Source organism: Streptococcus phocae (genome assembly GCF_001302265.1).
GTDB lineage: Bacteria > Bacillota > Bacilli > Lactobacillales > Streptococcaceae > Streptococcus > Streptococcus phocae.
In genome coordinates this window covers 1-57,671 of record NZ_LHQM01000007.1, presented here as the reverse complement: position 1 = coordinate 57,671, position 57,671 = coordinate 1, and the positions used below count along the sequence as shown (strand labels likewise).

The following is a 57,671-nucleotide window of genomic DNA, read 5'->3' as shown; positions in this document are numbered from 1 at the left end:
TTGTCTTTACTAAAATTTCATTTTTATTTACCCCTGTCTTATCATTTTTTGCCGTTATCATGTTACCAATGGTCATGTCGACCATTTTGTACTACTTGATTAAGCCCTTGGTTGATCGCATTGAAAAATTAGGCCCAAACCGCACCACATCTATTTTTATGGTCTTTGGACTGGTGATTTTATTGTTTGTTTGGGCAATCTCTGGTTTTATCCCAATGGTTAAGGACCAATTGACCAGTTTTATTCAGGATTTGCCAAAATACGTTGGCAAGGTTAACTTAGAGGCTAACAAAGTCTTAGAAAACGACTGGCTAGTGAGCTATAAGCCGCAGTTGCAAGATATTTTGACGACAATCAGCCAAAAAGCATTAGATTATGCGCAAGATTTCTCAAAAAATGCCATTGATTGGGCGGGTAATTTCGCTGGAGCTGTTGCACGTATCACCGTAGCTGTTATTATCTCTCCTTTTATTCTCTTTTATTTTCTAAGAGATAGTGGCAAGATGAAAAATGGATTAGTCAACGTCCTGCCGATTAAGATTCGTCGTCCAGTAGCTCGCGTTTTGGGAGAAATCAATAAGCAATTATCAGGTTATGTGCAAGGTCAAGTCACTGTTGCGATTGTTGTTGGTTTTATGTTTTCGATTATGTTTAGCCTTGTGGGCTTAAAATATTCCATTACCTTTGGTATTATCGCTGGATTTTTAAACATGATTCCCTACTTAGGAAGTTTTCTAGCCATGATTCCAGTCGTTATTATGGGCATGGTACAGGGCCCACTGATGCTCGTTAAAGTCTTAATTATTTTTACGATTGAACAAACCATCGAAGGGCGCTTTGTGGCTCCTTTGGTATTAGGGAATAAGCTGAGCATCCACCCAATTAGCATCATGTTTTTACTTTTGACAGCGGGATCAATGTTTGGTGTCTGGGGTGTTTTCCTTGTGATTCCAGTCTATGCATCAGCTAAGGTAATTGTCAAAGAGGTCTTTGAATGGTATAAAGGCGTGAGTGGCTTGTACGAAGAAGAGCTAGTAACATTGAAAGAGGTTAGCGAAGATGTTAAATAGTGAAAAAATGATTGCTTCGATTGATCAACAAGATCTAAAGCATGCTGAAAAGTATTTAAAAAAAGCTTTAAAAGAAGACGATGCCGAGTCACTCTTGGCACTAGCAGAGTATTTAGAGAGCATTGGATTTTTTCCTCAGGCTAAAACGATTTATTTGCAATTATGTCAGGATTACCCAGAAGTTAATATCAACTTAGCCCAAATTTCCGCAGAAGACAACGAGATAGAAGAAGCATTTTTATATCTTGACCGCATCACCTCAGATAGTCCAGATTATTTGTCTGCTTTGTTGGTTATGGCGGATTTGTATGATATGGAAGGTTTGACTGATGTGGCTCGCGAAAAGATGCTCAAAGCGACCCAAATCAGTCAAGAACCCCTGGTTATTTTCGGATTGGCAGAAATTGAAATGGCTCTTGATCATTTCAAAGAAGCTATTGAGCAGTATGCTAAGTTGGATAACCGTCACATACTAAATTTGACAGGGATTTCAACTTATCAGAGAATTGGTCGGGCCTATGCTAATTTAGGTAAATTTGAGGCGGCCATTGAGTTTTTAGAAAAAGCTATTGCTATTGAATATGAAGATGAGGCTGTTTTTGAATTAGCAACCATCTTATATGATCAGGCTGATTATCAGAAGGCTAATCTCTATTTTAAACAACTCGAAACCATGAATGCAGATTTTCCTGGCTATGAATACATCTATGGTTTGTCATTGCACCAAGACCACCAAACTCAAGAAGCGTTGCGCCTTGTCCAACAAGGTTTACGAAAAAACGAATTTGACAGTCAATTATTGTTATTGGCTTCCCAGCTAGCCTTTGAACTTCATGACGCAGAGAGCTCAGAAGCTTACCTCAAAAAGGCTAAGCAAGTTGCACTTGATGACGAAGAAGTCACCATGCGCTTGTCAACACTTTACTTAGACCAAGACCGATACGAAGAGGTAGTGGCACTGGAACATGATGATATTGACCATGTGATTACAAAATGGAACATTGCCAAAGCCTATCAAGCTCTGGACCAAGCAGAAAAAGCGCTGCAGATTTTCGATAATATCTCCAAAGAACTCATTGATAATCCTGAATTCTTACAAGATTATGCTTACTTATCTAGGGAGTTCGGCCAACAAGATAAGGCAACAAGGCTAGCAGAAGCTTACTTAAAAGCAGTGCCAGATGATCTTGCCATGCAAGATTTTTTAGCCAGTCTTAGAGAGGCTTATTAAGCTATTTCTTGCTAAAAAAACACAGCACCCCAAGGGTTAGGCTAACCATCTAACAACTGGGGTGTTGTTTTGATTAGCCAAAGGGCAAAGGGAGTCAACAATTACAGATAAAGACGACTTTTTGATTCAAAATACAGTTTAAGTCTGCTTTAATAATCTTCAAATCTATGCTATAATGGATGATATCGTCATCAAGGAGAACTAATAAATGAAACTATTACGTGAAAAAGAATTTGTCAATCAATACCATTACGATGCTAGAAATCTGGAATGGGAAAAAGAAAATGGCACGCCTGAAACAAATTTTGAAGTGACTTTTCAACTGGTTAGCAAAGATACTGAACAAAAGGAAACCACTATTGTGTCAGTCTTACAGTTTGTCATCGTTAAAGAGGAATTTGTGATTAGCGGTGTGATCTCACAAATGGTGCGTGTTTTGGACCGCTTGATTGATAAACCTAGCGAATTTGCTCAAGAAGAAGTGGAATCATTGGCTGCCCCTTTGTTGGAAATAGTTAAGCGTTTGACGTATGAAGTGACTGAAATTGCTTTAGATAGACCAGGCATTAACTTGGAGTTCAAAAACTGATGAAATTAGCAGTGATAACTGATAGTTCAGCAGCCCTACCAGAAAGCCTTCTGGGTTATAAAGATTTGTTTCGTTTACCCATCCCGATTATTATGAATAACCGAACCTACATTGAAGGAAACGATTTAACTCTTGAAGACTTTTACCGTAAGATGGATGATTCCCCAGAATTGCCCAAAACAAGTCAGCCGAGTCTATCAGAACTAGACACGCTACTGAGTGACCTTTCTTCAAAAGGTTATACGCATGTCATCGGCTTATTTCTAGCGAGCGGCATTTCAGGATTTTGGCAAAACATTCAATTCTTAATTGAAGAACATGCTGAATTAACTATTGCTTTTCCAGATAGTAAAATCACGTCAGCACCTCTAGGGAGCATGGTTAAAAATGCCTGCGAGTGGTCTCAACAGGGCTTATCTTTTCAGGAAATCATCGACTGCTTGCAACAGCAAATTAATGGGACAACCGCTTTTATCATGGTTGATGACCTCAATCATCTGGTAAAAGGTGGGCGCTTGTCTAATGGTTCAGCCTTGCTAGGTAATTTGTTAAGCATCAAGCCAATTCTTCACTTTAATGAAGCTGGTCAAATTGTGGTTTATGAAAAAGTAAGAACCGAAAAAAAAGCCATGAAACGCTTGGTTGATATTCTAAAAGATATTACTAAAGACGGTGACTACGAGATTTCCATTATTCATTCGAAAGCAAAAGAAAAAGCAGACGCCTTGAAACAAATGCTTTTGGATACTGGATATCAAATGCCGGTAGAAGAAGTACATTTTGGCTCAGTCATTGCCACTCATTTGGGTAAAGGTGCTGTTGCTTTTGGACTGACACCAGTGATTCATCAGACTAAGAACTGATAACGGTCAAGAATCAGAAAGCCTCTGCTCTTCAAGCAAGTGCTTCTTTGATTCTCAACGTTTCTATCAGAATTAGCTATGCCACTAGAAAAGAAATGGTCCAGTCAGACCAATTAATTTACGGGTTAGAAAACTACTATGAAATTAATAACCATGCCTTCTGAATTTCAGAAGGCTTTACCAATACTAAAAAAGATTAAAGAAGCTGGTTTTGAGGCCTATTTTGTTGGAGGAAGCGTCAGGGACGTACTGCTAGACAGACCCATCCATGATGTTGATATCGCCACTAGCTCCTATCCAGAAGAAACCAAAGCTATTTTTGCAAGAACAGTTGATGTGGGCATTGAGCATGGAACAGTACTTGTTTTAGAAAATGGCGGAGAATATGAAATCACAACCTTTAGGACGGAGGACGTTTATGTCGATTATAGACGCCCCAGCCAGGTTTCTTTTGTGCGTTCACTTGAGGAAGATTTAAAGCGCCGCGATTTCACGGTAAATGCTTTGGCATTGGATGACAATGGTCATATTATCGATAAATTCAACGGGCTAAAGGATTTGTCACAGCAATTATTAAGGGCTGTTGGAAAGCCTCAAGAACGTTTCGAAGAGGATGCCCTTAGGATTATGCGAGGTTTTCGTTTTGCAGCTACCCTAGATTTTGACATCGCAGATGATACCTTTGAGGCCATGAAAAGCCACGCCCCTCTGTTAGAAAAAATTTCAGTTGAGCGTTCTTTTATCGAATTTGACAAACTCTTGATGGCTCCTAATTGGCGTAAAGGTGTCTTAGCAATGATAGCCTGCGGAGCTTTTGAATACCTGCCGGGATTACAAGGCAAAGTAGAATCATTACGGGCCTATACCGAGTCTTTACGAGAGGGCTATGTCTTTGAAGATAGCCACCAAGCATGGGCTTATTTGATGATACACTTGGGCATTTCTGCACCTAAACCCTTTCTAAAAGCTTGGAAGACCTCTAATGACTTTCAAAAACAAGTGTCTCACTTGATTCGTTTATATGAGATTCGTCAGGAAAGGTTGCTGCAACAAATGGATATTTATCAGTTTGGGAAAACATCAGCCTTATTGGTAGAATCCCTAAGATACGGTCAAAACAAATCGTGTCATTTTGAGGCTATTGACCAGCTAGATAAGAGCTTAGCCATTCATGATAAGCGTGACATTGTGATTAATGGCTCTCATCTTATTAAAACTTTTGGCTTGGCACCAGGTCCTCAGTTAGGAACCATGCTCAGTAAAATAGAGTTTGCTATTGTCGAGGGTCGCTTAGAAAACAAGATCCATCAGATTGAATCATTTGTCAGAGAGGAATTATCCCATGAGTAATTTTTTAGTTGAAGGCCTGACCAAATCGGTTGGCGACAAAACCGTTTTTCAAGACATTTCCTTCATTATTCATGAATATGATCGGATTGGTATCATTGGTATTAATGGTACAGGTAAAACTACCCTGCTGGATGTCTTGTCTGGTCGCCTTGGTTTTGATGGAGACGTGTCTCCATTTTCAAAAGCAAATGACTATAGCATGTCTTATTTGGCTCAAAATCCTGAATTTGATGATGACAAATCTGTCTTGGACACTGTTTTATCATCAGATTTAAAAGAGATTCAACTGATTCGACAATACGAATTGTTGATGGCAAATTATTCTGACACCTCTCAAAAGCAGCTGGAGTCGGTTATGGCTGAGATGGATCGGTTAGACGCTTGGTCGATTGAGAGTGAGGTTAAGACCGTTCTGTCAAAATTGGGGATTGTTCAGCTGGACCAAAAAGTTGGAAATTTATCAGGTGGGATGAGACGTCGCGTGCAACTTGCACAGGTTCTTTTGGGATCTGCAGACCTCTTGTTATTAGATGAGCCCACCAACCATCTAGACATTGATACCATTGCTTGGTTGACCCACTATTTAAAGTTGTCTAAAAAGACCGTCTTATTTATTACTCATGACCGATACTTTTTAGACAATGTTGCCACTCGAATTTTTGAATTAGATCGAGCGACCCTTACAGAGTATCAAGGAAATTACCAAGATTATGTGCGGTTAAAAGCTGAGCAAGATGAGCGTGAGTCAGCCAACCTACACAAGAAAAAACAGCTCTATAAACAGGAGTTGGCTTGGATGCGTACCCAGCCTCAGGCGCGTGCCACGAAGCAACAAGCAAGGATTAATCGGTTTGAAAATTTAAAGAACCAAGTGCAACAAGATAATACAGGTGACCAACTTGACATTAATTTTGAAACTAGCCGCATTGGAAAAAAAGTCATTCATTTTGAAGACGTGTCTTTTGCCTATGGTGACCAGCCTATTATTCAAGATTTTAGTTTAATCATTCAAAATAAGGACCGAATTGGTATTGTTGGTGAAAATGGTGTCGGTAAGTCAACCCTTTTACAGCTTATCAACGGGGATTTGCAAGCAACATCTGGCAAGTTAGATATAGGCGACACTATCCGTATCGGTTATTTCTCTCAGCAAATCAAGGGTATGGATGAGAATAAACGCATGATTAGTTACTTGCAAGAAGTTGCTGATGAGGTGAAAACCAGTGTTGGATTGACCAGTATCAGTGATCTTTTGGAACAATTTCTATTTCCTCGGTCTAGCCATGGCACCTTAATTGCCAAATTATCAGGCGGTGAAAAAAAACGCCTTTACTTATTAAAACTTTTAATTGAAAAACCAAATGTTTTGTTGCTGGACGAGCCTACTAATGATTTAGATATTGCGACTTTAACAGTTTTAGAAAATTTTTTAAATCAGTTTGCAGGTCCAGTGATTACAGTCAGTCACGACCGTTACTTTTTAGATAAGGTTGCCACAAAAATTTTAGCCTTTGAAAATGGAGGCATCACAGAATTTTATGGAAATTACAGTGACTACTTAGATGATAAGGCTCTAGAAAAAGAAGTTGAAATTGCTCGCCATACCAAAGAGCCAGCTCAAGTGGTTACAGAAGAAACCACTAAAAAAAGGATGTCCTATTTGGAGAAAAAAGAGTGGGCTAGTATCGAAGATGATATAGCGATTCTTGAAGAGCAAGTGGAAAACATCCAAGAGCAAATGTTGGCAGTTGGCAGTGATTACGGTCAATTAGCCCAACTGCAAAGGGAATTAGACCAGTTAAATCTGGAGGTGCTCAAAAAATATGAGCGTTTTGATTATCTCAGTGAGTTAGAAGCCTAACGTTTTTAGGAGCATTGCTCAGAAAGGAATGGGTAAATGATAAAACCAATTGTGACAGATGTCTTATGTTTGCAACAAAAAGCTACTCAAGCTGATAAAGAAGAGACTTGGATTGGTCAAGATTTGATGGATACGCTAGCTTATCACCGAGAAAACTGTCTGGGAATGGCAGCTAATATGATTGGCTATCAAAAGCGTGTGATTATTGTCAGCCTCGGTTTTGTCGATCTTGTCATGTTTAATCCTGTGCTTGTGGAAAAAAGCTCTCCTTTTCAAACGCAAGAGTCGTGTTTATCTCTCACAGGAAGCCGCCCCACTCAGCGCTACCAAGAAATTAAGGTAGACTATCGCGACATGAATTGGCAGAAAAAATCACTTAAGTTAACGGGATTAGCTGCTCAAGTCTGTCAACATGAGCTAGACCATTTGGAAGGTATTATTATTTAGCAACTATTAAAAAGACTAATCGGATTTCCGATTAGTCTTTTTAAATCTTATGAGATTAGTTATTTTTTTTACGTAAGAAGCCAGCACCACTCAGAGTCACTAATCCCATCACTGTCATGATGAGAGATGAACGATTTTGACTACCTGTAGCTGGTAATGCTTTTGCTTTTTGAGTAGAAGAAGCAGGCAATGCTGTCATAGTGGCTTGATTTGGTGTCACGTGATTAGACACTAAGTCGACAGCGACAATTTTACCATCGCGTTTTCTAAACACGCGATGAATCAGGTGATGCTTGCCGTTCTCATCTGTTTTTGTAGAGCTTTCAAGGCTTGATGTAACATATGTTTTAACACCAGTAATGCCTGTTTTAACAGGTTTACCAGCAGCCTCTAAGTCTTTAATGTATTGGATGAATACTTCAGTGTCTGGAGTGATGGCACCCAAGAGTTTAGCGTCTTTGAAGACAGAAAAGCCATCTCCACCACCATATAAGAAATCATTGATAACTAGGCTGTAGCGAGCTGTTACATCAAGTTCTTCACCGTTATCCTTGTAGACTTTTACCACTTTGAAAGGTACTGAAGGATCTGATGAGCCACTGTCAGTGTAAGTATAGTGTAAACCAGAGATTTGGAGGAAGTATTTTTGACCATCGTTGTACTGTTGATTCAACACGTCATAAATTTGTTGACCAGTTAGCTCAACGATTTGAAGAATGTTACCAAATGGTTGAACCGCCTGTGCAGCTCCCCAAGTAATGGTTTGATCATCTTTTACTAACAAGTCGGCACGAATACCTCCGTTATTTGTCATGGCAAAATCCACATGTGGGAACTCTTTTTTCGCCATGGTTAATTGAGCAGTGGTCACCAGATTGCCGACAGGAGATTCTTTGTCCTCATTTTCACTTCTTGAGATGTTGCCAGTAGTTGAGGCAGTCCCAATTTTTTTATCAGTGACTGTTTTAACAATCTCATTAGCCTCTTTGACGATTTCCTCGATGTCTTTGCTACCTGTTTTGACATTAGGAGCTACCGCAATGACTTTGGCATTAGGTGTTGCGATAAAATCTTGTGTATCAGTATCTAGTCGTCCACGAACATCTGCATACGCTTTACCTTGTGATAGGGCCTGAACGACACGAGTGTTTCCGATAACACCATTAGTGTATTGGTGGTTATGCCCAGCAAATACGATATCGACACTGTTATCTGGGAAGACTTTGTTTACTTTGTCCATAACCATTGCCATTTCCTCACCAACAACCTCTCCTTTGCTGGTTGCAGGAATGTGTGCCAAGACAACAATCGCTTTGACTTTTTGTTCTTGCAATTCTTTAGCATACTTGACAATTGTGTCAGCAACGTCTAAAAAGTCATATTTTTCATAGTGTTTTTTAAGCACTAAGTTTGGAATTTCATTGGTTACTACTCCAATAAACCCAACATTTACAGACGTGTCATTGACTGGAATGTTTTTGATAGCATAAGGTTTCCAGTCATAAGGAATTTTTTTAGTTTCTTTATCAAGAACATTGGCAATGACAATGGTTTGATTAGATGCTTGATGTGGGTATTGCTTTGTAATCTCATTAACGGTTGAATCAGCAGCAGGTGCCTGACCGGTAACAATACGATGGTACTCTTCCAACCCTTCGTCAAATTCGTGATTCCCTAAGGTACCATACTCAAAGCCCATTTTATTTAAAACTTTGATGGTCGGCTCGTCCTGGAGAAGGCTAGAGTTGGCAGGACTGGCACCAACCATGTCACCTGCTTGCACACGAATGCTAGTCCCATCTGGACTGTCTGTTTTAAAGTCTTTTTCAGCATCGTCCATGTAAGCATCTAGCTGAGCGGCAGAGCCAGCGTTAGATACTTTTCCATCAGGCATGTAGGCTGAACCAGTCGTGTCTAGTGCCCCGTGAAAGTCATTAACTCCCAAAAATTGGACATCTACCTGATCGGCAGCAATGCCCCCACCTAGCATAGAAACACCAGCAAAGAGCCCCAGTAGGCTACTTTTTAGAAAAAAATACTTTTTCATAACTTCTCCTAGTCAATAAGTAATGTTTATAAGTAAAGTTTACTATTATTTGTGCGCTATTTCAATGAAAATTAAGTAATTTCTTCAAAAAATAACCAAAAATAAACGCTTTATAAATGTAAGCGATTAAAAAACAAATATTAGATGAGATCAGTTAAGAAAAAATAGAGTGTTTAACCAAGATTCATCTTTACAAAGTTTCAATCTTGTGATATAATTTCCGTAAAATTAATGAAAGGAGTACTAAAAACATGAACAACACTGCCAAAAAAAGACTTGTTTTTGATCCTATTCTCCTTTCTAACCCAGTCAGTTAGTTTTTTTAGCAAACTAATGAAATGCCTACGGTAGAAAGAGTTTTACTGTGGGCTTTTTTGTGTCTAAAATGGCTAATAGAAGATTTTTATCATAGACCATCATCAAAAAGGAGGACACAATGCTATCTTTGATGTTCGATTATATTAAGCAACATAAGAAAATTTATTTTTTGGTTGCTATTACCCTAGTTGTGTACGATGCTTCACTTATTGTCCCAACAAAAGTTATCCAGTCTTTAATTGATCAAATAGCTAAACACCAATTGACCAATCGTTCCTTGCTTGTTTGCCTTGCTATTTTACTAGGAGCGACTTTAATTTCTTATGGAACAGCTTATTTTTGGCATTTGAAATTATTTCAAGAGTCGGTTCGCTTTAAGTTTGATTTGCAACAAAGAGCTTTTCGAAAATTATTATTCATGCGAACGCCATTCTATGAAAAGTTTCGTTCGGGCGATATGATAACCCGTTTTTCAACAGATGTCGAAGTCTTAATGGAGTTTATTGGCTATGGGCTGATGATTATTTTATATGCTGGAGGGATGATTGCCTTTATTATTCCGACCATGTTTATCATTTCATGGAAAATGTCTTTGATTGGAATGATACCTATTTTTATTATGATGATGCTGATATACGCTATCACCAAAAAACAGGAACGCCAAGTTGAAGAAGCGCGTGAGGCGATTGCAAATCTTAGCGACGAAGTCCTAGAAACCGTTGAGGGGATACGAGTGATGAGGGCTTATAGTCGAAAAGATGATTTAGACTCTAAGTTTAGTCGTAAAACCCAGGAATTGGCAGATCGGTGGAACAAGGTTGCTAGATACCGTGCCCTGTACTTCCCCGTGTATCACACCATGATTGTTCTTAGCACAGTGATCATTCTTTTGTCAGGACTTTATTACATGACAAAAGGTCAAGTGACCCTTGGTCAAGTCATTGCTTTGCAACTGTACTTGGTGTCATTAGTTGAGCCATTTAGCATGTTATCTGACTTTATTTTAGTCTATCAAACCGGTAGGACCTCCTTTAATAAACTGAATGAAATCATTGAAACAGGCGATAACATGGAGGCAGATGGGCAACTATCCTTGCAATCATTCGATGAGATTGTTTTTGAAGACTATTCATTTAATTACGCTAATAGTGATAAACCTAGCTTAAGCCATATTAATGTGACCATAAATAAGGGACAAACCCTGGGAATTGTTGGGAGAACAGGCTCTGGAAAGACTACTTTTGTCAGACAATTACTGAGACAGTACCCCGTTGGTGAAGGTCATCTAAAAATTAATGGGCGTGATATCATAGAATATCAGCGAGAATCGCTAGAAAATCATATTGGCTATGTACCTCAAGAGCATATCTTATTTTCTAAAACCATTAAGAAAAATATTGCAATCGGAAAAAAAGATGCTCAGTTAGACGAGATTTTAACTGCTATCGATACCGCAGCATTTACCGGTGATATCAATAGCATGACAAAAGGCATAGAAACTAATATCGGTGAGCGCGGTTTATCAGTATCAGGTGGTCAAAAGCAACGAATTTCCATTGCTAGGGCCTTTATTTCGCAACCTGATTTATTAATATTAGATGATTCCTTATCAGCGGTTGATGCCAAAACAGAAACTGAAATTATCCAAAACATTCAAAAAGAAAGGCAAGGCAAAACAACATTTATTGTCAGCCATCGCTTGTCAGCTGTTCAGCATGCGGATTGGGTGATTGTTCTAGATCAGGGGCGGATTATTGAAGAAGGACGACCTGATCAACTGCTGGCTCAAAAAGGTTGGTATTATGAACAGCACCAACGGCAGCAAGCCCAGGAGGAGTAAGATGTCTTTATTTATCAAATTAGTCAATGAAATACGAACGGCTAAGCGTCCATTTATCATAGGCATAGTCCTTTTACTAATGTCAACGGCAGTCGGACAATTTGCACCATTACTATTAAAAAAAATGATTGACGACTACCTAACACCCGCTTCGAAATGGGGGGTGGTATCGCTTGAAGGACTTCAGTTGCTGTTACTATCTTATTTAACAATGATTTTAGTGACAGCAGTGTTGAGGTACGTATCTTATAGAAGCTTGGTCTATGCTTCGAATAAAATCGTGAGTAATTTGCGTAACCGTGCCTTTGATATTATGCAACGATTACCCATTTCCTATTTTGACAATCAGCCAGCTGGTAAGATTGCCACTAAAATTGTTAACGATACTGAAACCTTGAGAAATCAATTTTACGACACGTTGTTATCCCAAGTAATTATTTCTTTAGCTCAAATCACATTCATTTATGTGGCGATGATGTATTTGGATCTCAAATCCGGCTTGTTATTATTAATTGTGATTCCCTTGTTTTACGGCATGCAGGTTCTGTATAAAAAATTGACAGACAAGCCTATGAAAGCATTCTACAAGGCAAGAAGTATCGTCAATACGCAAGTCAATGAAATGATGAATGGGGTTTCGATTATTCAGCTCTATCATCAGGAAGATACCATTTTAAAAGAATTTGAAGAACAGATTAACGAGATGAAAACAGCAGATGATAGCATCATTTTTGCTGACTCTGTAGCTTCTTGGAGTCTGACAGAGCTTGTTAAATACACTGTCATTTGTGGCGTGTTGGCTCTAGTGGGTTATCAATTTCTACAGGGGCTTCCAGGGATTACCGTCGGAAAATTATTTATCTATCTTAACTATTTGACACGCTTATTTGATTTGCTAGGAATGCTTGTGAGGCAGTTGCCAAATGTTCAGCGCTCATTTGCTACAGGAAGACGCTTGATGGCATTGCTAGATGAAACGGTGGAAGAAGATGCTCAAAATAGCATTGTCATAAGCTCTGGAACAGTTGATTTCAATGATGTTTGCTTTTCTTATGAAGCAGATAAGCCTGTCTTGTCCCAGATTAATATCCATGCTGACAAGGGGGAGACGATTGCTCTGGTAGGACATACCGGATCTGGTAAATCATCGATCATGAACTTGCTTTACCGCTTTTACGAACCACAATCAGGGGTTATTATGGTCGATGGTCAGCCGATTAATCAGTACTCCAGAGAAAGCTTGCGCGCACAGATGGGAATTGTTTTGCAAGATCCCTATCTCTTTACGGGGACGATTGCGTCAAATGTCACCATGGGTAATACCGCTTATACAGATCAAGATGTCTTAGAGGCTTTAACAAAAGTGAGAGCAGCTCAGATGATTTCTCGATTGCAAAAAGGCATTCACGAACCTGTTTATGAAAAAGGTGCTTCTTTTTCAAGCGGGGAGCGCCAGCTCGTTGCTTTTGCAAGAACCTTGATTGCCAATCCCAAAATCTTGATTTTAGATGAAGCAACTTCCCATATCGACACAGAAACGGAAGAAGTCATTCAAAAAGCCATGGAGTTATTAAAAGAAGGTCGGACGACATTTATCATTGCGCACCGCCTGTCAACCATCCAAACGGCGAATCAGATTTTAGTTCTTGAACAAGGCAAAATTGTCGAAAGAGGCACCCATCAGGAATTAGTGGCACAAGGAGGCCGATATGCCAAAATGACCGAGATGCAAGAAACCATCTCATAAGAGTCTTTTAGCACGCTAACTTAAACGAATGAAAAATGACCGGTTTTTGTGCCGGTCATTTTTCATTTATTCTCATGGCTTTAGTGAGATGATGTTAAGTAAAAATAGTTGCTTATCGCAATTTTAGGGCATTTAGTGTAAAATAGTAAGGTAAAAGACTTAACAATACCGTATGAAAAGATTAGGACATGACTGAGAAAATAGGATTTGGCAAAGCACACAGTAAAATTATTTTAATAGGAGAGCACTCCGTTGTTTATGGCTATCCAGCTATCGCTCTTCCTCTGACAGATATTGAGGTAGGCTGCAAGATTTTTCCTGCAAAAAGCCCTTTAAACTTTGATTTTTATGACACGCTATCAACTGCGATTTATGCAGCTTTAGAGTATTTGAATCGTTTAGAGGAGCCAATCCGTTATAGCATTACGTCACAAGTGCCACAAAAAAGAGGTATGGGATCTTCTGCCGCCGTCTCTATCGCTGCTATTCGAGCTGTTTTTTCTTATTTCCAGATACCAATATCGGCATCTTTGTTGGAAATTTTAGTCAACAAGGCAGAAATTATTGCCCATACTAATCCTAGCGGCCTAGATGCCAAGACCTGTCTAAGCAATGATGCTATCAAGTTTATTAGAAATATTGGATTTGAGACCATCGAGATTGACCTAAAGGCCTATCTGGTTATTGCTGATACAGGGATTCAAGGACACACTCGAGAGGCTGTAGGAAAAGTTGCTCAGCAAGAAGAAGCCAATCTGCCTCATTTGGCGCGGCTAGGTTATCTCGCAGAACAAGTCGAACAAGCCATTACCTCTCAGGATAAAGTAGCTATTGGACGATACATGACCCAAGCCCACCACTCTCTAAAGGCCATAGGAGTCAGCATTGCAAAAGCAGACCACTTGGTAGATTCAGCCCTTAAAGCTGGTGCTTTGGGAGCAAAAATGACAGGTGGAGGTCTAGGTGGCTGCATGATTGCTTTAGCTAATAACCTAACAGACGCCAAGACGATCAGTAAGAAATTAAAAGAAGAAGGGGCCGTAAACACGTGGATCCAAATGTTATAACAGTGACCTCATATGCAAATATTGCTATCATTAAATATTGGGGAAAAGAAGATCAGGAAAAAATGATTCCATCCACTTCAAGCATCTCCTTGACTTTGGATAATATGTACACCCAAACCAGCGTTTCTTTTTTACCCGATTCGGAAAATAGTGACCAGTTTTACATTAATGGTCAGCTACAAAATGAGCAAGAACATCAAAAAATTTCAGCGATTATCAATCAATTTAGATTATCCAATGCGCCCTTTGTTAAAGTTGATACCATCAATAACATGCCAACAGCGGCAGGGCTATCCTCGAGTTCTAGTGGCTTGTCAGCTTTGGTCAAAGCCTGTAATCAACTGTTCAAAACAGGTCTAGATCAAGATGCCTTAGCCCAAAAAGCCAAGTTTGCGTCAGGTTCGGCGTCACGTTCATTTTTTGGACCAGTAGCAGCGTGGGACAAGGATACAGGCAAAATTTATCAGGTTAAAACAGATTTAAAAATGGGCATGATTATGTTGGTGTTAAACGATGCCAAAAAACCGATTTCAAGTCGAGAAGGCATGCGACTATGTCGTGAAACGTCACAAACATTTGACCAATGGGTCACCCAGTCACAAAAAGATTACCAGGCCATGCTTGGCCACTTAAAAGCTAATGATTTTGAAAAAGTGGGTTTGCTCACAGAAGCCAATGCTTTAGCAATGCATGCCACAACGAAGACAGCTAATCCAGCCTTTTCCTACTTAACACCAGAATCCCACCAAGCCATGGAACGGGTTAGAGCCTTACGGCAACAAGGCTATGCCTGCTATTTCACGATGGATGCAGGGCCTAATGTCAAAGTCCTTTGTTTAGAGGAAGACTTGGACCAGCTCGCTTCAATACTGCAGCAAGATTATCGAGTGATTGTTTCCAAAACAAAGGAATTACCAAATGGTTAAGTATCAGGTTCAAACTGGCGGTAAGCTTTATTTATCTGGCGAGTATGCGATTTTAACACCGGGACAGACGGCTCTCATTATGCCAATTCCACTAAAAATGACAGCTATTATTGAGTCAGCACCCAAAATCTGTCTCCAGTCGGATTTATTTGATTATGCCGTGGACATGACACCAGACAAGGGCTATGAGTTAATTCAAACTGCTATTGAGGTGTTTGCAAGCTATGTGAACCAGACCGTTTTGGACTTGCCACCTTTTTCCTTATCTATTCTGGGAACGTTAGGAAATCACGGCAAAAAATACGGCATTGGTTCTAGCGGAAGTGTTACGGTCCTAACCTTAAAAGCCTTGGCAGCTTATTATCAGGTTGCATTAACACCAGATAAGTTATTTAAGTTGGCTTCAGTTGTCCTGTTGAGTTTAGGAGATAATGGCTCCATGGGAGATATTGCATGCATTTCTTATGAGACCTTGATTGCGTATACCGCTTTTGATCGTAGCAACATCAAAAAATGGATGCAAGAACTGCCTCTGTCCGAATTGCTAGCCCGTGATTGGGGCTACCGTGTTCGATTGATAAAACCAGGCTTATCTTGTGATTTCTTGGTTGGATGGACACAGGTTCCTTCACTCTCAAAGGACATGATTCGTCAGGTTAACCAAAAAATTGACACAGCGTTTTTAACCAAAATGCAAGAGTTTACCCTAGCAGCCATATCAGCTTTGGAAACTGGAAATAAACAGGCGTTGGTAGATGCTTTGTCGGCCTCGGGTCGGCTATTGTCCGACTTATCCCCGGTTATTTATCATCCTAAATTACGCCAATTGGTTGAAGCCTGTCAAGGAATGGACGCCGTTGCCAGATCCTCAGGAGCGGGTGGTGGTGATTGTGGCATTGCTCTTGTTTTTGACCCCAAAGCCACTGAATTATTGGTTTCTAATTGGCAAGAGGCTGACATAGTCTTACTTTATACAGAAAAATGGAGGTAGGAATGGAAAATCGGAAAAATGATCATATCAAATACGCTCTGAGTTACCAATCGCCTTATAATGCATTTGATGAGATGGAACTCATTCACCATTCATTACCCACTTATGATTTGGCGGAAATTGATTTGTCGACTCATTTTGCGGGACGAGACTATGACTTTCCTTTTTATATTAATGCCATGACTGGAGGAAGTGCCAAAGGCCAAGCCATCAATGAAAAACTAGCACAACTGGCTGCAGCTACGGGTATTGTTATGGTAACGGGATCTTACAGTGCAGCCTTGAAAAACAAAGATGACCATTCTTATCAACTCAGGAACGTCGCAGATAATGTGATGCTAGCCACTAATATTGGCTTAGATAAGCCAGTGGCGTTAGGCTTACGAACGGTTCAAGAAATGAACCCCTTGTTCCTACAAGTTCATGTTAACCTTATGCAAGAACTGCTGATGCCAGAAGGTGAGCGGGTTTTTCGCACTTGGAAACAACACTTAGACGATTATTGTCGTCACATACCAGTTCCGCTTATCCTTAAAGAGGTTGGTTTTGGAATGGACCTGAAAACCATTGAAATAGCAGAGCAAATTGGTATTAAAACCTTTGATATTTCTGGGCGAGGTGGAACTTCATTTGCTTATATCGAAAATCAAAGGGGAGGCAATCGTTCCTACCTAGATGACTGGGGACAAACAACGGTGCAAGCCTTACTCAATGCCCAGTCTTTTGTTGATAAGGTTGAGTTATTAGCCTCAGGAGGCGTGAGACACCCTTTGGACATGATTAAGTGTTTTGTGCTAGGTGCGCGTGCAGTGGGCTTGTCTCGAACAATCTTAGAACTTGTCGAAAAGCATTCGCTCGATCAAGCCATTGCGATTGTCAATGGTTGGAAAGATGATTTAAGATTGATCATGTGTGCGCTAGATTGTAAAACGATTGCAGAGCTCCGGACAGTTAACTATCTCTTGTATGGTAAGCTTTACCAAGCAAATCATCAGCATAAAAACTAGAAAAAACCTTAGTTCGCGTGAACTAAGGTTTTTAATCTGATTTCTTTGTTGAGCGGAGTTTTTCAAGGTGATGCCTTGCTTTTTCCAGATTCATAGGCTTATCAGCTAGTAGGTTTTTCACTAAGCCAGATACTTCATCTTGGGAGGCTCCTGCTAAAAGCGCTAGGGATTTAGCGTGTAGTTTCATATGCCCTGCCTGTATACCTGATGAGGTGAGGGCTTTTATAGCAGCAAAATTTTGTGCCAAACCAACAGCAAGGATTAGTTGCGATAGTTCCTTGGCATTAGGATTCCCAAGAAGATCATGAGCCACTTGGACTGTAGGATTCAGTCCAATGGAACCTCCTTTGCTAGCGATTGGCATGGGCAGTGTCATTTCCCCAATCAGAACTTCGTTTTCTGAGTCAAACACCCATTTGCTCAATCCTTTATAGGTGCCATCTTTAGCAGCGTAGGCGTGTGCGCCAGCCTCTATTGCGCGCCAGTCATTTCCTGTAGCCATTGCGACGGCATCAATCCCATTAAAAATGCCTTTGTTATGGGTTGCTGCTCGGTAAGGATCGATTTGTGCCAGCTGACTTGCCATGGCCATTTTTTGTGCCAGCTGCAAGGCTTCTGCTTTATTTCGGCTTAAAAATCTCAAATCTACTGAGCAACGAGCCTGTACCAGTGATTCTGTTGCATAGTTGGACAAAATCGCCATTAGACTATTTCCACCACTCAAGGCTTCTAATTCTGGGACCAAAGCTTCCATCATCGTATTGACCATGTTTGCCCCCATAGCTTCTTGAGTATCAACAGTTACATAGACCATTAGAAACTCTTCTTTTTGTTCAAGGCGAAGGGTTCTTGCGCCTCCACCTCGCTTGACAATAGAAGGGTAAGAAGCATTTGCCACAGCAAGGAGATGGTCTGTAGCTAGTTGAATGGCAGTCGTAGCATGTTCAAAATCGTTGATATGATACAGTGCCACCTGGCCAATCATTTGACGGTTAATCACTTGCGTTTGAAAACCACCTGAGCGCTTAATCACCTTGGCAGCAAAAGAAGCTGCCGCAACAACGGAAGGTTCTTCCGTAACAAATGGCACGTGGTAAGATTTATGGTTCACTAAAAAGTCAGGTGCGACACTAAAAGGCAGAGCAAATCGCCCTAAAACATTTTCGGTCATGTGATCCGCAGTTTCAAGAGGCAATAGCTCATCTCCTGCCAGACACTGATATTGTTTAGGTTGGAGGAGTTGATTTTGCTGAATCATCTCAAGGCGTTGTGCGATATTTTTTTTGTAGAATCCAGTCCAGTTTAAGTTATTCATGGTCATAAGCGTGATATATTCTCTGATTTTCTTTGATTTCAACAAGAGCAAATTTTCCTGTCAGGTAATCTGCGAAAGACGCATTTCCGTTTTGATCAAGCTGTGCTTCTTCGTAAAAAAGGGCTTCGTATTCTTGTACAGACACCGCTTGGCGCTGATCGAGGGCCTTTTGGCGATTTGGTAGTAGCATGCGCTCATAGTCATCAACCAGTTGGCCAGAAAAAATTTCACTAACAGCCCCAGAGCCATAGCTAAATAAGCCAATTCGATCGCCCGCTTTTAGAGACTGACTATTTTCTAAAAGTGATAACAGCCCTAAATAAAGCGAACCTGTGTAAATATTACCAACTTGTTTGCTGTAAACAATCGAAGCATGGAAAGCTTCTAATAATTTTTCTTTGTGTTCGGCAGGCAAAGACGCGTCCATAATAGCATGCAGCCCTTTTAAAGCTAGTTTTGGAAACGGAATATGGAAACAAAAGGCATCAAAATCTAGCAGCGAACGGTTTTGTTGGCTTTGATAACGGTTCCAAGTAGTCTTTAGCAGCTCCAAATATTGCTTTGTTGAGTAAATGCCATTAACAAATGGCGTTGTGGAGTAATTTGGTCTCCAAAAATCCATGATGTCACGTGTTTGAGACACGCTATCATGGTTGAGCTGTAGAATTCTAGGATTTTCAGTGATTAGCATAGCAATACTGCCTGCACCCTGAGTGGCTTCACCGGCTGATTGGATACCATACTTAGCAATGTCACTCGCAATGACCAAGACACGTGACTTAGGATGCATGGCAACGTGGAGCTTAGCATAGTCCAAGGCGGCAGTTGCGCTGTAACAAGCTTCTTTCATTTCGATGGATCGGGCGAAGGGTTGTATGCCCATTAGTTGATGCACATAAACACTAGCTGCTTTTGATTGATCGACACTTGTTTCTGTTGCCAAAATGACCATATCAATATGTTCTTTATCATCGTCAGTCAAAATCTGGTCAGCAGCAGAAGCTGCCAAAGTAATGATATCTTCCGTGATTGGTGTGATGCTAAGGGATTCAAGTAGCAGTCCTTGACTAAATTTGGCAGGGTCGACATTTCGTGATGTGGCTAAATCCTCCATTTTTAAGACATATTGACTGGTTGCAAAACCAATTTTATCAATTCCGATTATCATAGTTGTCCTTCTTTTATCCAATTTTATTCATTTTATCATATTTTGAAAAAAGTAGGTAATTTAATCAACTTGCCTGATTAGTTAAAAGCAAACTATTATTTCTGGTGTTTTTTCACAAAATTAGTTAAAATATAAAGAACTATCGTCAAAGAAAGAGGCTTGAAATGACAAAAGCAGATCAGATTTTTCAATCTAATATCAAAAAAATTATGGAAGAAGGTGTCTTTAGTGAGCAAGCCCGTCCGAGATATAAAAATGGGGAAATAGCTAATTCAAAATACATCACAGGAGCTTTTGCGGAGTATGACCTATCAAAGGGAGAATTTCCAATCACAACTCTGCGTCCTATTCCGATAAAATCTGCTATCAAAGAATTGTTGTGGATTTATCAGGATCAAACCAGTAGCCTTGATGTTTTAGAAGATAAATACAATGTCCATTATTGGGCTGAGTGGGAAGTCGGACACACCAGGACAATAGGTCAACGTTATGGAGCTATCGTCAAAAAACATGATATCATCAATAAAATTTTAAGACAGCTAGAGGAAAACCCTTGGAACAGGCGAAACATTATCTCGTTATGGGATTACGAAGCCTTCGAAGAAAGCGACGGACTCCTGCCATGTGCCTTTCAAACCATGTTTGACGTGAGACGCCTTGGAGACGACCTTTATCTTGATGCCACATTAACACAGAGATCTAATGACATGTTAGTTGCTCATCACATTAATGCCATGCAGTACGTTGCTTTACAAATGATGATTGCCAAGCATTTTGGGTGGAAGGTTGGCAAATTTTTCTATTTTGTCAACAATCTTCATATTTATGATAATCAATTTCCCCAGGCTCAAGAACTGCTAAAACGTCAGTCTGTCGATTGCCATCCAAAACTGGTATTGAATGTTCCAGATGGCACGAATTTCTTTGACATTAAGCCAGAAGACTTTGTCCTAGAAGATTATCATCCAGTGAAACCTCAGTTATCCTTTGACTTGGCTATTTAAAAAGTCCGAAGATTTTTTTGTGAGCATATTTACTAGAATTTTGATAAAATAAAGAAAGTTCATATTGAGGAAATTAAGTAATGACAAAGGAAATTGTAGCCATTTGGGCTGAAGACGAGTCAGGAGTGATTGGCGTGGATGGACGTCTCCCTTGGCATTTGCCAAAAGAGCTGCAGCACTTCAAACAAACAACACTTAATCAAGCCATTTTAATGGGACGTGTAACCTTTGATGGCATGAAGCGTCGTCTGTTACCAAATAGACAGACGCTTGTTTTAACACGAGACAAACATTACCATGTTGACGGAGCTCTTACCATGGCTAGTGTGGAGCAGGTTTTGGAGTGGTATCACACCCAAGAAAAAACGCTTTATATTATTGGTGGCAACAAGGTACTTGAGGCTTTTGACGGTTATTTCAATAAAATCATCAAAACCGTTGTTCACCACCGATTTGATGGGGACACTTACCGACCAAGGTTGGATTTGCATCGTTTTGTAACAGCAGAAGAAGTTTTCTATCCAAAAGATGAAAAAAATCCTTATGACTTTACCGTTACAGTGCTAAAACATCATTAATAAGAGGAGAATATACCCCATGCAGCGTAGTATCTTTGGAGTATTTACGGCTTTTTTGTGTGCTATTTGTATTTTATGTGCTATCCCAGCTTTCAAAAAAAATCGCCCTGGTTTGGGATTGCTTTTTTTATTAAATGCGTTCACTAATCTCGTTAACACCATACATGCCTTTTATGGCACCTTATTTTAAAAGACTGACAAGAGAAGGATAAAAAAGAATTATGACAGGAAATCGTACGAATGACATCAAAGTTCACTGCTCGTTTTGTGGCAAGAATCAAGATGAAGTGAAGAAAATCATTGCAGGCAACAATGTCTTTATCTGTAATGAATGTGTCGCACTATCACAAGAAATTATAAAAGAAGAACTAGCCGAGGAAGTTCTTGCAGATTTAGCAGAAGTGCCAAAACCAAAAGAACTTCTAGATATTTTGAACCAATACGTTGTCGGGCAAGATAGAGCCAAGCGCTCACTATCAGTAGCAGTTTATAATCACTACAAGCGGGTTTCTTTTACTGAGAGCCGTGACGACGAAGATGTTGATTTGCAGAAATCAAATATTTTAATGATTGGCCCGACTGGTTCAGGAAAAACGTTCTTGGCACAAACCTTGGCAAAGAGCTTGAACGTTCCTTTTGCGATTGCTGACGCAACGTCTCTTACGGAGGCAGGTTATGTTGGTGAAGACGTAGAAAACATCTTGCTAAAACTTATCCAAGCAGCTGATTACAATGTTGAGAGAGCTGAGCGTGGGATTATTTACGTTGATGAGATTGATAAGATTGCTAAAAAAGGGGAGAATGTCTCGATTACTCGCGATGTTTCTGGAGAAGGGGTGCAACAAGCGCTTCTTAAAATCATCGAAGGAACTGTAGCTAGTGTTCCCCCACAAGGCGGTCGTAAGCATCCAAACCAAGAAATGATTCAAATCGACACCAAGAACATTCTATTTATTGTTGGTGGTGCCTTTGATGGCATTGAGGACATTGTTAAACAACGATTAGGTGAAAAAATTATTGGTTTTGGACAAAGTAGCCGAAAAATTGATGAAAATGCCTCTTATATGCAAGAAATCAGTGCAGAAGATATCCAAAAATTTGGACTTATTCCAGAATTTATTGGTCGGTTACCTGTTGTCGCTGCACTTGAGCCTCTAACAACAACGGATCTCATTCAGATTTTGACAGAACCGAGAAATGCCCTGGTAAAACAGTACCAAGCTTTATTATCTTATGATGGCGTAGAGCTTGAATTTGAAAAAGGTGCGCTTGAAGCAATCGCAACCAAAGCCATTGAGCGCAAAACAGGTGCTCGAGGGTTGCGTTCAATTATTGAAGAAACCATGCTGGATATCATGTTTGAAATTCCAAGCCAAGAAGATATCAGCAAAGTGCTCATAACAAAAGATGCTGTAGCCGGTCAAGCAAAACCTGTTTTAGAAACAGCATAAGGAGACATGATGACACAAGAACAGCAATTAAACACTCATAATGCTTCTATTTTGCTTAGTGCAGCTAACAAAACACACTATCCCCAAGATGATTTGCCAGAAATTGCCTTGGCAGGAAGGTCCAATGTTGGAAAGTCTAGCTTTATCAACACACTTTTAGGGCGTAAAAATTTGGCTAGGACATCCAGTAAACCTGGGAAAACCCAGTTGCTCAACTTTTTTAATATTGATGACAAAATCCGATTTGTTGATGTTCCTGGATATGGCTACGCCAAGGTATCAAAATCTGAGCGCGCCAAATGGGGAATTATGATTGAGGAATATCTGACCACACGAGAAAACTTAAGAGCAGTTGTTAGCCTCGTTGATTTTCGTCACGAACCTAGCAAAGAAGACATCCAAATGTATGAATTTCTTAAATATTATGAAATTCCAGTAATTGTCGTTGCAACAAAGGCCGACAAGGTTCCTCGAGGCAAATGGAACAAGCACGAATCAATGGTCAAGAAAAAGTTGAACTTTGACAAGAGTGATGCCTTCATCATGTTTTCATCAACAGAGCGTCTAGGTTTGGATGAATCTTGGGACACTATTTTAGGCTATTTATAATCTTATTTTAGCGACTTTCTATTCAAGTCGCTTTTTTGTTGCAATAATTGAAATATTTTTAGAAGCCCTTTAAGACAGGAAATATAAACTGATATTTTTTAGGAAAAAAGGTTGACAAGCTAATAAAAATGGGTTATACTTAGTAAGGTTTTTGAAAAAGACTGACCTAAGACAGCAGGGGAGCATGCTCATAATATTCCTGCCGAGGCACAAAACGCATATTAAAAATGACGTCTTTGTACTTTCGTGTCTAGGTTTAGGTACGATTTTTTTGTGCCTAGCCCAAAAATAATTACGGAGGTAAAACTAATGAGTGAAGCAAATATTGCTAAAAAAGCTGAACTAGTCGATATTGTTGCTGAGAAAATGAAAGCTGCTGCAAGTATCGTTGTGGTTGATTCACGCGGACTTTCAGTTGATCAAGACACTGTTCTTCGTCGTTCACTTCGTGAAAGTGGCGTTGAGTTTAAAGTGATCAAAAATTCTATCTTATCTCGTGCTGCTGTTAAAGCAGGACTTGAAGGCATGGAAGATGTTTTCGTTGGACCATCTGCAATCGCATTTTCAAATGAAGATGTTATCGCACCAGCTAAAATTATTAATGATTTCGCTAAAACTGCTGATGCACTTGAAATCAAAGGTGGAGCAATCGAAGGCGCTGTATCTTCTAAAGAAGATATCATGGCTCTTGCAACATTGCCAAACCGCGAAGGTATGCTATCAATGCTACTTTCAGTTCTTCAAGCACCAGTTCGCAACGTTGCATATGCTGTCAAAGCTGTTGCAGAAAGCAAAGAAGACGCTGCCTAACATGTCTACAAGTAGCCTAGTGCTGCTAACTACATTATAATTTAACTATTTGGAGGAAAATACAATGGCATTAAACATTGAGAACATTATTGCTGAAATTAAAGAAGCTTCAATCCTTGAGCTTAACGATCTTGTAAAAGCTATCGAAGAAGAATTTGGCGTAACAGCTGCTGCTCCTGTAGCTGCTGCTGCTGCTGGTGGCGCTGAAGAAGCTGCTAAAGATTCATTTGACGTTGAGTTGACATCTGCTGGCGACAAAAAAGTTGGCGTTATCAAAGCAGTTCGTGAAATCACAGGTCTTGGACTTAAAGAAGCTAAAGGTCTTGTTGACGGCGCACCTGCTAACGTTAAAGAAGGCGTTACTGCGGCTGAAGCTGAAGAACTTAAAGCTAAACTTGAAGAAGCTGGAGCAACAATCACTCTTAAATAAGAAGTGTATAGCAATTTGATTGCGCAAACTTAGTAAATTAAGAGTTAAAAATTGCTTAGAGCAATTAAAAATAGGTAGAATAGTTTCATTCTACCCCAAAACCCCATCAAGTTATTTCTTGGTGGGGTTTTTTATTTGAACATTAAATTTACAACTTAGATGACTGTTTTAAAAACGTTACGCCATAAAGATGATTAATCAGCTAGTCTTGATCTTTTAATGTCCTCATCTCAAATGTTACAAGTGCGCAAATTTTGAAGGAAGTCAATGTTCCAATTTGTCAACTCAAGCCAGGCAAGATGACCTTATCTGGTAGTTAGCAAATAAGAAAAAATGATGGAAGAAATCAAATTTCTGTAAGCTCTAGTTGTCCTAAAAATTTTTAGGAGAGGACGAAATTCACTTGTATTAGCTAACAAACGGTGGTAAAATAGTTGGTGCAATTGAAACCGCTATCAATATCGCAATTGTTGTTTAGTCATTAGTTTCTGCCAGAGGAATATATTTATTATCGGGACATGCTAGTATCAAAATTGAATCAAAAATGTCTTTGTCTGAAATCGCTTATTATGATGCTGAAAATAACATAACTCGCGACAAATTTTTAGCAGACGGACATCAGTGATTAGTCATGCTGCAGTCCTAAGAAATAAAGGTCATATTAATATTACTTAGGGGGCTATCATGAAAAAAACCAAAAAAATTATTTTTGCACTTGCTTTAATTCTTGCCTTGCTTTTAGGGTCGTTTATTGTTTTAAAATCATGCGGTAGCAAAAACGTCGATAAGAGTGGCTTTGATCAAAAAACATCAAAAACAACTCAATCTTCAGCAACAGATAAGAAAAATACCAAGAGTTCTTCTAAAAAATCTGACAAGAATGGTTCAAAAACACAACAAAAAGTTATTAAGAGCCCTTTCCAAAACAGTAAAAATGATACTTCAACAACGAAGAAATCTGGAGTTTCAGAAAAACATGTGACTGAGTCAAGTGGCCCTACCGTAGCGCAGGATAGTCCGATTGAGAGCAAGCTTTCTCAATCAGAGAGTGAAGCTACAACTCAGCTTCAAGGAGGATTTGGAGGATGGGAAGCAACCTCAGGAACCTTAGAGCTAGATAAAGATACCCCGGTATATGCCGAGCCAAATAAGGAAAGCAGTGTTGTATATATGCACTCTAAAGGCGCAATTGAATGGCGTAGGTACTTTAACGAAAATGGCGAATGGTGGTATATGTTCCTTGAGAAAGGCGGGGATGAGGCAACTCAATTTTATATTGCATACTCAGACGTGAATCATTAATAATATTGAGAGATTCTTGAGAGAATCTCTCTTTGGCAAGGATAAATCAAGAAAAGTCTTGGGAAAGGTTGTGTCAACTACATAGAGAGCGGATACAAAGTTTGTGCTAATATAGGATGTTAAGCTGTAAAGCAATTTGATAAGCTGTTTACGTATGATATTAAATGATCAAATATGTAATTGATTCTATAATATTAGTAATACAATGCTAAATTACTATGACTTTTAACAAGTTAGCTAACCTTTCCTAGCTAACTTCTTTGTTTTAGAGGGACATGAGATGAAACTACTATCCTATCTTGGGAAATTCCGATATTTTGCCTTTATTGTATTTGTATTTGGGGCATTTTCCAGTATTTTGCAGTCCTTAGTTATTCAAAAATTTATTGTAATTGATACGGTATCGAATTTTGAGTCATTGGGAAAACTATTTATCGTGGGACTTTTGACATATTTGTTGTTTTATGGTTTGGAATTTTGTGCGAATGTTGTTCATGAGGTGTCTTGTAAACGTATCATGTTAGTATTGCGGAACAAGTTGACTAAGACGTTACTCCTATCTAGCGAGTCAATGGAACAACATGCAATAACGAATTTTCTCAGTCAAGATTTAGAATTTTTCTATGATAATTATGTGACTCAGGTTATGCGTTTGCCAAAAAATGGAATGATTTTCTTGGTTGTGTCGGTGTATTTAATAACCTTAAATTCTGTTCTAGCGTGTTTATTTATTCTAGGCTCTCTATTACGTCCATTGCCACAACTGCTTTTAAGTAAAGTTGCAGATTCTTTTGGTCAAAAGCAGAGTGAGGAACGAGAACGTTCTATGTCTCTCATCATGGACTATGTTAATGGAAGAAGTACAATATTGAATCATCAGGCTTTTGCGATGACTTATAGAAAACTTGAACATCAGGTACTAACCTATGAAACCACTCGCAGAAACTATTATTACTTGTCTAATTTTCTATTTTTCTGCAATGGGGTGACACAATTTTTAGGACGTGTTCTACCAGTTGGAATTTATTTTTTATTACCAGATTTTTTTGTACATATTTCAGCATCATCGATTGTGGCTATGTTTATTGCATCAAATAGTTTGTCAAATCCCCTTCAAAATATAATGTATGCTACTTTCAGTATGCAGGCTACTAATTCTGTCAAAACAAAAATCTATGATGTGATGGATAAGGTTGTTGATGACTCAGAAGTTTCATACATTCCAAATTTCAAAGCTCTGACTTTACAAGGAGTCACAAAATTTTATGGAGACAAACCTATTTTTAAAGATTTTTCCTATACTTTTGAAAAAGGGAAAAAATATTTGATTAAGGGAGCTAGTGGACGAGGTAAAACAACTCTTTTAAATATAATTAAGGGCGAAGCCATTGATTCAGGAAAAATTTATCTTGAGACTTGTGATGCTCAATTCTTTGAGACTTACCAAGCCAATATTGGCATGGTAAGTCAGTTACCATTTCTCTTTAATGGAACCCTAGAAGAAAATATCTGTTTGAATCAGACTTTTTCTCGTGAAGAGATGATAAAGGTTTTAAATCAAGTCCATTTACTTGAGGAATTACCAGAAGGTCTCAACTTTAAGATTGAAAATAACGGAAGTAACATTTCAGGTGGTCAACGTGTAAAAATAGAATTAGCGAGATTATTACTTCGTCAAAAAGATATTTTACTTCTTGATGAAGTAACTGCAGCATTAGATAAAGACAATGCTCGTCGTGTTCGAGAACTGTTTTTTTCACTTCCGATAACAATTATCGAAGTGGCTCACCATTTAGACGGAGCAATCATTTATAATGAGATTATAGAATTGTAGGTGATGAGATGTTTAAGTATTTTAATAAATTTTTAGTATCCGTAACTCTTATCTCCTGCATCTTAAATAGTTTCGTTTTTCTTATTGAACCATTTATTACCAATAAAATTTTTGACTTAACATCTTTAAATAGCAGTAAGGATGTTTGGAATTTTTTGATTTATGGATTAACTTTGTATGTGATTTTATATACGGTGATGTTTATAGCTAATCTCTTAATTAATCAGATTATGACAATTGGATGTGGTAATATTCGTCTTCGTCTTTATAAACATTTAATGCTTACTTATCCAGACATTGATAATGAAAGGAAAATTTCACTATTAACACAGGATGTTGAGTATTATCTCTTGAATCATATCAATCCTAGTATTCTACTTATTGCTCAGTTGAGCAACTTTCTCTTGCTTAGCAATTATCTTTTGTTTAAAAATATTCCGATTGGTCTAATGTTTATTGCTTGTGCTTTTATTTACTTATTGGTTCAATATGTTATTAGTAAAATGGCAGAGCAAAAAGGGAGTAAGCAGGTAAAAGAGAGACAGACTTTATTAGCATTAGTCAGCGATTTGGTTGCAGGAAGTTCAACTTTATCGCAAAATCAAGCTCTTTTGTCGACTATCAAAAAAGTTCAAAAACAATCCAAATATTACGAAGAATCTCGACAAAGCTTTGAGATAACACGAGCATTTTTTGCTTTTTTAGCTAATCTGATGCTCTTTGTATCTCAACTCTTACCAGTCTTTTTAGGTTTGACTTTGATTACAGCAGGGACTGATCTAAGAACAACTGATCTGATTGTTATGTTTATTGCAGCAACATGTCTGAAGCAACCGCTGATTAGTATTGTGGATGCTATCTTCAGACTTAAGGGAGCAAAATCTGTTTCGGAAGAATTTGATCAGATATTAAATCAGCCTACACCTAATGATAATGTGGATTTGCTTTTTACTGAAGGTTTTAAAGCTTTAGAATGTCATCGATTAAGACAATCCTTTGCTGGTAGGACTCTCTTCTCAGACCTATCTTATACCTTTGAGAAAGAAAAGAAATACTTGATAAAAGGACCAAGTGGCTCTGGGAAATCGACCCTTTTTAGGCTAATTTTACAAGAATTGCTTCCTAATGGAGGCTCTATCAAGATGGTATTTGATAATGGCCAAGTAATGAATGTTTATCGCAATCGTATTGGTTTAATTGCTCAGTCACCGTATCTATTTAATGATAGTATTCGTTTTAATTTGACTTTGGGAGAAGATTTTCCAGATGAGTTATTATTGGAAAAGCTAGAACAGGTTGGTTTAATGGCTGAGATAGATGATATTTTAAACTATCAGATAGTTAATAATGGAGAAAATATTTCTGGAGGTCAAAAAATTCGTCTTGAGATTGCACGAAGTCTCATTAGACAGAGAGATATTCTTCTTGCAGATGAAGTTACAGCTTCGCTTGATGTTAAAAATGCTAAAAACATCCGAAGCCTATTGTTTAATTTACCAATTACTGTTATTGAAATCGCTCATCATATTGATGATGAATTTATCTATGATGGTGAAAATGATTTATCAAATTATGTTTGATTAAGGAAGTGAAACCGGACTGTTTAAAACAAAATGAATTGACTTAGTCAATGCTCAGTGAAAATTTGGAATTAAATAACAGTTCCGAAAATATTTAGTATGACTGTTTAGTAGATATGGACTGGAGGGTGTGTGAAAAGACAAAATTCAATATTATTCGTTTAAATAAAAAGAGAAATCATAGTTAAGTTTTTTTCTCAGTGTTTATGGAATTTACTTTTTTCACAGAGCGATACCTATACAACAAAGACTTAGCAGCAAATGGGATTTGGAGTTTTACAGGCTTTTATATAGTCTTTAATTGCTTTATTTTATGTGTCATCATAAGTAAGATTGTCAAAAACAGAATAGTGTAAATAATAGGGTTACCAAAGCGGTAGTCCTTTTCTTGTGATAACTTCTCCAAGCCATTCCTGTTAAGATGTTGCTATCTATGGAAAAAGGAGATAGTAAACATGATCAATAAAGTAAAAGCTAGGGCATTGATTGGGTTAGGAGGGCTAGCGATAGCAACTTTCATTATTCTGATTGGTTATACGATTGGAGCACAATCGGTTACTCGGCAGACGAATCATCAGATAAAGACGGGAACTCATAAACTGCTAACCAAAGAAAAACAAGCAAAAGAATCGAGGATTTTGTCTGATAAGTTGGTCAAAGAATTCTTAACTCAGTATTTTACAAAGTCTAAACTAGGTGAGAACAATGTTAGAAAATAGTCATTTGGAGAAGTTTCGTTGTATATTGGTATAAGCTCCATAGTCACAAGCTTCTCAAAAATAAATAACTGTCTTGACACATGTAAACTACCAAGGTATAATATTAATATCAAAATGAAAGCAGGATACCGATGAATAGACTATTCAAAACTAACATTGCCTACATCCCTCCATTAGAAGCCAAGACTCTGTCTCTGTCAGCTTTATTATTAGCGATGGATGTGGTCCTTTACAAACTGGCTTTTGGTCCTCCTTATTTTCAAGTAAGTTTTGGTTTTTTATCCATGGCTTTAATGGGCTATCTTTATGGTCCTATATGGGCTGGGTTTTTAGAAATTTTATCAAGCGCTATCAATTCAACACTTTTTGGAACTGGTAATTTTCATCCTATCTTTCTTATAACAGCATTTCTCGGAGGTGCTATTAATGGACTATTTCTCTATCATAGCCAAGTTCGCTTACGAAATGTTTTTTTTGCTCAGTTTTTAATCCTTCTAGTAGTTAGTTTAATTATGAATTCTTGGTTCATTTCTATCGTTTATAAAGCTGATTTTTTTGCAGTATTTTGGGGGAGATCCTTGCGTAATGCATTTTTACTTCCAATACATACTTATTTAGGACATGCTTTCTTAAAAACGTTAGAAAATCGGCGTATTTTCCATAATTTATAATCAAGCAATCACAGAAAGAACTTAGAGTTGATTGTTACTAACTATAGCCATAACATTCATGGAAATTAAAAAAAAACATTCTTGAAGATACTGGTTTTGTTATTAGCGATTTTGAGTTTCATCAATAGTAACCGAAGGTGACTGTCTTTTTAAAATCAACTACGAATGTTATTGCAATGAGATAAATGATCTGATAGCTTTTTAAGAAAGCAATATTTGAATTGTAGTAGAAATTTTACAATCAAGTAGAAGGGACCAATCTGGTCTTTTTTATTATGTAAGGGGATACATTTGTGATACAATGAAGATAATAAAAAAAGGAGGTCATTCGATGAAATTATTTTATGCACCTGGTACTTGTGCACTTGCTTGTTGGATTTCGCTGGAATGGGCTGGCGCAGACTATAGTGTTGAAAAAGTAAAACTTGGTTCGCCAGACTACCTTAAGATTAACCCATTAGGGATGGTACCTGCTGTACAACTAGAAACTAATGAGATTTTGACGCAAGCTGGCGCAATCTTGCAGCACATTGCTAGACAATATCCAGAAAAAGACTTGGCAGGTGATTCTGATGCCTTGTCAGAATTTCGATTTAATGAAATAATGGATTTTTTGAGTGCGGATTTTCACCCAGCTTTTTGGCCAATGTTTAGCCCTAATCGCTACACCACGTCAAAAGATCCAGATAACATTGAGCAGACACTGCAATCGTCCTATATCTTGATTGACAAGGTAATGACTTACCTTGATGGATTAATCGGAGACACGAATCATGTCTACAAGAATAAGCGAACAGTAGCAGATGCCTATGCCTATGTTATGGCCTTGTGGGCAAAGAAAACTCCAAAATCTTATGATCAGTATCCGAACATTTCTCGGTTTATGGCAGAAATGGAAAAAGATTCGGCAGTTCAAAAGGTTTTAAAAGCCTCTAAATAGTAAGTTTTTGTATTGCTTCACATAAAAAGAAGATGCCTTTGAAGGCATCTCCTTTTAGTATAAAAAACATTACAATTGTTCATTAATAAATCGAACGATTTTTTGCCACCAAATGACGGGGAAGGGTGCTTTTGAAACAGCTTTGGCTGCTCTGATGGGTATTTTGTAGGGCTGTTTTAAAAAGCGTTCCTTTTTCGATAGGGGGGAGACGGTGACGTAGCCAACTCGTTGACGATGCTCAATAGGTGCTTCTGAGGTAGTGGGTGAAAGAAGCAAGTCTTTGCTAGATTGATGTGGATCTTTATCTGAAGTGATCACACTGACGGGTTGTTCAGCGTAGACACTGATAGATTTTTCCTTGCCATTAATGATTGCAAGCTTTTTGTTAGGAATGACTTGCCCTTTTTGGACCAAGGTTTCTTTGCGATAGGTCGTTGCGATATGGGTTAATAGATTGTCGCTTGCGTGAAAACGTGCGTCGGCGTCATTTTCGGCATTATCAGCGTTCATGATTACGGTAATGATGCGCATGCCATTTTCGATAGAACTGGTCACTAAACATTGTCCAGCAAATGTGGTCGTTCCTGTTTTTAACCCATCGACAGTTTCTCTAGCAGCAGACATTCCTGGCAAAAGGTGGTTAAAGCTCTGGATGGCGCTGCCATCAAAAAAGACATAAGGTTCTTTTGTAATGAGTAAAATTTCTGGAAATTCCTCGATGAGGTGCATGGCCATTTTGGCAACGTCCTGAGCACTCATCTCGTTCTCGTCTGATATTTGACTCCCAGGGTATAAGCGATGTTTTAAAAACGTGTTTGGTAAGCCAGAGGCATTGATCAGTTTCACGTCATGGATATCCCATGTTGCAAGCTGTGCCTTCATAAGGTCAACAAACTGAGCCTCTGTCCCTGAAATGTGCTCAGCTAGAGCAATGGCTGCACTGTTTGAACTAGCAACTAAGGTAGCTTTGAGCAAATCCTCAACGCTGTAGTGCCGTTTATCCAGTGGAACGTTACTGAGAGCATGATTTTGGGTCAAGGCATAGGCGTCATCAGAAATAGGGACGTCATCAGACAAGGTCAGTCCCCCTTGCTTGATTTCCTTTAAAACCAAATAGGCAGTCAGGAGTTTTGTCATAGAAGCGATGCCATCTCTTTTTTTGGCATCTTTTTCATAGAGAACTTTCCCGGTTTGGACTTCTATGGCGATAGCATGCTCTGCGCTGACCTCAAAGTCATTTCCTAAAACAATGGTTGCTAAGCTTAAGTGAAAGCCAACGACAATAGTTGCGATTAGGAAATGTTTTAGGTTTTTTTTAAAAATAATATTCATAATGATATTATACCAAAATTCACAGAAAAAACTCCTTAATCGTCATAAAAAACACATTTGATTGCTGTGTTCAAATGCGTTTTGTTATATTATGGTGCAATGGTAGTTAACAGATTTTCAGCTGTTGTTGTTGGCAATATTCGGATACGTTTGAGTGATAACAAGCCATCTGCGGCGCTAGCAATTCCTTCGTTAGTGGTGACTCCTAGCTTGTAGTGTAATTGTTCAGCAATTGACAAGGTGGTATCGTTATATTTACCTGACGGATAGGCAATAGCAATAGTATTTTGTTCAAGTTCTTTATCTAAGTATAATTTGGAATCCTCCATTTCAGCCGTTTGTTGCTCAAGGCTAGACTGAGAGAGGTCAGGGTGGTTAACAGTGTGATCTTGAAAGGACATTCCTGATTTTTTCATTTCTTTCATCTGTTCTAGAGTTAAATTGGCGACACTTCCAGCTTCTGTCAGGCCTGTAATGACATTGTTGGTAGCTTTAGCTTGGTATTTTTTTAGAATAGGAAATGCAACCCTGTAAAAATCAATCATACTATCGTCAAAGGTTAACCAGACGACTTTTTCGGCGGGCAATTCATTAGCTGATAAGGCACGGTAAGCCTCTTTAGGGCTTAAAAAGTAGTAGCCAGCTTCTTTGAGAGCTTTTAGGTGACTGTCAAAAAGATCTGGAGCTACAATCAGATTGGCATTGGCAGCTTCTTCTGGAGCCATGACATGTACAGCGTGATACATCAAAATAGGCACTTGGACAGGGGTGTCATATTTTTTCCAGTGTGTTTGTTTCTCGGGCTTAGGGGCAGGTGTTTCTTTGAGAACTTTTGACTTGTGTTTAGCTGGTTTTGACGGTGAAAAAAGTGATACTTTAGGGAGTTTTTGTGACCATTGAGACAGGTTGATTTTGGAATGGTGTTGCGATAACACAAAAATCAGCGATAATCCTGCAATACAGCACATGAGCAAGATAAGATTAATAATGGTGAGTATTTTTCGTTTTTGACGCCGTTTATGTCTGTTTTCCATTGATGACTCCTTTTAAATAATCTTATTCTATTGTAACATTTTTTAAAGAAAGAATGTTTTTTCAATGAGATTTTTTAGAAGGAGCACCAGAAAACAAGTGACTGACCCTGTCGCTGAAAAAGGTTGGTTTCAATAAGACTATCAGCTTTTACTTTTTGGGTTATATGTTATACTAGTTATAGATTTTGTGAGGTATATAAATGAATTATCAAGAGATGTTAGCATGGATTCATGATCAAAAAAAATTTGGCATCAAACCTGGTTTAAAAAGGATGCTGTGGGTGCTTAGCCAGCTAGGCAATCCCCAAAATCAGATTAAAGGAATACATGTTGTCGGCACAAATGGAAAAGGGTCTACGGTTAATAATCTGCAAAAGATTTTCACACTAGCAGGCTATGAGGTGGGGACTTTTACCTCGCCTTATATTATGGATTTTAGAGAGCGCATTGGTCTTGATGGGCATATGATTTCAAAAGAGGACCTTGTTGCGACAGCTAATCGGGTTCGTCCGATTGCAGATCGATTGCCTCAAGAGACGGATTTAGGACCTGCTACAGAATTTGAATTGATTACCTTAATCATGTTTCTTTATTTTGGCGAGGTGCATCCTGTCGATATTGCTATTATTGAGGCGGGTCTTGGCGGCTTGTACGATTCGACCAATGTCTTTCAAGCAATGGCAGTGGTTTGTCCGTCTATCGGCCTAGATCATCAGCAGATTTTGGGCGACACCTACCAAGATATTTCCCGCCAAAAATCGGGGGTATTAAAAGGCGGTGAACATGTGATCATGGCTATCGAACAAGACGAAGCAAGACAGTGCTTCATAGACAAAGCAGAGCAAGTAGGCGCAAATATCTGGGAATATAAAAAGCAATTTGGCATGACAGAAACAGGAAAAATCTATGAATTTACGAGCTCAGAAGGAACTATTTCTGACCTTGCGATTGCAATGCCTGGGCAACATCAAGTTGCTAACGCAGCATTGGCTATCATGACTAGCTTGCTGTTGAAAGATACCTATCCTAAAGTCAGTCAAACGGCTATAAAAACAGCGCTGGCAAAAAATCACTGGCTAGGGCGGACAGAGCTATTAGCTCCTAATTTCATGATTGATGGCGCCCATAATCATGAAAGCGTGGCTGTCTTGGTTGATTTATTACAGACGACTTATCCAACAAAAAAAATCCATATTCTTTTTGCTGCGATTGATACCAAGCCAATCTCAGATATGCTGGCTCAATTAGGAACTTTGGGCACTGTTGAGGTGACGACTTTTGATTTTCCTAATGCCTATCCGATAGACAAATACCCTAAAGAATTACCAAGAGTGTCTCATTTTTCATCTTTTTTGGAACGCTTGGAACAGGCTAGTGAGGATGAGTTTTTCCTCATCACAGGGTCGCTTTACTTTATCTCTGAAGTTAGGCAGTATTGGAAGCATCAACACACAGATTAACGATTTTGTGCCCAGTGCACAGAAACTAAGACTATTAAAAAAAGGGGAAGATAATTGCCTATTAACCACAAAAAAGCAGAAGCAGCTATCTATCAATTATTAGAGGCTCTGGGTGAAAATCCTGAGCGAGAAGGGTTGCTAGACACACCAAAGCGTGTTGCCAAAATGTATGCTGAGATGTTTTCGGGATTAGCACAAAATCCCAAAGGTGAATTTACAGCAGTCTTTTCAGAAGAACACGATGATATGATTTTAGTCAAAGATATCAGTTTTTACTCCATGTGCGAACACCATTTGGTTCCTTTTTATGGGAAAGCTCATATTGCTTATTTGCCTAGAGATGGTCGTGTGACAGGGTTGAGCAAACTAGCAAGAGCAGTTGAGGTAGCTAGCAAAAAACCACAATTGCAAGAACGCTTAACGTCACAGATTGCTAACGCCTTGGTAGATGCTTTAAATCCTAAAGGTGTTTTTGTTATGGTAGAAGCAGAGCACATGTGTATGACGATGCGGGGGATTAAAAAACCTGGTAGCAAAACCATCACGACAACGGCTAGGGGATGTTACCATGACAACCGTGAAGACAGACGGGACATTATGAGCTTGATTGAAAAACACTAGGAGAGTCGTATGAAAATTGGAAAGTTATCATTGGGTCGAAAGGCTGCTATTATGGGGATTTTAAATGTCACTCCGGACTCATTTTCGGATGGAGGATCCTATACGAGTATAGATAAGGCTCTATCTCAGGTAGAACGCATGTTAGCAGAAGGCGCTGATATTATTGATATTGGAGGCGAGTCGACTAGACCGGGCTACCAATTTGTACCAGCTGACGAAGAAATCGCCCGCGTTGTTCCCATTATCAAGGCCATAAAAGCTAAATACGATGTTCTTATCAGTATTGACACCTATAAAACGCAAACCGCAAAGGCTGCGCTAGAAGCAGGAGCAGATATTATTAACGATGTCTGGGCGGGCTTGTATGATGGCGAGATGCTATCTTTGGCGGCAGCCTTTGATGTGCCTATTATTTTAATGCACAATCAAAAAGAAGAGCGTTATCAAGACATCACCCTAGAAGTTTGTGACTTTTTAGCAAAAAGGGCTGAAAAGGCGCTACAAGCAGGCGTCAAAAAAGAGAATATTTGGATTGATCCAGGCTTTGGCTTTGCCAAGTCAGTTACCCATAACATGACCTTGTTAAAAGAACTTGATAGAGTCTGTCAACTGGGCTATCCTGTGCTGTTTGGCATTTCTAGAAAGCGTGTTGTTGATGCCTTATTAGGTGGTCAAACAAAAGTAGAGGATCGAGATGGAGCAACGGCAGCCTTGTCTGCATATGCTATTTCTAAGGGCTGTCAAATAGTCCGAGTTCATAATGTTCTTGCCAATAAGGACATCGTGTCTGTTTTTAATCAATTGATATGAGGAAGTATGGATAAGATTATATTAGAGGGTTGCCGTTTTTATGGTTATCACGGTGCCTTCCAAGAAGAGCAACGTCTAGGTCAGATTTTTCTAGTGGATTTAGAGTTATCGGTGGACTTAACAGAGGCATCGTTGTCAGATGACTTAGCAACAACGGTTCATTATGGTTTGGTTTTTGAAGCAGTACGCAAATTAGTTGAGGAAAAAACATTTACGCTAATTGAACGATTGGCAGGTGCTATTTGCCAAACTCTGTTTGAGGAATTTTCAGCTATTCAAACCATTAACATCAGCATAAAAAAAGAAAATCCCCCTATTGCAGGTCACTATAAGGCTGTGGGGATTCAATTGGAGAGGCATAGATGACACTGGTTTATTTAAGTTTAGGTAGCAATATGGGTGACCGAGAGGGCTATTTAACAAAAGCGCTCGAGTTTTTGGCAGCTTTACCGCAGACCAAACTATCACGTCAATCTCATATTTATGAAACCGCGGCGTGGGGAAAAACAGATCAGGCTGATTTCTTGAATATGGCTTGTCAGCTAGAGACAGACCTGACCCCGACTGAGCTGCTCGAGCTTATACAAGGCATTGAAGAGCGTTTAGACAGGGTTCGGCATGAAAAGTGGGGTCCAAGAACCATTGATATTGATATTTTACTATTTGGGGACCTCTCGTATGAGACGAGAGTGTTGCAAATTCCCCATCCTTACTTGACTCAGAGGGCATTTGTCCTTATTCCTCTACTTGAGATGGACGCTAACCTCAGACTGCCAGGTGACAAGCGTTTGCTGATGGATTACCTAGCGCCTTTAGATCAAAGTGATTTAAAACCTTATATGGCACCATAGGAAAAACCCCCTAGGACTTCTCATCTGAGAGCCATTAGGGGGTTTTTAGGATAAGTCATTATTTGTAAGAGAAACCGTCTTTATCAGGTCCATATAGTCCTGGACGCCAGTTATCATACTTGTGATTGTAGCCGTCAGGGTCAATCTGGTCTAAAGTAGGGTATTTGTAATAGAACCCATCAGCATCAGGTGCGTATAGTCCTGGACGCCAGTTGTCATATTTGTGGTTGTAACCATCAGGGTCAATCTGATCAAGGGTAGGGTATTTGTAATAAAACCCATCAGCATCAGGCGCATATAGTCCTGGACGCCAGTTGTCATATTTGTGATTGTAGCCGTCAGGATCAATTTGATCAGCAGTTACTGATACACTAGTTATCCCGATGAATGTTGCTGCCATAAGTGCCATGGTAAGAGTTGTCATGTTCTTTTTCATTTGCAAAATCTCCAAAATAATGTTTAACAAAATCAATAAGGGCCCTTGAGTAACATTGTGTTGTTTTTCACAACATATAAATAATAGCATAGAAAACTTATTTTGTAAATAAAAAACTCATTTTTAAACAATGTTGTTATTTTATTAAAAAACAAGAGTTTGGTAACTAATGATCCTTATGAGTTCTTTAATTGAAAATCGTTAAGTTTCTCGTTATTTCTGTCAAAATCTGATATAATGGAATCGGCTCTTTGCCGATTTTGACTCGTGTGAGAAGTGATGAACGAAAGAAGATTATGATGATGATAACTGAACTTAATGGGATTGATATTCGACAAAAGGCGCTCCTAAAAGAATACACTTACACCAAGGTGGGAGGTCCAGCTGATTATCTAGCTTTTCCTCGAAATCGTTACGAATTAGCTCGTATTATTAGCTATGCCAATAAAGAAAAAATACCTTGGTTGGTTTTAGGAAATGCGAGTAATTTAATTGTCAGAGATGGTGGCATTCGAGGATTTGTTATCATGTTTGACAAGCTAAATACGGTTCGAATTAACGGCTATACCTTAGAAGCAGAAGCAGGTGCCAACTTAATTCAAACAACCAAGATTGCTAAATTTCATAGTTTAACAGGTTTTGAGTTTGCTTGTGGGATTCCTGGCAGTATCGGAGGCGCTGTGTTTATGAATGCGGGTGCTTACGGCGGAGAGATATCCCAAATCTTTTTATCTGCTAAAATTCTGACCAAACAAGGAGAGATTAAAACCATCTCAGCTAGAGATATGGCTTTTGGCTATCGGCATTCAAGTATCCAAGAGACTGGAGATATTGTGATTTCAGCTAAGTTTGCTTTAAGACCAGGCAACTATGAAGCAATCACGCAAGAGATGAATCGTTTAAACCACCTAAGACAACTCAAACAACCGTTAGAATTCCCGTCATGTGGCTCAGTATTTAAGCGCCCACCGGGATATTTTGCCGGACAACTCATCATGGAAGCAAACCTCAAGGGATATCGTATTGGTGGTGTTGAGGTTTCTGAAAAACATGCTGGTTTCATGGTTAATGTTGCTAATGGAACTGCCAAGGATTATGAGAACTTGATTGCTCATGTTATTGATACGGTTTACCAAAATTCTGGCGTAAGGCTCGAGCCAGAGGTTCGTATTATTGGAGAAATCCTGTAATTGATTTACTAATAAAGAAAATACCGTGGAGGATTTATGACAATTGACTAAGCCGATTATCACATTTAACAATGTCTCAAAGACATTTGAAGATAGCAACACACATGTGTTGAAAAACATTAACTTTGAATTGGAAGAAGGAAAATTTTACACCCTACTAGGGGCTTCTGGTTCAGGAAAGTCAACTATTTTAAATATTATGGCGGGGTTGATTCAGGCGACTAGCGGTGATATTTACCTAGATGGCAAGCGAATCAATGATTTGCCAATTAACAAACGAGACATCCATACTGTTTTTCAAAACTATGCTCTTTTTCCGCACATGACTGTGTTTGAAAATGTTGCTTTTGCTTTAAAAATGAAAAAAGTCAATAAAAAAGAGATTGCAAAACGCGTTAAAGATGCCTTGAAAATGGTTCAATTAGAAGGCTATGAAAAACGCTCGATTCAAAAGTTATCGGGTGGTCAGCGCCAACGTGTGGCAATTGCACGCGCCATTATTAACCAACCGCGCGTGGTTCTTTTGGATGAACCCTTATCAGCTTTAGATTTAAAGCTGAGAACAGAGATGCAGTACGAGTTGCGTGAATTGCAACAACGCTTGGGCATAACCTTTGTGTTTGTGACTCACGACCAAGAAGAAGCGCTAGCAATGAGTGACTGGATTTTTGTCATGAACGATGGTGAGATTGTTCAGTCGGGGACACCTGTTGATATTTACGATGAACCAATCAACCATTTTGTCGCTAATTTCATTGGAGAATCAAACATCATCAATGGAACCATGATTGAAGACTATCTCGTATCATTTAACGGCAAGACATTTGAATCGGTAGATGGTGGGATGAGACCAAATGAGCCTGTTGAAGTCGTCATTCGTCCAGAGGACTTGCAGATTACTCTACCAGAAGAAGGAAAATTACAAGTCAAAGTAGACACACAACTGTTTCGTGGGGTTCATTACGAAATCATTGCTTATGATGAATTAGGAAACGAATGGATGATTCACTCTACTCGTAAGGCTATCGAAGGTGAGGTTATTGGTTTAGATTTTACCCCAGAGGATATCCATATCATGCGACTCAATGAGACTGAAGAAGAATTTGATGCTCGAATTGAAGAATATGTTGAGATGGAAGATCATGAAGTTGGTCTCATCAATGCCATCGAGGAGGAGCGTAATGAAGAAAACGTCTAGCCTCTTTACCGTTCCTTACTTTTTATGGATTTTTTTATTTGTGGTTACTCCAGTGACCTTGCTCTTCTATCATTCTTTTTTTGATATCCACGGTCAGGTCACCCTAGATAACTACAAAACTTTCTTTAGCTCGTGGACCTATCTGAGAATGAGTGCTAATTCCATCTTATACGCTGGTATTATTACTCTGGTGACTCTGCTCATCTCTTATCCGACAGCGTTCTTTTTAACCCGCTTAAAGCACAGGCAATTATGGCTGATGATGATTATTTTACCAACCTGGTTCAATCTACTCTTAAAAGCATACGCTTTTATGGGGATTTTCGGGCAGCAAGGTGGAGTTAATCACTTTTTAACCTTTATGGGAGTAGGCCCTCAGCAAATTTTGTTTACGGATTTCTCCTTTATTTTTGTGGCGTCTTACATTGAATTACCATTTATGATCTTACCTATCTTTAATGCACTAGATGATATTGACCAAAATGTCATTAATGCTAGCAGAGACTTGGGAGCAAATGAGCTACAAACATTTTCTCGGGTTATTTTACCCATGTCATTAAATGGTGTCCGAGCAGGCGTGCAGTCAGTTTTCATACCAAGTTTGAGTTTATTTATGTTGACTCGTCTGATTGGCGGTAACCGAGTGATTACACTCGGAACAGCCATTGAACAGCATTTTTTGACCACTCAAAACAAAGGGATGGGGGCAACCATTGGTGTTGTCTTAATCTTAGCGATGGTTGCTATTATGTGGCTAACAAAGGAGAGACGTAAATGAAAAAATTTGCCAATCTTTACCTAGCAGGGATTTTTATTCTCTTGTATTTGCCTATTTTTTACCTCATTTTTTACTCTTTTAACAAGGGTGGAGATATGAATGGTTTCACAGGCTTTACTTTTGAGCACTACCAAACCATGCTTGAAGACACGCGTTTGATGACCATTTTGTTGCAAACTTTTATCTTAGCCTTTACGAGTGCTCTTATCGCAACGGTTATTGGAACTTTTGGTGCGATTTTTATCCATCAGACGAAAACCAAGTATCAAAACGCTATTTTATCAACCAATAATGTCCTCATGGTATCTCCAGATGTCATGATTGGTGCATCGTTTTTAATCTTGTTCACGTCTTTAAAGTTTCAATTAGGCATGTTATCAGTGTTGCTTAGTCATATTGCTTTTTCTATTCCTATTGTCGTTTTAATGGTATTGCCACGATTAAAAGAAATGAATCAGGACATGGTTAATGCTGCCTATGACTTGGGTGCTAACCACACTCAAATGCTAAAAGAAGTCATGTTGCCTTATTTGACACCAGGGATTATTGCTGGTTACTTTATGGCGTTTACTTATTCGTTAGATGACTTTGCAGTGACCTTTTTCTTGACTGGAAATGGCTTTACTACCTTATCTGTTGAGATTTACTCTCGTGCTAGACAAGGAATCTCACTAGAAATCAATGCCATATCGACCATTGTTTTCTTGTTCTCAGTACTACTCGTAATCGGCTATTATTACATTTCACAAGACAAGGAGGACCAACATGCGTAAATTATATTCGTTTTTAGCAGGGGTCTTAGGCGTTATTGTGATTTTGTCAGCGCTATCTTTTATCTTGCAACAAAAATCAGGCTCTGCCAGTCAATCAGACAAGCTTGTTATTTATAACTGGGGAGATTATATTGATCCTGCCTTAATCAAAAAGTTTACTAAACAAACGGGCATTGAGGTTCAGTATGAGACCTTTGATTCTAACGAAGCCATGTATACTAAAATCGAACAAGGCGGAACAACATACGACATCGCAGTACCCAGTGATTACATAATCGACAAGATGATTAAGGAAGATTTACTCGTTAAATTAGACAAATCAAAACTAGTGGGTATGGAAAATATTGATAGCAAATTTTTATACAAAAGTTTTGACCCAAACAATGATTACTCAATTCCATATTTTTGGGGCACGGTAGGTATCGTGTATAACGATCAACTCGTAGATAAAGCTCCGATGCACTGGGATGACCTGTGGCGTCCAGAGTATAAAAACAGCATTATGCTTTTTGATGGAGCCCGTGAGGTGTTGGGTATTGGTTTGACAACTTTAGGACACAGTGTTAACGCTAAAAACCAAGAGAAATTAGAAGCAGCTGAAAAGAAACTCCAAGGCTTAACAGGCAATGTAAAAGCTATTGTTGCTGATGAGATGAAGGGTTATATGATTCAAGGCGATGCTGCTATTGGCGTGACGTTTTCAGGAGAAGCCAGCGAAATGCTTGACAATAACGAGCACTTGCACTACGTTGTCCCTTCTGAGGGTTCTAACCTTTGGTTTGACAACCTTGTTCTGCCTAAAACCATGAAACATGAAAAAGAAGCTTATGCTTTTTTGAATTTTATTAACGAACCAGAAAATGCTGCACAAAATGCAGAGTATATCGGCTATGCAACGCCAAATAAAAAAGCCAAGGAATTGTTACCAGATGACGTAAAAGGCGATCCTGCCTTTTACCCAACAGATGACATCATCAAAAAATTAGAAGTTTATGACAACCTTGGTCCTAAATGGCTTGGCATTTACAATGATTTGTACTTGCAATTCAAGATGTATCGCAAATAAGCAGTTCAAAAGGGCAGAAGACTTTTCAAGCTTCGCCTTTTTTTTGTTGGCTACTAGTGGCTAGTGAAAGCCTTTTAAAATCACTAGTATCTTAGGCTTATCTTTGATACAATAAGAGTAACTTATCGAAACGAAAGAGAGGAAAAATGGAAAATCATAAAAATGAATTTACCTTTTCAAATCATTCAATCACAGCCTTTGTTTGGAGAGGTATTTTAGTTGGTGTTATCACAGGTGTTGTAGTTAGCGTCTTTCGCTTGTTTATTGAAATTTTGGCAAGTTTTGTCGTTTCCTATTACCACAAAGCCCACGAAAATCCGTGGTTGCTTATTCCTATAGCCTGCTTGAGCCTAGTCGCTGTAATTGTTGTCGGGCTATTAGTCAAATCAGACCCTGACATTAAAGGTTCAGGCATTCCACACCTCGAGGGAGAATTAAAAGGGCTGGTATCTCCAAATTGGTGGAGTGTTCTTTGGAAAAAATTCTTAGGAGGAACCATTGCGATTTCAATGGGATTCATGCTAGGAAGAGAAGGTCCGTCCATTCAACTGGGTGCCATGTCAGCAAAAGGTCTAGCCAAATATCTTAATGCCAGTCATCTTGAAAAGAGAGTTTTGATAGCTAGTGGTGCAGCCGCAGGCTTATCCGCAGCTTTCAATGCTCCAATCGCGGGGTTGCTATTTGTCGTTGAAGAAATCTATCACCATTTTTCACGTTTGGTGTGGATCACTGCTTTGGTGGCAAGCTTAGTAGCTAATTTTATCTCGCTGTACATTTTTGGTTTGAGACCAATTTTAGCCATGCCAAAAGAAATTCCTTTTCTTGGCTTGCATCAGTACTGGATGTTATTGATTTTAGGAGTTCTTTTAGGTGCTTTAGGCTACCTGTATGAGTGGGTTATCTTAGATTTTCATAAAGTGTATGATTTTCTTGGCAAACACATTCATCTGCCTTCTCACTTTTATGGCATTATTACTGTTCTTATTATTTTACCAGTCGGCTATTACTTGCCTCATTTGCTAGGCGGAGGGCATGAGTTGATTGTCTCTTTATCAGAGCACCCTTTGCCATTGATGACAATCATTCTATTTTTTGTGATTCGATTCATTGTGAGCATGTTTAGTTATGGTAGTGGCTTACCAGGCGGCATTTTTCTTCCCATCTTAACCTTGGGTGCCTTGGCAGGTTCTAGCTTTGGACTATTATTTCATCAGTTAGGATTTTTGGAAAGCAAATTTATTCCGCTGTTCTTAGTATTAGGCATGGCAGGTTATTTTGCAGCGATTTCTAAAGCCCCTTTGACGGGAATGATTCTTGTGACTGAAATGGTTGGTGACTTGAAACCCTTGATGGCTATTGGTGTTGTTGCATTTGTTGCTTATCTGATTATGGATTTGCTAAATGGTCAACCCATCTATGAAGCCATGTTGGAAAAAATGGAAATTGAGCATCCTACAGATTTGGTAGAGCCTACTTTGATTGAACTACCAGTGAGTGAAAAAATCGCCGGACAATATGTTCGTGATTTGAAATTACCGAAGAATGTCTTGATTACCACTCAAATACATCACAAAAAATCACAGGTTGTTTCAGGAAATACGATGTTGCAATCAGGAGCAACCATTTTCCTAGTGGTTAACGAGGCCGATACAGGTCTTGTTAGAGAGGTTTTGATGTAGGATTATTATTTTTAAGAATCAACGAAGAATAAAAAAGAAAAAGGGCTAGCGATTTGCGCTAGCCTTTTTGTGATTTACAATGCCTTTATCCGAATAATGACATAAAATATGATGGTTTTGTCAGTTTTTAGAGATGAAATATGATAAACTATGTAGATAAAGAGCTCTATTATTGACAGGATTGCTGGTATTGCGATAGAAAGGAACACCATGACACATTCGACCTGGCACGACACCATCAAACAATTTTTGCCACCCCATTACTATAATCAGATTAATCATTTTTTGACGGATGTTTATGCCTCAGGAGTGGTTTATCCTCCAAAAGAAAAAGTATTTAACGCGCTAAAGGCTACTTCCTTAGAAGACACCAAGGTTCTAATATTAGGACAGGACCCGTATCATGGTCCAAACCAAGCACAAGGATTATCTTTTTCAGTGCCTGAGGAGATACCGGCTCCGCCATCGTTGCAAAATATTTTAAAAGAATTAGCAGATGATATCGGACAACGACAGCACCATGATCTAAGCAGTTGGGCCAATCAGGGGGTTTTGCTCTTAAATGCTTGTCTGACAGTCCCTGCTGGTAAAGCTAACGGGCATGCCGGATTGATTTGGGAACCGTTCACCGATGCTGTGATCAAGGCCTTAAACGCCAAGGAAAGCCCTGTCGTGTTTATTTTATGGGGAGCCTATGCCAGAAAGAAAAAGGCTCTCATTACAAAATCTCATCACCACATTATTGAAAGCCCACACCCAAGTCCATTATCATCTTACCGAGGATTTTTTGGGAGCAAGCCATTTTCACGAACTAATGCCCTATTAATCCAAGAAGGGATGGCGCCAATTGATTGGCTCAGCTAAGGTATGAAACATAAAGGAGAAGTCATGTTATTAATTAAAAATGGTCGTGTCATGGATCCCAAAACGCAAATGGATCAGGTTGCTGATGTTTTAGTATCAGATGGTAAAATCCTAAAAATAGCTCCAAACATTGACGCTGATGGCGCTCAAGTTATTGATGCGACAGGTCTTGTTGTCGCTCCGGGTCTTGTTGATATCCATGTTCATTTTAGAGAGCCGGGTCAGACGCACAAAGAAGATATTCATACAGGCGCATTGGCAGCGGCAGCAGGAGGAGTGACGACTGTTGTTATGATGGCTAACACGAGTCCTGTTATTTCAGATGTTGAGACCCTAAAAGAAGTTTTAGCAAGTGCAGCCAAAGAAAAGATAAATGTTTACACCAATGCCAGTGTGACCACTAACTTTAATGGTACAGAATTGACTGACTTCAAAGCATTATTAGAAGCCGGTGCGGTAAGCTTTTCTGATGATGGCATCCCTTTACAAAGTGCTAAAGTGCTTAAAAAAGCTTGTGACCTAGCAGTTGCAAACAATACCTTTATCTCCTTACACGAGGAGGACCCTGATTTAAATGGTGTTTTAGGAATTAACGAGCAGATTGCTCAGGACCACTTTCATTTTTGTGGCGCGACAGGAGTGGCTGAATATAGTATGATTGCTAGAGATGTGATGATTGCGTATGACAGACAAGCTCATGTGCACATTCAGCACCTCTCCAAAGCCGAATCCGTCCAAGTGGTTGCCTTTGCCCAAGGCCTAGGAGCTAAAATAACTGCAGAGGTTTCTCCTCAGCATTTTTCAAAAACAGAAGACCTCTTGTTGCTGGCAGGGGCAAATGCCAAAATGAATCCTCCACTGCGTACCGAAAAAGATCGCTTAGCCATGATTGAGGGCTTAGCTTCAGGAGTGATTTCTGTCATTGCAACGGATCACGCCCCTCACCACAAAGATGAAAAAAACGTCTCTGATCTCACTCAGGCCCCATCAGGGATGACGGGACTTGAGACCTCTCTTTCCCTAGGGCTAACCAACCTTGTGGAGCCTGGTCATCTTAGCTTGATGTCACTTCTTGAAAAAATGACCATCAACCCTGCGTCCTTGTATTCGTTTGAGGCTGGGTACCTAGCCGAAGAAGGCCCTGCGGATATGGTTGTTTTTGCTGATCAGGAAGACAGAGTGGTTTCAGAAGCTTTTTCTTCAAAAGCTAGCAATTCACCATTTATCGGTGAGACCTTAAAAGGAGTTGTCAAATACACCATCGCTAAGGGTGAAATCGTCTATGAAGGTTAAAAAATAAGACTGGACAGTTATGCCAGTCTTATTTTTTAGTGGTTTGATTGCTGAGGTTTAATCCCCAAGGGACTAAATTTTCTTCCTTGTGTTTGATGCGCTCAATATTTTCTCGGTGACGAACGATAATTATAGCCGCAAGTAGCATAATCGTAACCGTTAATAACAAATGATAGTGAGGCAGTAAAAAGCCAAAGGCAGGAAAGATTAAAACGCTTATGACAGCAACAAGGGCCGAAGCCACGCTAGCTAAGGAAATCATGCTAAAGAGGTATAAAACCAAAAGGAAAACAAGCGCTAAAAAGAGCAGATAAAGTGGGGCGAAACCTAGCAAAACCCCTGCACTAGTAGCCACAGCCTTGCCGCCTTTGAATTTAGCAAAGATAGGAAAGGTATGCCCAAGAACGGCAAAAAAACCAATAGTAATTGGAGACACCACGTTGAACCCTAAAAGCATGGGTAAAACAGTCGCAAGTGTTCCTTTGAGGATGTCAATAAGGAGTGTCACGATTCCAGCCTTGACACCTAGAATCCGAAAGGTGTTGGTAGTTCCAGTATTTCCTGATCCGTGATGTCTGAGGTTAATATTGTAACAGTATTGGCCAATCCACAAACCTGTGGGAATGGAACCTAGCAAGTAAGCAATGGTTAGTAATAATATCAATTTCATATTCAATATTATACCATAATCATATAATGACAACCTACTGATTGAAAAGAATTGAGAAAAAATCGCAAATTGCTTTGCAAAATTCTCTAAAAACTTGTAAGATAAAAAAGATGAAAATGTCTGGAGGTCAATTTTGGCTAAAAAAGAAATAACAATAACAAATTACAATGATGATGCCATTCAAGTATTAGAAGGCTTGGATGCGGTTCGAAAAAGACCGGGTATGTATATCGGCTCAACAGACGGAACAGGACTTCACCATTTGATTTGGGAAATTGTCGACAATGCTGTCGATGAGGCGCTCTCGGGATTTGGTGACGAGATTGCAGTAGTCATTAATAAAGATGGCTCTGCCAGCATCTCAGATAGTGGACGAGGAATGCCCACAGGACAACACGCCATGGGCATTCCAACAGTTCAAGTGATTTTTACCATTTTGCATGCGGGTGGAAAGTTTGGACAAGGTGGATACAAAACCTCAGGAGGTCTACATGGCGTAGGTTCTTCAGTGGTAAATGCCTTGTCGTCTTGGCTTGAGGTAGAAATCACTAGAGATGGTGCTGTTTATAAACAACGCTTTGAAAATGGTGGTAAACCTGCGACAACACTCAAAAAAATTGGTACTGCACCCAAATCAAAATCTGGTACAGTAGTGACCTTTATGCCTGATAAGGGAATTTTTTCAACGACAGATTTCAAATTTAACACGATTGCAGAACGCTTAAAAGAATCTGCTTTTCTATTGAAAAATGTCAAAATGACCTTGACCGATTTGCGTGGAGAACACCCAGTTGTTGAGGAATTTCATTATGAAAATGGGGTTCAAGATTTCGTGGCTTACTTAAACGAAGACAAGGACACCTTGACACCGGTCATCTATTTTGAAGGTCAAGACCAAGATTTTCAAGTCGAAGTGGCCATGCAGTATAATGATGGTTTTTCAGACAATATTTTATCTTTTGTGAATAATGTCAGAACAAAAGATGGCGGTAGTCACGAAACAGGGTTGAAATCAGCCATTACCAAAGCCATGAATGACTATGCTAGAAAGACCAATCTCTTAAAAGAAAAAGATAAAAATCTAGAAGGGTCGGATTATCGCGAAGGTTTGTCAGCGGTGCTATCTATTTTAGTGCCCGAACAGCATTTGCAGTTTGAAGGACAGACCAAAGACAAACTAGGAAGTCCTTTGGCTAGACCTATTGTCGATAGCATTGTTTCTGAGAAATTAACCTTTTTCTTATTGGAAAACGGAGAACTGGCATCCAACCTTATTCGTAAAGCCATTAAAGCTAGAGATGCCCGAGAAGCTGCCCGAAAAGCTAGAGATGACTCTCGAAATGGTAAGAAAAACAAAAAAGATAAAGGACTCCTTTCAGGAAAACTAACTCCAGCTCAATCCAAAAATCCTAAAAAGAATGAGCTATACTTAGTCGAAGGAGATTCAGCCGGAGGATCTGCCAAACAGGGACGTGACCGTAAATTCCAAGCCATCTTGCCATTACGAGGCAAAGTTCTTAACACTGAAAAAGCAAAGATGGCGGATATTTTGAAAAATGAAGAAATCAACACGATGGTCTACACCATAGGTGCGGGTGTAGGGGCTGATTTCAACATTGACGACATTAATTATGACAAAGTGATTATCATGACCGATGCAGATACCGACGGAGCGCACATTCAAACCCTGCTACTAACCTTCTTTTACCGCTACATGAGACCGTTAGTTGATAAGGGGCATGTTTACATTGCTTTGCCACCTTTATACAAGATGTCAAAAGGCAAAGGAAAATCAGAAAAAATCTCCTATGCGTGGACGGATGGTGAGTTAGAAGAACTGCGTAAAGAATATGGTAAAACGGCTATGTTACAACGCTATAAAGGACTTGGTGAGATGAACGCGGATCAGCTCTGGGAAACCACTATGAATCCGGAAACAAGAACCTTAATTCGTGTAACCATTGATGATTTAGCAAGAGCAGAGCGGCGCGTGTCTGTTCTTATGGGAGATAAAGCTGCCCCACGTCGCCAGTGGATTGAAGATAACGTCACCTTCACACTAGAAGAAAACACAGTTTTTTAAAGTAACCCTAAAAAGATAAGTAGATTGCTCATTTGTATCGAGGAATTTTGGATGATATTAAACATTTGCCAGAACGATTACAGCATCCAGTGGGATGGCATTTATCACTTTGCGTTAGAAGATTACCCACGGATACAGCCTTTTGAGTTAGAAAAAATAGCGCTATTTTTAGTCTATGAAAAAAGGCACAATCGGCTAACAAAACTGTGCTGTGATAACACAACTATCTTGACTCAGATAAACGATTATTTACAAAAATATCAGGCGACACATCCTTTCACCCCTAGTCAAAAAGCTGTTGCAGCAACTTTTGATAGTGATGGACAGCTTGTTTATTCAGACTATCTAAGTCATACCTGTACCGTTAGCACGGCTATCGCTATTTTTAAGACAGGAAGCCTTTTATCAGCAGTTAAAGCGTTTCAACTTACTGGACAGGAATTGGTCAACAGTAGTCGAAATGCAGCAGGAGATCCTGTAGATTATTTTGATTATGTGATGTTTGGGTGGTCTAATACTACTTCAGGTTATCGATTAGCCATGGAGCGATTATTAGGACGGCTTCCTAATCAAAAAGAACTAGAAGACGAGTTTATCCCAGGCGTCAGCTTTCACTACGCTTATAGCCAATTAATCGCTTTGGATCATTATATTTTTGATGGGTATCACCCAGCAAAGATCAAGCACCAAGTCCCCCTAGAGCTTATGACAGCTTGCATCATACCAAAAGCCAATGCTCTTGCGTTTAGCAAAAGTATTCCCAAACAATTAGCTACAAATGTCCATTACTTAGAGTATGACGGAGATGGTTTAGTCCAGTGGACCCAAAAAGTCTACAGGTATCTGCTTAGCATCAGCCAGTCAGATGCTTCTAGTGATTCATGAGGTTTTGTTACAACTCTGTACACATCATTATGAAAGGAATAAAACACAACTGCCACTTAACTAGTCTATTATTGGGTTACAATCCGGTGGTTTACTTTTTGTGGCTTAATGGTTGTGTTTCTTACAATTATGTCTAACATTCAAAACATGTCCCTTGAGGACATTATGGGAGAGCGCTTTGGGCGCTATTCCAAGTACATCATCCAAGAAAGAGCCCTTCCAGATATTCGTGATGGCTTAAAACCCGTGCAACGACGGATTCTTTATTCGATGAATAAAGATGGCAATACGTTTGAAAAAGGTTACCGAAAATCAGCCAAATCAGTCGGAAATATCATGGGGAATTTCCATCCTCATGGAGACTCTTCGATTTATGACGCTATGGTCAGGATGAGCCAAAATTGGAAAAACAGAGAGATTCTTGTTGAAATGCATGGGAACAACGGTTCCATGGATGGTGACCCTCCAGCGGCTATGAGGTACACAGAGGCAAGACTATCTGAGATTTCAGGCTACCTTCTTCAGGATATCGAGAAACAAACCGTGCCCTTCGCGTGGAATTTTGATGACACCGAAAAAGAGCCGACAGTGTTACCAGCAGCTTTCCCTAATTTATTGGTCAATGGGTCATCAGGGATTTCTGCTGGTTACGCCACAGATATTCCACCACACAACCTGTCAGAGGTTATTGATGCAGTGGTCCATTTAATTGACCACCCAAAAGCCAGCCTTGATAAATTAATGACCTTTTTGCCTGGTCCTGATTTTCCAACAGGTGGGATTATTCAAGGAGCTGATGAGATTAAAAAAGCTTATGAAACCGGCAAAGGACGTGTCGCTGTCCGCTCTAGAACAGAGATAGAGACGCTAAAAGGTGGTAAGCAGCAAATTATTGTTACTGAAATCCCTTATGAGGTTAATAAGGCTGTTTTGGTGAAGAAAATCGATGATGTTCGAGTAAATAATAAAGTGCCTGGTATTGTAGAAGTGCGCGACGAGTCCGATCGAACAGGATTGCGTATTGCTATCGAGCTCAAAAAAGATGCCGATAGCCAAACCATTTTAAATTACTTGCTGAAATACACAGATCTTCAAATCAATTATAATTTTAATATGGTTGCAATCGATCATTTTACCCCACGACAAGTAGGGTTGCACAAAATTTTATCGAGCTATATTAACCACCGCAAACAAATCATCGTAGAGCGTTCTAAATATGACAAAGAAAAAGCTGAGAAAAGGCTCCATATTGTTGAAGGGCTTATTCGCGTTCTATCGATTTTAGATGAAGTGATTTCACTGATTAGAGCATCTGAAAATAAGAGTGATGCAAAAGACAATCTTAAAGTCAGCTATGCATTTTCCGATGAACAAGCAGAAGCTATTGTCACCTTACAACTTTATCGCTTAACCAATACGGATATCGTGACCCTTCAAAAAGAAGAAGAAGAACTGAGAAGTCTAATCACCATGCTGTCGGCTATTATCAACGATGAAACGACCATGTATAACGTCATGAAGCGAGAGCTTAGAGAGGTGAAAAAGAAATTTAATCACCCACGTTTATCAGAGTTACAAGCAGAGAGTCAAGTGATTGAAATTGACTCAGCTAGTTTAATATTAGCGGAAGAAACCTTTGTTAGTGTTACGAAAGGAGGTTACATAAAGCGTACTACTCCACGTTCTTTCAATGCCTCTAGTCTAGCCGAAGTTGGCAAAAGAGACGATGATGATTTGATATTTGTGCAACAAGCCAAAACAACTGACCATCTGTTGCTTTTCACCAATTTAGGAAACGCTATATATCGTCCTGTCCATGAACTGACTGATTTACGTTGGAAAGATATTGGCGAACACCTGTCTCAAACCATTAATAATTTCAGTACGGAAGAAACGATTTTATATGCCGAAATTGTGCAGTCCTTTGACCAAGGCTTGTATTATGCAGTCACTCAAAAAGGTGTGATCAAACGCTTTGAGAGAACAGCGTTGCAACCATGGCGAACCTATCGCTCTAAAGCAACCAAGTTTGCTAAATTAAAAGGAGCTTCTGACCACATTATTAGCGTGGGACCTATTGTCATGGAAGATTTTCTTTTGGTAACACAGCAGGGCTATGCGCTGCGCTTTGCCAGCCAAGAGGTTCCTATACAAGGCTTGAAAACAGCTGGGGTCAAGGCAATCAATCTAAAAGATGACGACGTCTTAGCCTCAGCCGTGCCAGTGACAGCATCCTCGTTTTTTGTTCTCACTCAGCGAGGGGCTCTCAAACGCGTAGCCGTTTCTGAAATTCCTCAAACCAGTCGAGCGAATCGAGGCTTATTGGTTTTACGAGAACTAAAAGCTAAGCCTCACCGAGTGTTTTTAGCGGATATGGTGACCACAGAGACAACAGTTGACCAAATTGATCTCTTTACCAAAATCACTAGTCAAGAGCATAAACCACAATCTTTACTAGTGATTAGCCAAACAGGACAAGATTACACGATTTCCTTAGAAACGCTTCCGTTATCAGAGCGTACAAGCAATGGTTCCTTTATTTCGGACAGCATCTCAGATCAGGGGGTTCTATCAGCTAAATTGCTCTAAGCTAAAATAGCTGGTGGTATTATCATGCCGTGGGCTAAACTTGCAAATTGCTTAGAAAAAGTTACAATAGAGAAAAGTAGAAAAGAGGTACAACATGACAGTAGATATTGATTGGGATAACCTAGGTTTTGACTATCACAAACTACCATTTCGTTACATTTCTCATTACAAAGATGGGAAATGGGATGCAGGACATCTCACTGAAGATGCCACCTTGCACATATCAGAAAGCTCACCAGCTCTCCACTACGGTCAGCAAGCCTTTGAAGGTCTAAAGGCTTATCGGACAAAAGATGGCTCGATTCAATTATTTAGACCAGACCGCAATGCAGCTAGACTACAAGCAACAGCAGATCGACTCTTGATGCCTCAAGTCCCTACAGAGCAGTTTGTGGATGCTGTTAAGCAGGTTGTTAAAGCAAACCAAGAGTTTGTTCCTCCCTACGGCACAGGAGCAACCTTGTACTTGAGACCCTTATTGATTGGTGTGGGAGACATCATCGGGGTAAAACCTGCCAATGAATATATTTTCACGGTATTTGCCATGCCTGTAGGAAGCTATTTCAAAGGGGGATTAGCCCCAACAAACTTTATTGTTTCGGAACATTATGATAGAGCAGCACCATATGGCACCGGAGCAGCCAAGGTCGGAGGTAACTATGCTGGTAGTTTGTTACCAGGTAAAGCAGCAAAATCAGAAGGATTTTCAGATGTTATTTATCTAGATCCAGCTACACATACCAAAATTGAAGAAGTTGGCGCAGCTAATTTCTTTGGAATCACCGCTAATAACGAATTCATCACGCCACTAAGCCCATCTATTTTACCGTCAATCACAAAATATTCCTTGCTTCAACTAGCTGAAGAGCGACTTGGTTTAACAGCAATTGAGGGTGATGTGCCTATTGATCAGCTTGACAAATTTGTCGAAGCAGGTGCCTGTGGTACAGCAGCAGTGATTTCTCCAATTGGAGGCATCAGCTATCGTGGCAACTTGCATGTCTTTTATAGCGAAACAGAGGTAGGTCCTATTACACGTCGTTTGTATGATGAGTTAGTCGGTATCCAGTTTGGTGATATTCCTGCCCCAGAAGGTTGGATTGTGAAAGTTGATTAAATTTAAAGCTTGCTCTTGCAAGCTTTTTTGATTTTGTGTAAAATAGACAAAGTGAGGTGAAGTGATGAGTAAAAAGGATAAAAAAATTGAGATTCAGCTCGTTGACCAGAAAGTAACTGTTAACCAGGCTAAAATTGATGGGTATCAGTTGCAAATTGGAAAACGTGTTGTTGGTGAAATAGCAGAGCTTGACGATAAGTTTGCAGTACTAAAAAATGATTCAGTGGATACTTTTTTTAAAACCTTAGAGAAGGCTATTGAAAATATTATCGAAAATTACAATTTGAATCATTAAAAGTCTATAAAAATACTTGCAAGCTTACAAAAACTATGATAAAATAGTTTTTGTTGTTACGGAAAGATAGCGAAGTGGCTAAACGCGGCGGACTGTAAATCCGCTCCTTCGGGTTCGGGGGTTCGAATCCCTCTCTTTCCATATCTAAGGTAAAAAGTGCTTCACTTAAGGAACGGCTAGTTCCTATCCTTAGAAAAAAGCATCATGGGGTATAGCCAAGCGGTAAGGCAAGGGACTTTGACTCCCTCATGCGTTGGTTCGAATCCAGCTACCCCAGTCAGAGGTATCAGGCCTAGTCTGAGACCGTCAAAGATAAGAGTTGTTGTCGTTGCGGGTTACCTTGAGAAAATATATTGTTATCAAAAGCTAGCATAAGCTAGCTTTTGTTGGAGGATTTTTTAGAATGAATGAATTTGAAGATTTGCTAAACAGTGTTAGCGAAGTAAACCCTGGTGACGTTGTCACTGCGGAAGTTTTAACTGTTGATAACGGTCAAGCAAACGTTGTTATCGAAGGTACTGGTGTTGAAGGTGTCTTGACACTTCGTGAATTGACTAACGATCGTGATGCTGACATTAACGATTTTGTTAAAACTGGCGACACAGTTGAAGTACTTGTTCTTCGTCAAGTAGTAGGTAAAGATACTGATACAGTGACTTTCCTAGTGTCTAAAAAACGTTTGGAAGCTCGCAAAGCTTGGGATAAACTTATCGGTCGTGAAGGCGAAGTTGTTACCGTTAAAGGTACTCGTGCTGTTAAAGGCGGACTTTCAGTCGAATTTGAAGGACTTCGTGGATTTATTCCTGCTTCAATGATTGATACTCGTTTTGTACGCAACACAGAAAAGTTTGTTGGTCAAGAATTTGATGCTAAAATCAAAGAAGTTGATGCAGCAGAAAATCGCTTTATCTTATCACGTCGCGAAGTTATCGAAGAAGCTGCTAAAGAAGCACGTAACGAAGTGTTCTCTAAACTTTCAGAGGGTTCAGTAGTTACTGGTACTGTAGCTCGTTTGACTAGCTTTGGTGCTTTTATCGACCTTGGTGGTGTTGATGGACTTGTCCATGTAACAGAATTATCTCATGAGCGTAACGTTTCACCTAAATCAGTGGTATCTGTTGGTGAAGAAGTTGATGTTAAAGTTCTTTCAATTGACGAAGAAGCAGGACGCGTATCACTTTCACTTAAAGCAACAACACCTGGGCCATGGGATGGCGTTGAGCAAAAACTAGCACAAGGTGATGTTATTGAAGGTAAAGTAAAACGTTTGACAGACTTTGGTGCTTTCGTTGAAGTATTGCCAGGTATTGATGGACTTGTTCACATCTCGCAAATTTCACACAAACGTGTTGAAAATCCAAAAGATGTGCTTTCTGTTGGTGAAGAAGTAACTGTTAAAGTTCTTGAAGTTAATGCTGCTGATGAACGTGTATCACTTTCAATCAAAGCTTTGGAAGAGCGTCCAGCACAAGCTGAAAACGACAACAAAGACGAAAAACGTCAATCACGTCCAAAACGTCCAAAACGTGAAGCAAGACGCGATTATGAACTTCCAGAAACTCAAACTGGATTTTCAATGGCTGATCTTTTCGGAGATATTGAATTATAATTATAAAATTAATAGAGTTTACTGACCCTATTGATTAACGAGGAGGAACTTTGGGTTCCTCTTTTTTTGCACTCTAAAGGATTTTTTTGCAATTTTAGTAGCTTTTTGATATAATATATTAAGTAAGTATAGTTATTATGTTTAGGGGTTGTTACGGATTCGACAGGCATTATGAGGCATGTTTTGCAACTCATCGGCAGATGTAAAATGCCAGTTAAATATAACTGCAAAAAATACACAATCTTACGCTTTAGCTGCCTAAAAACCAGTTAGCGTGACTTTTACAAGATTGCTTGTGTCTTGATAAAAGTCTCAAAATAGCAGGCTACGTTTAAATTGTTGTCTAGTAATTTAAAAAGAGATCAATAGACTCGCATCTTAGAGGCTTGAGTTATGTGTCGCTAAGTTGTTAAATGAAAAACATAACCTATGGTTGTAGACAAATGTGTTGGCAGATGTTTGGACGTGGGTTCGACTCCCACCAGCTCCATCGATACTTACAAAAGGCCTTGCTTGCAAGGTTTTTTTAGTTATCCAATATTCTTCTTATCTCATATTATTTATCATGCATAAATATGGTATAATAGCTTCAACCTAGAAAATAGAAAGTTATATCGTTATGACATTTAAAAAAATAATCTTTTTGTTAAGCCTTCCTGTCTTTGCTATATTGCTGATTGCTTGTTCTTCGTCAAAAGTTAGTGATCATAAGGAGGCAAAAAAGGCTCCCCAGGTTCAGGTTAAACAAGCAGAGCATCAGGACATTCGGGCTAAGTTTGAAAAAGTGACCTTGGCAAAGGCTGATTCTGGTTTTACGGGGGGGACAACACTAGAAGAACTAACTGATATTTTTGGAGAACCTGCCTCACACAGTACCAGACCAGCTGGAAATGTGTCACTAGATTCTTATGTTTGGAAGTTTGATCAGGTAGCAGTAACTATAGATTTGTATGAAAATAGTAGTATCCTTAAAACCATAGCTAATTTTGCCTTTCAGAGAGATTTAAAACTATCTCAAAAAGAATACAAGAAGCTGCAAAAAGGAATGACTTATGCAGAGGTCAAAAAGCTATTGACAGAGCCAGACAACTATAGTCAAGCGTCATCTAGTGATAAGGAAAGTCTCCAAGCTATTTGGATTAGTGGCTTAAAAACCCATATCAACGGTGCTAATATTTCTTTGTCTTTTGAAAATGACCAATTGACAGAAATGTCACAAGTTGGACTAGAGTAAACAAAGTCATCTCTCTTAACAAAAAACAAACTAGAAACC

General features: G+C 39.2%; 50 protein-coding genes, 2 tRNA genes, 1 other RNA gene, 3 pseudogenes and 1 other annotated feature (1 of these 57 running past the window's edge). Of the genes and pseudogenes, 49 read left to right on the top strand and 7 right to left on the bottom strand.

Features of this window, described 5'->3' with window-relative positions:
• The 7 genes from AKK44_RS02095 to AKK44_RS02065 all read left to right on the top strand — a co-directional run.
• Window positions 1-1,070 carry the 3' portion of an AI-2E family transporter gene (locus AKK44_RS02095; RefSeq protein ID WP_054278307.1) on the top strand. It extends 112 nt beyond the left edge of the window, so only the last 1,070 of its 1,182 coding nucleotides appear in the window; its start codon lies beyond the left edge, outside the window; it ends in the stop codon at window positions 1,068-1,070.
• A complete protein-coding gene (locus tag AKK44_RS02090; protein ID WP_054278306.1) occupies window positions 1,060-2,301 on the top strand; it encodes a tetratricopeptide repeat protein in 1,242 nt (413 codons plus the stop codon). Before AKK44_RS02095 ends, AKK44_RS02090 begins: the two co-directional genes overlap by 11 nt.
• A 208-nt stretch (window positions 2,302-2,509) precedes the next feature.
• Window positions 2,510-2,890, top strand: a complete 381-nt coding sequence (locus tag AKK44_RS02085) for a DUF1149 family protein (RefSeq protein ID WP_054278305.1) — start codon at window positions 2,510-2,512, stop codon at window positions 2,888-2,890.
• Complete coding sequence (locus AKK44_RS02080) at window positions 2,890-3,753, top strand: DegV family protein (RefSeq protein ID WP_054278304.1); 864 nt, start codon at window positions 2,890-2,892, stop codon at window positions 3,751-3,753. The genes AKK44_RS02085 and AKK44_RS02080 overlap by 1 nt, the downstream gene beginning before the upstream one ends.
• A gap of 138 nt (window positions 3,754-3,891) precedes the next feature.
• The gene (locus AKK44_RS02075; protein ID WP_054278303.1) at window positions 3,892-5,103 is read left to right on the top strand and encodes a CCA tRNA nucleotidyltransferase; all 1,212 of its coding nucleotides are present in this window, start codon (window positions 3,892-3,894) and stop codon (window positions 5,101-5,103) included.
• A complete protein-coding gene (locus tag AKK44_RS02070; protein WP_054278302.1) occupies window positions 5,096-6,964 on the top strand; it encodes an ABC-F family ATP-binding cassette domain-containing protein in 1,869 nt (622 codons plus the stop codon). The genes AKK44_RS02075 and AKK44_RS02070 overlap by 8 nt, the downstream gene beginning before the upstream one ends.
• Window positions 6,965-7,000: 36 nt before the next feature.
• Window positions 7,001-7,411, top strand: coding sequence for a peptide deformylase (locus AKK44_RS02065; protein ID WP_054278301.1), 411 nt, complete (start codon window positions 7,001-7,003; stop codon window positions 7,409-7,411).
• Window positions 7,412-7,466: 55 nt separating this feature from the next.
• On the opposite strand, the gene AKK44_RS02060 is transcribed toward AKK44_RS02065, so the two are convergent.
• Window positions 7,467-9,458 (bottom strand): surface-anchored 5'-nucleotidase, encoded by a 1,992-nt coding sequence (locus AKK44_RS02060; protein WP_054278300.1) that lies wholly within the window; start codon window positions 9,456-9,458, stop codon window positions 7,467-7,469.
• Window positions 9,459-9,894: 436 nt separating this feature from the next.
• Between AKK44_RS02060 and AKK44_RS02055 the strand changes: the two genes are divergently transcribed.
• From AKK44_RS02055 to fni, 6 genes are all read left to right on the top strand, one after another.
• Window positions 9,895-11,616 carry an ABC transporter ATP-binding protein gene (locus AKK44_RS02055; protein ID WP_054278299.1) on the top strand — a complete coding sequence of 574 codons (1,722 nt, stop codon included), beginning with the start codon at window positions 9,895-9,897 and terminating at the stop codon, window positions 11,614-11,616.
• Between the two features lies 1 nt (window position 11,617).
• A complete protein-coding gene (locus AKK44_RS02050) occupies window positions 11,618-13,363 on the top strand; it encodes an ABC transporter ATP-binding protein (RefSeq protein ID WP_054278298.1) in 1,746 nt (581 codons plus the stop codon).
• 188 nt (window positions 13,364-13,551) lie between these two features.
• Entirely contained in the window at window positions 13,552-14,430 is an 879-nt protein-coding gene (gene mvk, locus AKK44_RS02045) for a mevalonate kinase (protein WP_054278297.1), read from the top strand.
• Entirely contained in the window at window positions 14,412-15,356 is a 945-nt protein-coding gene (mvaD, locus tag AKK44_RS02040) for a diphosphomevalonate decarboxylase (protein WP_054278296.1), read from the top strand. Before mvk ends, mvaD begins: the two co-directional genes overlap by 19 nt.
• Window positions 15,349-16,347, top strand: a complete 999-nt coding sequence (locus AKK44_RS02035) for a phosphomevalonate kinase (protein WP_054278295.1) — start codon at window positions 15,349-15,351, stop codon at window positions 16,345-16,347. The genes mvaD and AKK44_RS02035 overlap by 8 nt, the downstream gene beginning before the upstream one ends.
• Before the next feature lie 2 nt (window positions 16,348-16,349).
• Entirely contained in the window at window positions 16,350-17,354 is a 1,005-nt protein-coding gene (fni, locus tag AKK44_RS02030) for a type 2 isopentenyl-diphosphate Delta-isomerase (protein ID WP_054278294.1), read from the top strand.
• A gap of 31 nt (window positions 17,355-17,385) precedes the next feature.
• On the opposite strand, the gene AKK44_RS02025 is transcribed toward fni, so the two are convergent.
• Both AKK44_RS02025 and AKK44_RS02020 read right to left on the bottom strand, forming a co-directional pair.
• Complete coding sequence (locus AKK44_RS02025) at window positions 17,386-18,675, bottom strand: hydroxymethylglutaryl-CoA reductase, degradative (protein WP_054278293.1); 1,290 nt, start codon at window positions 18,673-18,675, stop codon at window positions 17,386-17,388.
• Window positions 18,662-19,837 carry a hydroxymethylglutaryl-CoA synthase gene (locus AKK44_RS02020; protein WP_054278292.1) on the bottom strand — a complete coding sequence of 392 codons (1,176 nt, stop codon included), beginning with the start codon at window positions 19,835-19,837 and terminating at the stop codon, window positions 18,662-18,664. The genes AKK44_RS02025 and AKK44_RS02020 overlap by 14 nt, the downstream gene beginning before the upstream one ends.
• A gap of 164 nt (window positions 19,838-20,001) precedes the next feature.
• Between AKK44_RS02020 and AKK44_RS02015 the strand changes: the two genes are divergently transcribed.
• The 13 genes and pseudogenes from AKK44_RS02015 to AKK44_RS01960 all read left to right on the top strand — a co-directional run bounded on the left by AKK44_RS02015 (window position 20,002) and on the right by AKK44_RS01960 (window position 31,765).
• Window positions 20,002-20,841: a thymidylate synthase gene (locus AKK44_RS02015; protein WP_054278291.1), complete on the top strand. Its 840-nt coding sequence runs from the start codon at window positions 20,002-20,004 to the stop codon at window positions 20,839-20,841.
• Window positions 20,842-20,921: 80 nt separating this feature from the next.
• On the top strand, window positions 20,922-21,419 hold the full coding sequence (locus tag AKK44_RS02010; protein WP_054278290.1) for a dihydrofolate reductase: 498 nt from the start codon (window positions 20,922-20,924) through the stop codon (window positions 21,417-21,419).
• Window positions 21,420-21,640: 221 nt separating this feature from the next.
• Window positions 21,641-22,870: an ATP-dependent Clp protease ATP-binding subunit ClpX gene (clpX, locus tag AKK44_RS02005; RefSeq protein ID WP_054278289.1), complete on the top strand. Its 1,230-nt coding sequence runs from the start codon at window positions 21,641-21,643 to the stop codon at window positions 22,868-22,870.
• 9 nt (window positions 22,871-22,879) lie between these two features.
• Window positions 22,880-23,479 (top strand): ribosome biogenesis GTP-binding protein YihA/YsxC, encoded by a 600-nt coding sequence (yihA, locus tag AKK44_RS02000; RefSeq protein ID WP_037595789.1) that lies wholly within the window; start codon window positions 22,880-22,882, stop codon window positions 23,477-23,479.
• Between the two features lie 147 nt (window positions 23,480-23,626).
• Window positions 23,627-23,760: a sequence feature (ribosomal protein L10 leader region), on the top strand.
• 28 nt (window positions 23,761-23,788) lie between these two features.
• On the top strand, window positions 23,789-24,289 hold the full coding sequence (gene rplJ / locus AKK44_RS01995) for a 50S ribosomal protein L10 (protein ID WP_054278288.1): 501 nt from the start codon (window positions 23,789-23,791) through the stop codon (window positions 24,287-24,289).
• Window positions 24,290-24,353: 64 nt separating this feature from the next.
• Complete coding sequence (gene rplL, locus AKK44_RS01990) at window positions 24,354-24,719, top strand: 50S ribosomal protein L7/L12 (RefSeq protein WP_037595784.1); 366 nt, start codon at window positions 24,354-24,356, stop codon at window positions 24,717-24,719.
• Between the two features lie 684 nt (window positions 24,720-25,403).
• Window positions 25,404-26,021 carry a hypothetical protein gene (locus tag AKK44_RS01985; protein ID WP_054278287.1) on the top strand — a complete coding sequence of 206 codons (618 nt, stop codon included), beginning with the start codon at window positions 25,404-25,406 and terminating at the stop codon, window positions 26,019-26,021.
• A gap of 571 nt (window positions 26,022-26,592) precedes the next feature.
• Window positions 26,593-27,855: an ATP-binding cassette domain-containing protein gene (locus tag AKK44_RS01980; RefSeq protein ID WP_236686644.1), complete on the top strand. Its 1,263-nt coding sequence runs from the start codon at window positions 26,593-26,595 to the stop codon at window positions 27,853-27,855.
• Between the two features lie 8 nt (window positions 27,856-27,863).
• Entirely contained in the window at window positions 27,864-29,435 is a 1,572-nt protein-coding gene (locus AKK44_RS01975; RefSeq protein WP_054278285.1) for an ATP-binding cassette domain-containing protein, read from the top strand.
• A gap of 193 nt (window positions 29,436-29,628) precedes the next feature.
• Window positions 29,629-29,791 (top strand): annotated as a pseudogene (locus AKK44_RS09195) (DUF5966 family protein); the annotation flags it as partial.
• A 99-nt stretch (window positions 29,792-29,890) separates the two neighbouring features.
• Window positions 29,891-30,148, top strand: a pseudogene (locus tag AKK44_RS01970) (peptidylprolyl isomerase); the annotation flags it as partial.
• Window positions 30,149-30,285: 137 nt separating this feature from the next.
• Complete coding sequence (locus AKK44_RS01965) at window positions 30,286-30,825, top strand: folate family ECF transporter S component (protein ID WP_054278283.1); 540 nt, start codon at window positions 30,286-30,288, stop codon at window positions 30,823-30,825.
• Window positions 30,826-31,156: 331 nt separating this feature from the next.
• On the top strand, window positions 31,157-31,765 hold the full coding sequence (locus AKK44_RS01960; protein ID WP_054278282.1) for a glutathione S-transferase family protein: 609 nt from the start codon (window positions 31,157-31,159) through the stop codon (window positions 31,763-31,765).
• Window positions 31,766-31,834: 69 nt separating this feature from the next.
• Here AKK44_RS01960 and pbp3 read toward each other — a convergent pair whose 3' ends face one another.
• On the bottom strand, window positions 31,835-33,097 hold the full coding sequence (gene pbp3 / locus AKK44_RS01955; protein ID WP_054278281.1) for a D-alanyl-D-alanine carboxypeptidase PBP3: 1,263 nt from the start codon (window positions 33,095-33,097) through the stop codon (window positions 31,835-31,837).
• Window positions 33,098-33,186: 89 nt separating this feature from the next.
• Window positions 33,187-34,131: a polysaccharide deacetylase family protein gene (locus AKK44_RS01950; RefSeq protein WP_054278280.1), complete on the bottom strand. Its 945-nt coding sequence runs from the start codon at window positions 34,129-34,131 to the stop codon at window positions 33,187-33,189.
• 200 nt (window positions 34,132-34,331) lie between these two features.
• On the opposite strand from AKK44_RS01950, the gene AKK44_RS01945 reads away from it, so the two are divergent.
• From AKK44_RS01945 to folK, 5 genes are read left to right on the top strand one after another with little or no spacing between them, the layout of a single operon-like run.
• Window positions 34,332-35,591 (top strand): bifunctional folylpolyglutamate synthase/dihydrofolate synthase, encoded by a 1,260-nt coding sequence (locus AKK44_RS01945; protein WP_054278279.1) that lies wholly within the window; start codon window positions 34,332-34,334, stop codon window positions 35,589-35,591.
• Window positions 35,592-35,645: 54 nt separating this feature from the next.
• Complete coding sequence (gene folE, locus AKK44_RS01940) at window positions 35,646-36,212, top strand: GTP cyclohydrolase I FolE (protein WP_054278278.1); 567 nt, start codon at window positions 35,646-35,648, stop codon at window positions 36,210-36,212.
• A gap of 9 nt (window positions 36,213-36,221) precedes the next feature.
• Window positions 36,222-37,022, top strand: a complete 801-nt coding sequence (gene folP, locus AKK44_RS01935) for a dihydropteroate synthase (RefSeq protein WP_054278277.1) — start codon at window positions 36,222-36,224, stop codon at window positions 37,020-37,022.
• A 6-nt stretch (window positions 37,023-37,028) separates the two neighbouring features.
• Window positions 37,029-37,388: a dihydroneopterin aldolase gene (folB, locus tag AKK44_RS01930; RefSeq protein ID WP_037594634.1), complete on the top strand. Its 360-nt coding sequence runs from the start codon at window positions 37,029-37,031 to the stop codon at window positions 37,386-37,388.
• The gene (gene folK, locus AKK44_RS01925) at window positions 37,385-37,873 is read left to right on the top strand and encodes a 2-amino-4-hydroxy-6-hydroxymethyldihydropteridine diphosphokinase (protein ID WP_054278276.1); all 489 of its coding nucleotides are present in this window, start codon (window positions 37,385-37,387) and stop codon (window positions 37,871-37,873) included. The genes folB and folK overlap by 4 nt, the downstream gene beginning before the upstream one ends.
• 58 nt (window positions 37,874-37,931) lie before the next feature.
• Here folK and AKK44_RS01920 read toward each other — a convergent pair whose 3' ends face one another.
• Window positions 37,932-38,309 carry a hypothetical protein gene (locus AKK44_RS01920; protein ID WP_152911047.1) on the bottom strand — a complete coding sequence of 126 codons (378 nt, stop codon included), beginning with the start codon at window positions 38,307-38,309 and terminating at the stop codon, window positions 37,932-37,934.
• A gap of 302 nt (window positions 38,310-38,611) precedes the next feature.
• Between AKK44_RS01920 and murB the strand changes: the two genes are divergently transcribed.
• The 8 genes from murB to AKK44_RS01880 all read left to right on the top strand — a co-directional run bounded on the left by murB (window position 38,612) and on the right by AKK44_RS01880 (window position 47,150).
• A complete protein-coding gene (gene murB, locus AKK44_RS01915) occupies window positions 38,612-39,499 on the top strand; it encodes a UDP-N-acetylmuramate dehydrogenase (protein ID WP_054278323.1) in 888 nt (295 codons plus the stop codon).
• A gap of 43 nt (window positions 39,500-39,542) precedes the next feature.
• The gene (locus AKK44_RS01910; RefSeq protein ID WP_054278274.1) at window positions 39,543-40,697 is read left to right on the top strand and encodes an ABC transporter ATP-binding protein; all 1,155 of its coding nucleotides are present in this window, start codon (window positions 39,543-39,545) and stop codon (window positions 40,695-40,697) included.
• Complete coding sequence (locus tag AKK44_RS01905) at window positions 40,681-41,475, top strand: ABC transporter permease (protein ID WP_054278273.1); 795 nt, start codon at window positions 40,681-40,683, stop codon at window positions 41,473-41,475. Before AKK44_RS01910 ends, AKK44_RS01905 begins: the two co-directional genes overlap by 17 nt.
• Window positions 41,472-42,248 (top strand): ABC transporter permease, encoded by a 777-nt coding sequence (locus AKK44_RS01900; protein ID WP_054278272.1) that lies wholly within the window; start codon window positions 41,472-41,474, stop codon window positions 42,246-42,248. The genes AKK44_RS01905 and AKK44_RS01900 overlap by 4 nt, the downstream gene beginning before the upstream one ends.
• The gene (locus tag AKK44_RS01895) at window positions 42,241-43,314 is read left to right on the top strand and encodes an ABC transporter substrate-binding protein (protein WP_054278271.1); all 1,074 of its coding nucleotides are present in this window, start codon (window positions 42,241-42,243) and stop codon (window positions 43,312-43,314) included. Before AKK44_RS01900 ends, AKK44_RS01895 begins: the two co-directional genes overlap by 8 nt.
• Before the next feature lie 146 nt (window positions 43,315-43,460).
• Window positions 43,461-44,993, top strand: coding sequence for a ClC family H(+)/Cl(-) exchange transporter (locus tag AKK44_RS01890; RefSeq protein WP_054278270.1), 1,533 nt, complete (start codon window positions 43,461-43,463; stop codon window positions 44,991-44,993).
• A 210-nt stretch (window positions 44,994-45,203) separates the two neighbouring features.
• Window positions 45,204-45,857 carry a uracil-DNA glycosylase gene (locus AKK44_RS01885; RefSeq protein WP_054278269.1) on the top strand — a complete coding sequence of 218 codons (654 nt, stop codon included), beginning with the start codon at window positions 45,204-45,206 and terminating at the stop codon, window positions 45,855-45,857.
• A gap of 24 nt (window positions 45,858-45,881) precedes the next feature.
• Complete coding sequence (locus tag AKK44_RS01880) at window positions 45,882-47,150, top strand: dihydroorotase (protein ID WP_054278268.1); 1,269 nt, start codon at window positions 45,882-45,884, stop codon at window positions 47,148-47,150.
• A gap of 28 nt (window positions 47,151-47,178) precedes the next feature.
• On the opposite strand, the gene plsY is transcribed toward AKK44_RS01880, so the two are convergent.
• A complete protein-coding gene (gene plsY / locus AKK44_RS01875; RefSeq protein ID WP_054278267.1) occupies window positions 47,179-47,820 on the bottom strand; it encodes a glycerol-3-phosphate 1-O-acyltransferase PlsY in 642 nt (213 codons plus the stop codon).
• Window positions 47,821-47,953: 133 nt separating this feature from the next.
• Here plsY and parE point away from each other — a divergent pair, with 133 nt between their 5' ends.
• The 10 genes and pseudogenes from parE (at window position 47,954) to AKK44_RS01830 (ending at window position 57,632) form a co-directional block, all read left to right on the top strand.
• Window positions 47,954-49,903, top strand: coding sequence for a DNA topoisomerase IV subunit B (parE, locus tag AKK44_RS01870; RefSeq protein WP_037594621.1), 1,950 nt, complete (start codon window positions 47,954-47,956; stop codon window positions 49,901-49,903).
• Between the two features lie 51 nt (window positions 49,904-49,954).
• A complete protein-coding gene (locus AKK44_RS01865) occupies window positions 49,955-50,788 on the top strand; it encodes a hypothetical protein (RefSeq protein WP_054278266.1) in 834 nt (277 codons plus the stop codon).
• Between the two features lie 129 nt (window positions 50,789-50,917).
• The gene (gene parC, locus AKK44_RS01860; protein WP_054278322.1) at window positions 50,918-53,377 is read left to right on the top strand and encodes a DNA topoisomerase IV subunit A; all 2,460 of its coding nucleotides are present in this window, start codon (window positions 50,918-50,920) and stop codon (window positions 53,375-53,377) included.
• An 88-nt stretch (window positions 53,378-53,465) separates the two neighbouring features.
• Window positions 53,466-54,494, top strand: a pseudogene (locus AKK44_RS01855) (branched-chain amino acid aminotransferase); the annotation flags it as partial.
• Window positions 54,495-54,558: 64 nt separating this feature from the next.
• A complete protein-coding gene (locus tag AKK44_RS01850) occupies window positions 54,559-54,789 on the top strand; it encodes a DUF2969 domain-containing protein (protein WP_037594617.1) in 231 nt (76 codons plus the stop codon).
• A gap of 60 nt (window positions 54,790-54,849) precedes the next feature.
• Window positions 54,850-54,930 (top strand) — tRNA-Tyr (locus tag AKK44_RS01845).
• 64 nt (window positions 54,931-54,994) lie between these two features.
• A tRNA-Gln gene (locus AKK44_RS01840) sits at window positions 54,995-55,066 on the top strand.
• Between the two features lie 126 nt (window positions 55,067-55,192).
• The gene (gene rpsA / locus AKK44_RS01835) at window positions 55,193-56,398 is read left to right on the top strand and encodes a 30S ribosomal protein S1 (protein ID WP_037594616.1); all 1,206 of its coding nucleotides are present in this window, start codon (window positions 55,193-55,195) and stop codon (window positions 56,396-56,398) included.
• Window positions 56,399-56,542: 144 nt separating this feature from the next.
• Window positions 56,543-56,891: a transfer-messenger RNA gene (ssrA, locus tag AKK44_RS08600) on the top strand.
• A 126-nt stretch (window positions 56,892-57,017) separates the two neighbouring features.
• Complete coding sequence (locus AKK44_RS01830) at window positions 57,018-57,632, top strand: DUF3862 domain-containing protein (RefSeq protein WP_054278264.1); 615 nt, start codon at window positions 57,018-57,020, stop codon at window positions 57,630-57,632.
• Window positions 57,633-57,671 lie beyond the last annotated feature (39 nt).

Bases quoted from the DNA above. Each gene is read 5' to 3' on its own strand.
- folK (WP_054278276.1), top strand. From the start codon at position 37,385: ATGACACTGGTTTATTTAAGTTTAGGTAGCAATATGGGTGACCGAGAG.
- AKK44_RS02025 (WP_054278293.1), bottom strand. From the start codon at position 18,675: ATGACCATGAATAACTTAAACTGGACTGGATTCTACAAAAAAAATATC.
- AKK44_RS01950 (WP_054278280.1), bottom strand. From the start codon at position 34,131: ATGGAAAACAGACATAAACGGCGTCAAAAACGAAAAATACTCACCATT.
- plsY (WP_054278267.1), bottom strand. From the start codon at position 47,820: ATGAAATTGATATTATTACTAACCATTGCTTACTTGCTAGGTTCCATT.
- AKK44_RS02065 (WP_054278301.1), top strand. From the start codon at position 7,001: ATGATAAAACCAATTGTGACAGATGTCTTATGTTTGCAACAAAAAGCT.
- AKK44_RS01850 (WP_037594617.1), top strand. From the start codon at position 54,559: ATGAGTAAAAAGGATAAAAAAATTGAGATTCAGCTCGTTGACCAGAAA.
- AKK44_RS02035 (WP_054278295.1), top strand. From the start codon at position 15,349: ATGGTTAAGTATCAGGTTCAAACTGGCGGTAAGCTTTATTTATCTGGC.
- AKK44_RS02075 (WP_054278303.1), top strand. From the start codon at position 3,892: ATGAAATTAATAACCATGCCTTCTGAATTTCAGAAGGCTTTACCAATA.
- AKK44_RS02015 (WP_054278291.1), top strand. From the start codon at position 20,002: ATGACAAAAGCAGATCAGATTTTTCAATCTAATATCAAAAAAATTATG.
- AKK44_RS02080 (WP_054278304.1), top strand. From the start codon at position 2,890: ATGAAATTAGCAGTGATAACTGATAGTTCAGCAGCCCTACCAGAAAGC.
- AKK44_RS02060 (WP_054278300.1), bottom strand. From the start codon at position 9,458: ATGAAAAAGTATTTTTTTCTAAAAAGTAGCCTACTGGGGCTCTTTGCT.
- folB (WP_037594634.1), top strand. From the start codon at position 37,029: ATGGATAAGATTATATTAGAGGGTTGCCGTTTTTATGGTTATCACGGT.
- AKK44_RS01890 (WP_054278270.1), top strand. From the start codon at position 43,461: ATGGAAAATCATAAAAATGAATTTACCTTTTCAAATCATTCAATCACA.
- AKK44_RS01980 (WP_236686644.1), top strand. From the start codon at position 26,593: ATGGAACAACATGCAATAACGAATTTTCTCAGTCAAGATTTAGAATTT.
- AKK44_RS02020 (WP_054278292.1), bottom strand. From the start codon at position 19,837: ATGATAATCGGAATTGATAAAATTGGTTTTGCAACCAGTCAATATGTC.
- AKK44_RS02090 (WP_054278306.1), top strand. From the start codon at position 1,060: ATGTTAAATAGTGAAAAAATGATTGCTTCGATTGATCAACAAGATCTA.
- AKK44_RS01885 (WP_054278269.1), top strand. From the start codon at position 45,204: ATGACACATTCGACCTGGCACGACACCATCAAACAATTTTTGCCACCC.
- AKK44_RS01865 (WP_054278266.1), top strand. From the start codon at position 49,955: ATGATATTAAACATTTGCCAGAACGATTACAGCATCCAGTGGGATGGC.
- AKK44_RS02085 (WP_054278305.1), top strand. From the start codon at position 2,510: ATGAAACTATTACGTGAAAAAGAATTTGTCAATCAATACCATTACGAT.
- AKK44_RS01905 (WP_054278273.1), top strand. From the start codon at position 40,681: ATGAAGAAAACGTCTAGCCTCTTTACCGTTCCTTACTTTTTATGGATT.
- AKK44_RS01920 (WP_152911047.1), bottom strand. From the start codon at position 38,309: ATGAAAAAGAACATGACAACTCTTACCATGGCACTTATGGCAGCAACA.
- AKK44_RS01830 (WP_054278264.1), top strand. From the start codon at position 57,018: ATGACATTTAAAAAAATAATCTTTTTGTTAAGCCTTCCTGTCTTTGCT.
- clpX (WP_054278289.1), top strand. From the start codon at position 21,641: ATGACAGGAAATCGTACGAATGACATCAAAGTTCACTGCTCGTTTTGT.
- rplJ (WP_054278288.1), top strand. From the start codon at position 23,789: ATGAGTGAAGCAAATATTGCTAAAAAAGCTGAACTAGTCGATATTGTT.
- pbp3 (WP_054278281.1), bottom strand. From the start codon at position 33,097: ATGAATATTATTTTTAAAAAAAACCTAAAACATTTCCTAATCGCAACT.
- AKK44_RS01985 (WP_054278287.1), top strand. From the start codon at position 25,404: ATGAAAAAAACCAAAAAAATTATTTTTGCACTTGCTTTAATTCTTGCC.
- parC (WP_054278322.1), top strand. From the start codon at position 50,918: ATGTCTAACATTCAAAACATGTCCCTTGAGGACATTATGGGAGAGCGC.
- AKK44_RS02055 (WP_054278299.1), top strand. From the start codon at position 9,895: ATGCTATCTTTGATGTTCGATTATATTAAGCAACATAAGAAAATTTAT.
- AKK44_RS01965 (WP_054278283.1), top strand. From the start codon at position 30,286: ATGAATAGACTATTCAAAACTAACATTGCCTACATCCCTCCATTAGAA.
- AKK44_RS01945 (WP_054278279.1), top strand. From the start codon at position 34,332: ATGAATTATCAAGAGATGTTAGCATGGATTCATGATCAAAAAAAATTT.
- AKK44_RS01975 (WP_054278285.1), top strand. From the start codon at position 27,864: ATGTTTAAGTATTTTAATAAATTTTTAGTATCCGTAACTCTTATCTCC.
- AKK44_RS02050 (WP_054278298.1), top strand. From the start codon at position 11,618: ATGTCTTTATTTATCAAATTAGTCAATGAAATACGAACGGCTAAGCGT.
- mvk (WP_054278297.1), top strand. From the start codon at position 13,552: ATGACTGAGAAAATAGGATTTGGCAAAGCACACAGTAAAATTATTTTA.
- rplL (WP_037595784.1), top strand. From the start codon at position 24,354: ATGGCATTAAACATTGAGAACATTATTGCTGAAATTAAAGAAGCTTCA.
- folP (WP_054278277.1), top strand. From the start codon at position 36,222: ATGAAAATTGGAAAGTTATCATTGGGTCGAAAGGCTGCTATTATGGGG.
- AKK44_RS01895 (WP_054278271.1), top strand. From the start codon at position 42,241: ATGCGTAAATTATATTCGTTTTTAGCAGGGGTCTTAGGCGTTATTGTG.
- murB (WP_054278323.1), top strand. From the start codon at position 38,612: ATGATAACTGAACTTAATGGGATTGATATTCGACAAAAGGCGCTCCTA.
- fni (WP_054278294.1), top strand. From the start codon at position 16,350: ATGGAAAATCGGAAAAATGATCATATCAAATACGCTCTGAGTTACCAA.
- AKK44_RS01880 (WP_054278268.1), top strand. From the start codon at position 45,882: ATGTTATTAATTAAAAATGGTCGTGTCATGGATCCCAAAACGCAAATG.
- AKK44_RS01960 (WP_054278282.1), top strand. From the start codon at position 31,157: ATGAAATTATTTTATGCACCTGGTACTTGTGCACTTGCTTGTTGGATT.
- AKK44_RS02010 (WP_054278290.1), top strand. From the start codon at position 20,922: ATGACAAAGGAAATTGTAGCCATTTGGGCTGAAGACGAGTCAGGAGTG.
- AKK44_RS01900 (WP_054278272.1), top strand. From the start codon at position 41,472: ATGAAAAAATTTGCCAATCTTTACCTAGCAGGGATTTTTATTCTCTTG.
- yihA (WP_037595789.1), top strand. From the start codon at position 22,880: ATGACACAAGAACAGCAATTAAACACTCATAATGCTTCTATTTTGCTT.
- rpsA (WP_037594616.1), top strand. From the start codon at position 55,193: ATGAATGAATTTGAAGATTTGCTAAACAGTGTTAGCGAAGTAAACCCT.
- AKK44_RS02070 (WP_054278302.1), top strand. From the start codon at position 5,096: ATGAGTAATTTTTTAGTTGAAGGCCTGACCAAATCGGTTGGCGACAAA.